The following is a 41,509-nucleotide window of genomic DNA, read 5'->3' as shown; positions in this document are numbered from 1 at the left end:
GATCTTGGCCGCGGGCGCCCCGCGCGGCCAGGTCGCCGGCGGCCAGGGCCCGCGCGCGGCCCTGCCGCCCCGCAACGGCGGCCCGCAGCAGGGTCAGCCCCCGCAGCAGCAGGGCCAGCAGTCGGCGTTCGGCAGCGGCCCGGCCGCTCCCCGCCGCGGCGACCGTCCGATCACCCCGCCGCCCGGCGCCCCGCGCGCCGAGCTGCCCGGCGGCAACCCGCAGGCGCAGCAGCCCGCCCGGCCGCAGGCCGCGAGCTGGGGCGCCGACCCGTCCGCGGCCTCGGCCCTGGACGCGCCGCGCGGCCACGAGGAGCCGGAGCAGCACACCGGCCAGTACCCGCGTCCCGCGCTGGACGACCGCCAGGGCCCCGGCGCGACCGCCGAGTTCGCCCGGCCGGACTTCGACGGGCCGCCGCCCGGCAGCCAGCAGGACCAGGCCTCGGGCACCGGCACGTTCGTACGGCCCGACGTGTTCGGCGCCCCGGCCGCCCAGGACCCCGCGGGGACCGGCCAGTTCGAGCGGCCGGGCGGGTACAACGGGTACGGCGACCAGTCCGCCAACACCGGGCAGTACGCGCGTCCCGAGCAGGACCTGTCCACCACGGGCTCGTTCGCGCGCCCGGACCAGGACCCGTCCGCCACCGGCCAGTTCGCCCGGCCCGGCCAGGACACCGGCTCCTACCCGCGCCCCGCCGACGACCGCCAGAACCCGGCGGCGACCTCCGAGTTCGCCCGCCCGGACTTCAACGCGCCGCGGCCGCCCGCGCCGCAGCCGGTCCAGCCGCAGCAGTACCAGCAGCAGGCGCCCCAGCAGGGCCAGGACTTCGGTCAGGGCGCCCCGCGCCCGCGCCGGGACGGCAACGACTTCGCCGGCCAGCGCCGCCCGGCCGCGAGCCTGCCCGCGCAGCCGCAGCACGAGGCGCTGCCGCCGGCCGGTGCCGGTGACGGGCGCACCCCGCTGTTCGACACGCTGGAGACCAACTGGTTCCAGCAGCAGGGCCAGCAGGGCGGCCAGCCCCAGCAGCCCGCGACTCAGACGCCCCAGGCTCCGCAGCCGCAGGGTCTGGGCGGCGCGCCGCAGCAGCCGGCGCCCGAGCGCCGCCCGGTCCGCGGGACCGGCGGTGCGAACGGCTCCGGCGCCGCGGACGCGGGCACCAACGGCAGCGGCGCCTGGCGCAGCTCGCCCAACGACGATCTGGTCCGCCAGGCCGAGCGAGCCCGCAAGCCCGCCGCCGGTGGCGTGACCACGTCCGGTCTTCCCAAGCGGGTCCCGCGCGCCAACCTGGTGCCGGGCACCGCACAGCAGCAGAACCACCAGGCAGGACCCCAGGTCTCCCGGGCGCCCGACGACGTGCGCGGCCGGCTGACCAATCTCCGCCGGGGCATCCAGCAGGGCCGGCAGGCCGGCAACGGCTCCACCGGCAGCTTCCACGTGGACCCCACTCACCAGCAGGAGCGTTAGTTGAGTCCGATGAGCCAGGCGGCACAGAACCTGAACTGGTTGATCACCAACTTTGTGGACAACACCCCCGGGGTGTCCCACACGGTGGTGGTCTCCGCCGACGGCCTGCTCCTCGCCATGTCCGAAGGCTTCCCGCGCGACCGCGCCGACCAGCTGGCCGCCGTGGCGTCGGGGCTGACCTCGCTGACCGCGGGGGCCTCCCGGATCTTCGAGGGCGGCAGCGTCGCCCAGACCGTGGTGGAGATGGAGCGCGGCTTCCTCTTCCTGATGTCCGTCTCCGACGGTTCCTCCCTGGCCGTGCTCGCGCACCCGGAGTGCGACATCGGCCTGGTGGGCTACGAGATGGCCCTCCTGGTCGACCGCGCCGGCAGCGTCCTGACGCCGGACCTGCGCGCCGAGCTCCAGGGCAGCCTGCTCCACTGACCGCAAACCCCCCGGCCGAGCCGCTCGCGAGGCCGGGGGTCGGGAGCCACCAGCGCCGCCCCCTCCGGCGCGGACCGGCCCCCGCACGTTGCAGATATCCGTCCCGGCCGCACGACTCCCCCCACCGGCCCTGCCCGACGGCTCGCAGATGGCTTGCTGTCCCCGCCCGGAGGAACCAATGACCCCGCCACCCGCCTCACACGATTCGTACGGCGCGCTGCACGATGCGGCGTACGACGGTGAAGGCGACCAGCCGCTGGTCCGTCCGTACGCCATGACCGGCGGCCGGACCAGGCCGCGCTACCAGCTCGCCATCGAGGCGCTGGTCAGCACCACCGCAGACCCGGCGCACCTTGCCACGCTTCTTCCCGAGCACCAGCGGATCTGCCACCTCTGCCGTGAGGTCAAGTCGGTGGCGGAGGTCTCCGCGCTGCTCCAGATGCCGCTCGGTGTCGCCCGGATCCTCGTCGCCGACCTGGCGGAGGCCGGCATGGTGGCGATCCACCAGCCGGGCAATGGAGAGACCGGCGGCACGCCGGACGTAACGCTGCTCGAGAGGGTGCTCAGTGGACTTCGGAAGCTCTAGCGGCGGCGCCGCCCGCTCCACTACTTCCGCGAAGATCGTGGTGGCGGGCGGTTTCGGCGTGGGCAAGACCACGTTCGTCGGCGCGGTCTCGGAGATCAACCCGCTGCGCACCGAAGCCGTGATGACGTCCGCGAGCGCGGGCATCGACGACCTGACCCACACCGGGGACAAGACGACCACCACGGTCGCCATGGACTTCGGCCGCATCACCCTCGACCAGGACCTGATCCTGTACCTGTTCGGCACCCCCGGCCAGGACCGCTTCTGGTTCATGTGGGACGACCTCGTACGCGGCGCCATCGGCGCCGTCGTCCTCGTCGACACCCGCCGCCTCGCCGACTGCTTCCCCGCCGTCGACTACTTCGAGAACAGCGGCCTCCCCTTCGTCATCGCCCTCAACGGCTTCGACGGACACCAGCCCTACACCCCCGACGAAGTACGCGAAGCCCTCCAGATCGGACCCGACACCCCGATCATCGTCACCGACGCCCGCCACCGCGCCGACGCCAAGAGCGCCCTCATCACCCTCGTCGAACACGCCCTCATGGCCCGACTCAAGTAGGCGGTGCCATACGGCAGTTGTCGTAGGCGAAACGGGGGCGGACTGTGTCCTTTGACACGATCCGCCCCTGTGTTCATAACGTTTCGACAGAGAATTCTCGTGTCACCGCAACCCGCCGCGTTCATCCGGTGTCGCTGCGCTCACATCAGCCCCGCCATTTGGCGGGGCTCGCTCTTTATGCCCGTTTTATCTGAGGCTTTGGCCACTCGGAACCGCAGATTCCAGACGTTTGGATGGCGGCCGTCCCACGTGCTGGAATTCGACGAACTCCCGAGTAGTACGGCCCCGAGAAGTACGGCTCTGAAACACACAGCGGCACGCCCCACGGGTGCCGGCTCCGAGAGGTTGTTGGTCGAGTGAAGCGAAGCAGGACGAGCTCCGCGACGCAGCAGGCGCGGGGCAACTTCACCCCGCCGCAGCGCACGGCGGTGGCACAGCCCGCGCCCCAGACCTCTGCCCCGGATCCCGGCAAGGACACCCCGGGCAGCAGCAGCCGTTTCTCCCCGCGCAACTGGCGCGTGGCCACCCGGCTGAACGCGATCCTCCTCATCCCCGTGCTCGTCGGCCTCGTCATGGGCGGCTTCGAGGTGAAGGGGTCCATAGCCACCTGGCGCGACGCCCGCAACGCGGAGAAGGTCGCGAACATCGTGCGCGCCGCCTCCGACTACGGCCAGGCGCTTCTCAACGAGCGTGACCTCACCGCTCAGCCGCTGCTCCAGAACAAGCGCGACAGCGACGACGTCAGCAAGGCGTACGCGACCTCGGACGCGGCCCGCGCCAAGTTCGACGACGCCGTCAAGGGCATGCCGGACACCCCGAGCCTCAAGCGCCGCCTGGCCAAGGTCCGCGACGCCGAGAAGACCCTCGACGACCTGCGCAAGACCGCGTACGCCAAGGGCGTCGAGGCCAAGAACCCGGTGCTGACCGAAGAGGGCTACACCGCGATCCCGCACTACCTGAGCACGTTCTCCAACGAGCTCGGCCTGGGCACCGGCAACATCACCAGCTACGGCCGCATGGTGTACGCGGTCGACCTCGCCAAGTCCGCGGAGTCGCTCCAGCGCTCCATCGGCCTGCACCTCCTGCTGCGGCCGAGCGACGACCCCAAGACCTTCCAGATGCAGGTCAAGGCGTTCAACTCGTACAACTACCTGGAGTTCATCGCCCTCGGCGAGTTCGACGCCGGTGGTACGGACGCCGACAGCCAGCACCTCAAGGAGGTCATGGCCACCAAGGCGGCGAAGGTCGCCCAGGACTTCCCGGGAGCCAAGCAGCAGGCCGACAACGGCCCGCACATCGGTGCCGCCCCGGCCGCCGACGGCTCGATCTACAACGGCATGGCCGCCGCGATCGGCGAGGGCCAGACCGCCAAGCAGCTCAAGGCCCAGGGCATCACGCCCGAGTCCTGGATGGCCGCGTCCACCTCGAAGTTCGAGGGCTACAGCGAGGTCGAGGACGAGCTCGTGGGCCGGGCCGTGACCGAGGCCGGCCAGATCGCCGACGACGCCAAGACCACCGCGTACATCAACGGTGCGATCGTCGTGGTCGCCCTGCTCGCCGCCTTCATCCTGGCCGGCATGGTGGCCCGCCAGATGAGCCGCTCGATGCGCCGACTGCGCAACGCCGCCTTCGACGTGGCCGAGCAGCGCCTGCCGATGCTCGTCGACCAGCTCTCGCGCACCGAGCCGGGCCGGGTCGACACCCGCGTCGAGCCGATCCCGATCGACTCCACGGACGAGATCGGCGAGGTCGCCCGCGCCTTCGACCAGGTGCACCGCGAGGCCGTCCGCCTCGCCGCCGAGCAGGCCCTCCTGCGAGGAAACGTCAACGCGATCTTCACCAACCTCTCGCGCCGCAACCAGTCCCTGATCGAGGGCCAGCTGACCCTCATCACCGACCTGGAGAACAACGAGGCCGACCCGGACCAGCTGGAGAGCCTCTTCAAGCTGGACCACCTCGCGACCCGTATGCGCCGCAACGGCGAGAACCTGCTGGTCCTCGCGGGCGAGGAGCCGGGCCGCCGCTGGGACCAGCCGGTCCCGCTGGTCGACGTGCTGCGCGCCGCCTCCTCCGAGGTGGAGTCGTACGAGCGCATCGAGCTGTCCGGCGTCCCGGAGGCCGAGATCCACGGCCGTGCCGTGACCGACCTCGTGCACCTGCTCGCCGAGCTCCTGGAGAACGCCACCACGTTCTCCTCCCCGCAGACCAAGGTCCGCGTCACCGCGACCCGTCTCCCCGACGGCCGCGTCATGATCGAGATCCACGACAAGGGCATCGGCCTGACCGCCGAGGACTTCGCGGACATCAACCACCGCCTGGCCAACCCGCCGACCGTGGACGCCGCCGTCTCCCAGCGCATGGGCCTGTTCGTGGTCGGCCGGCTGTCCGACCGGCACGGCATCCGGGTCCAGCTGCGCCCCTCGGGCGAGCAGGCCGGCACCACGTCCCTGGTCATGCTCCCGGACCCGATCACCCATGGTGGCGGTGGCGAGAGCGCCCCGCTGGGCGACGACTTCACGGTGTCCTCGATCATCCCCGAGCAGCACCAGCAGCAGGCGTACGAGTCCGCTCCCGCCCCGATGCGGACGGCGGCCGAGCTCGGCTTCGACGACTCGCGGTACGAGAGCGCCGATCAGTCCGACCCGCGCGAACTCGACCCGGTGAACCGGTCGTTGATGCGCGAGGAGCGCCGCGCGGCCCTGGAGGCCCAGGCGCAGGGCGGCGAACGCCCGCTGTTCCGGGACGAGTTGGAGCCCCAGCAGTCCCCGGCGTACGACGGCTCGTACGAGGGCCCGCAGCAGTACGCGACGCAGGACCAGTCCTACGAGGGCTCCTACGAGCCTCAGCAAGCGGGCGGCGGCTACGACGGCTCGTACCAGAACCAGCAGTACGCCCCCGAGCACACCGGTGCCTACGCGCAGGACTCCTACGCGCCCCAGAACGGCTACCAGGAGTCCGGCTATGCGGAAGGCTCCTACGGGGGCCCCGCGGCCGACCAGGGCCCTTACGAGGCCCCGTACGCCGCCCAGGCGCCGCAAGGCGATTGGCAGCAGGAGAACGCCTACCAGGAGCCGTACGCGGCCCCCTTCCAGCCGGAAGCGGAATCCGTCGAGGAGTCCCGGGGCGTTCCCGAGGGCACCGCGGACCGCGTAGGCTTCGACCGTCCGGGCCCCACCCCGACCAACGGTCACGGGCTGACCGGCGCGGGTCTGCCGCGGCGCGGCAGCCAGCAGAGCCGGCCGGCCGAGCCCGAGCAGGAGCAGGGGCAGCAGGCCGCGACTCCGGACGGACCGGCAGGCGACTGGCGCTCGACCAACGACGAGCGCTGGACGCGGGCCGAGAAGCTCCGTGAGCCCAAGGCCGGCGGGGTCACTCCCTCCGGTCTCCCCCGGCGGGTGCCCAAGGCCAATCTGGTCGAGGGCGCGGCCGAGCAGACTCCGCAGGGCGGCCCCCAGGTCTCCCGCGCTCCGGAGGACGTGCGCGGCAGGTTGAGCAACCTGCGCCGCGGTGTCCAGCAGGGCCGTAACGCGGGGTCGGACACAAGTAACACCTACAACCAGGAGCGTTAGTGTGAGCCCGATGAGCCAGGCGGCGCAGAATCTGAACTGGTTGATCACCAACTTCGTGGACAACACCCCCGGGGTGTCCCACACGGTGGTGGTCTCCGCCGACGGACTCCTGCTGGCGATGTCCGAAGGCTTCCCCCGGGACCGGGCCGATCAGCTGGCGGCCGTGGCCTCCGGTCTGACGTCCCTCACCGCGGGTGCCTCCCGGATCTTCGAAGGCGGTGCCGTCAACCAGACGGTGGTGGAGATGGAGCGCGGCTTCCTCTTCATCATGTCGGTCTCCGACGGTTCCTCCCTCGCCGTCCTCGCGCACCCGGAGGCCGACATCGGTCTGGTGGGTTACGAGATGGCCCTGCTCGTGGACCGTGCCGGGAGCGTGCTGACTCCCGACCTGCGCGCGGAACTTCAGGGAAGCCTTCTTAACTAGTTACCGATCAGTTCTCAATCAGCAGACAGGCCGTGCGTTTCTCGCCACCGCCCCATAAGGTGCGGTGGCGCGGCCCCAATGGGACGGGCACCGGTAGTCGGAGGAGGAAACGTGACAACACCCCCAGGCGGTCACCCTTACAGCGGTGGACAGCAGTCTCCGGGTGAGCACGGGCAGAACCGCTTCAACTTCCCCTCCACGCCGACCAGACACGGTCAGGGACAGGGCGGCCAGTACCAGGGGCCCTACCAGCAGCCGAACCGTCAGCCGAGCCCGTACGACCAGCCGCCGCAGCCCCGGATCGAACCGGTGCAGCCGAGGCAGACCCCCCAGCCTTCCCCGGCGGGCGGCGCGCACAATCCCCTTGTGCGGCCGTACGCCATGACCGGCGGCCGCACCCGGCCGCGCTACCAGCTCGCCATCGAGGCGCTGGTGCACACCACGGCGGAACCGGCAAGGCTGCAAGGGCAGTTGCCCGAGCACCAGCGGATCTGCCACCTGTGCCGCGAGATCAAGTCGGTCGCAGAGATCTCGGCACTCCTCTCCATCCCCCTCGGCGTTGCCCGGATCCTCGTCGCCGACCTGGCGGAGGCCGGACTTGTCGCCATCCACCAGCCCGGCGGCGACGAGTCCGCCGGCGGACAGCCAGACGTGACACTGCTCGAAAGGGTGCTCAGTGGACTTCGCAAGCTCTAGCGGCGGTGCTGCCCGCTCCACTACTTCCGCGAAGATCGTGGTGGCGGGCGGTTTCGGCGTGGGCAAGACCACGTTCGTCGGCGCGGTCTCGGAGATCAACCCGCTGCGTACGGAAGCCGTGATGACCTCGGCGTCGGCAGGCATCGACGACCTCACGCACACGGGTGACAAGACCACGACGACCGTGGCGATGGACTTCGGCCGCATCACCCTCGACCAGGACCTGATCCTGTACCTGTTCGGCACCCCCGGCCAGGACCGCTTCTGGTTCATGTGGGACGACCTCGTACGCGGCGCCATCGGCGCCGTCGTCCTCGTCGACACCCGCCGCCTCGCCGACTGCTTCCCCGCCGTCGACTACTTCGAGAACAGCGGCCTCCCCTTCGTCATCGCCCTCAACGGCTTCGACGGACACCAGCCCTACACCCCCGACGAAGTACGCGAAGCCCTCCAGATCGGACCCGACACCCCGATCATCGTCACCGACGCCCGCCACCGCGCCGACGCCAAGAGCGCCCTCATCACCCTCGTCGAACACGCCCTCATGGCCCGACTCCGGTAGTACGGCGACAGACGAGAAGGCCCCGCCTTCCCGCCAGGGAACCCGGGGCCTTCGTCGCTTGCCCGGGAGCGCGGGGCGGACGGCCCCCTGCGGCCCCGACCGAACACCGGCGCATTCGAGCCAGGTCCGCTCAGCCCAGCAACTCGCCCAGCTTCAGGGCGAATGGGGCTGGATGCGTCACCACTCCCACGTGCCCGCCGGGGAACTCCGCGAGCTCGGTCCCGTACCGCTCGGCGAGCTTCGCGGCCGGACGGTACAGCCGCAATCCGTGCGACGCCCACCCCGCCGCGGGCACCAACTTGCCCGCCTGCGCGTCGAGTCGGGCCAGGTCGGGCACATGGCCGCTGAACGGGCCGAGGATCCGCCCCAGGAAGAACGCCGCGTTGCCGGCCACCCGCCCGAACGTCTCGGCCATGCGCGGCGAGAGCCCGGAGAAGTCCGGCTTGTCGCCCCGCTCCTCGCCGCACCCCGCGCCCATTTCGGCCATCGCCGCCGCGACGCCCGCGCGGTGGAAGGTCGCGACGACCGAGGCGAAGAAGGCGTGCTGCTCGGCCGCGTCGGGCAGCAGGTCGACCAGCACCGGCTCGTGCGCGACCACCCGCGCGAGGCGTTCCGGGTGCCGGGTGAGCAGTTCCACCGCGACGATGGCACCCGAGCTGGTGCCGAAGACGTGGGCGGGCGCGCCGTCGGGCGCGACGTGGGCGAGCAGCCGGTACGCGTCGTCGGCCTGCTCCTCGACGCGCTGGTCCACCTCCGGCCCGTCCAGCGGGCTGCGGGAGTGGCCGCGCGGGTCGTACGTCACCACGGTGAAGCGGTCGGCGAGCGCGTCGGCGACCGGTTCGAAGATCCCGGCGTCGCCGCCGCCACCGGGGATGAGCAGCAGTACGGGCCCGGATCCGCGCACCTCGTGGCGCAGGGTCGCGCCGGGCACCTTCAGGGTGCCGACCGCCGGTTCAGTCATCGTTCTTCTCCTCGCTCCGGGGCCAGTGCTCCAGCGCGATGTGCAGCGCCTCGACGCCGCGCTCCCACGACCTCCGCACCTCGCGGGGATGGCCGAATCCGCCCTCCGCCTCCAGGCTGACGTAGCCGTGGAAGGTGCTGCGCAGCAGGCGCACGGCATCGGTGAGGTCGGGTTCGGTGAGGCCGTAGGCGCGGAGCATGCCGTACGTCGTGTCCGCGGTGCGCGCCATGACGGTCGAGCCGACCAGGAGCTCGGGGTCGACCCGGAACTGGGTGGCGGCGTACCGGCCGGGGTGGGCCAGCGCGTAGGCGCGGTAGGCGTCGGCGAAGGCGACCAGGGCGTCCTTGCCGGCCCGGCCCGCGACGGCCGCGGCGATGGAGTCGATGAACTCCCCCGCCGTGTACAGCGCCACCCGCTGGCGCAGCTCGCGGAGGTTCTTGACGTGCGAGTACAGGCTCGCGTCCTTGACCCCGAAGCGCCGGGCGAGCGCGGACAGCGTGATGCCCTCGAACCCGGCTTCGTCCGCCAGCTCGGCGGCCGCCACGGTGAGCCGCTCGACCGTCAGCCCCGCTCGGGCCATCCCCATTACCTCCGCGCCAGAACCTAGCCCCTCTAGGTTTACGCCTAATATACATAGGCCCAGCGGCCCTGAACAGCGAAGAGCCCCCGCCGGGAGGGGCGGGGGCTCTTCGCGAGGCGGTCCTGGGCGGGGTCAGCCCTGCCAGGAGTGGGGGGCGCGGAAGCCGGGGGTGCGCTCCAGGCGGCGCCAGCCCGCGGTGGAGCGGCCGCGCTTGGGGGCGGGGGCGGGCTGGGCGGCGGCCCGGGCGAGCAGGACCGCGGTGATCGCGGCCAGCTCCTCGGGGGCGGCGTCGCCCTTCTCCACGCGGAGCAGGGACTCGGACGAGGTGGAATTCGGAGTGCTCAAGTTCGTCTCCTCTTACTGAGGCGGGTTGCCGTGCTTGCGGGACGGCAGATCGGCGTGCTTGGTCCTGAGCATCGCCAGGGAGGCGATCAGGACGGACCGGGTCTCGGCGGGGTCGATGACGTCGTCGACCAGGCCCCGCTCGGCGGCGTAGTACGGGTGCATCAGCTCGGCCTTGTACTCCTTGACCATCCGGGCCCGCATCGCCTCCGGGTCCTCGGCGTCCGCGATCTGACGACGGAAGATGACGTTCGCGGCGCCCTCGGCACCCATCACCGCGATCTCGTTGGTGGGCCAGGCGTAGGTGAGGTCGGCGCCGATGGACTGGGAGTCCATGACGATGTAGGCGCCGCCGTAGGCCTTGCGCAGGATCAGCGAGATCCGCGGCACCGTCGCGTTGCAGTACGCGTACAAGAGCTTCGCGCCGTGCCGGATGATCCCACCGTGCTCCTGGGCCACGCCCGGCAGGAACCCGGGCACGTCCAACAGGGTGATGATCGGGATGTTGAACGCGTCGCACATCTGGACGAACCGGGCCGCCTTCTCCGACGCCTCGATGTCCAGCACCCCCGCCAGCGACTGCGGCTGGTTCGCCACTATGCCGACGACTTGGCCGTCCAGGCGGGCCAGCGCGCAGATGATGTTCCGCGCCCACCGCTCGTGGACCTCCAGGAAGTCCCCGTCGTCGACGAGCTCCTCGATCACCTTGTGCATGTCGTAGGGGCGGTTGCCGTCCGCCGGAACGAGATCGAGCAGGGTCTCGGAGCGGCGGTCGGCCGGGTCGTCGCTCGGGTGGACCGGCGGGTTCTCCCGGTTGTTCGACGGCAGCAGGGAGATCAGGTAGCGGACCTCCGCGAGGCAGGTCTCCTCGTCGTCGTACGCGAAGTGCGCGACACCCGAGGTCTCGGCGTGCACGTCCGCGCCGCCGAGCCCGTTCTGCGTGATCTCCTCGCCGGTCACCGCGCGGACCACGTCCGGACCCGTGATGAACATTTGCGACGTCTCGCGGACCATGAAGACGAAGTCCGTCAGGGCCGGGCTGTAGGCGGCGCCGCCCGCGCACGGGCCCAGCATCACCGAGATCTGCGGGATCACCCCGGACGCCCTGGTGTTGCGCTGGAAGATGCCCCCGTATCCGGCGAGCGCCGAGACGCCCTCCTGGATGCGGGCGCCCGCGCCGTCGTTCAGCGAGACCAGCGGGGCACCCGCCGCGATGGCCATGTCCATGATCTTGTGGATCTTCGTGGCGTGCGCCTCACCCAGCGCACCCCCGAAGATCCGGAAGTCGTGCGCGTACACGAAGACCGTGCGGCCCTCCACCGTGCCCCACCCGGTGATCACGCCGTCTGTGTACGGCTTCTTCGCCTCCAGACCGAAACCCACCGCCCGGTGCCGCCGCAACTGCTCCACCTCGTGGAACGAGTCCGCGTCGAGCAGCAGGTCGATCCGCTCGCGCGCGGTCAGCTTGCCCTTCGCGTGCTGCGCCTCGGTCGCACGCTCACTCGGTCCACGACGCGCTTCCGCACGCAGGGCAAGAAGTTCTGCCACGCGTCCACGCGTATCGCTCGGCTCACCCGGGGTCTCGTCCACAACGGTCATGTATCGACCCTACGAAAGCGACCAAGGATTTCCTCCGTCGACTCTGCACAGTCTCGGGACCGCTTTCCTAGTGAGGGCTGACAGTAGAACTGCACCAACAGCCCGACTCGACAGCTCAGAGGGCCCGAGATCTGTGGGGTCTCGACAACGACCGCGGGAGAGGGCCGTCGGCCGGGTGCCAGCGTTCTGTCAGCCCCGCGTCAGCCGAGGACCAGTTCCGTACGCACCGTGCGGCAGGCGGTGCCCGGCGAGAAGCGCAGTCGCAGCGAGCGGCCGGTGGCGAGGACCTCCACTCCCGGGTCCCGCGAGGCCACCGAGCGTACCGGCCGGTCCCAGGTCACCTCGACCGGAGCGCCAGTGCGCTCGGGGGCGGCCAGCGCCAGGGTCGCCGTGTGCCGTGCGGTGCGGACCAGGACGCTCGCCGGGCCGTCGGCGCTCAGGCCGTCCACCGCGCCCGCCGTCCAGAAGTTGGCGGCGAGGAGTCCGGCACGGGGAACCGAAATGGCGTGCAGAGAGGCCGAGTTGGCTCGGATGCGCACCTTGTCGCGGTCGGCGGCGCGGACCGCGGTCTCCAGCTGCCTGGCCCCGGGGAGCAGGACGTAGGCGTACGAGGCGTCGGCGGGGTCGGTGCCGTGGTCGAACCAGAGGGTGAGGTAGCGGCGGGTGACCGGGTCGGCGGTGCCGCCGGTGTTGATGGCCTTCCAGGTGCCGGTGCGCTCCTCGCGCAGCGCCCGCACGCGGGCGCCGCCGGGGAAGACGTAGCCGCCGTGGCCGGCGAGGTGCGCCCAGCGGGCCCGCGGGAAGGTGTCGTGCCGGCCGAGGGTGGCGGGCAGGCGGCGGCCGTCGACGGTGAGGGCGTTGGTGCCGGTGGCGCCGAGGTTGCGCTGGTCGACGACCGTCTCGACGGATACGTGGTCCGCGGCGGTGATCCCGGCGCCCAGGCACACGATCTCGTCGCCCACGAAGAACCACGACTTGCGGGCGGAGAGGGTGGAGGAAAGCCCCTTGAGGTGCTGGCCGACGGCGGCGTACGTACCGTCGCTCGCGCCGCCCACCCAGGTCACGGCGGGTCTGGCCGCGCCCCATGCCCCGCCTTCGCCGTCGGCGAGCGGCTTGCGCGCGACCGTGGTGCCGGGCATGCGGTACGGGTCGGCGGTGGGCCAGAAACCGTCGCTGTACTGGTCGCCCGCGAAGCCGTCGCCCCACCAGGCGAGCATTCCGGAGCCGGTGTGCCAGCCGTGCAGGTTCTCGCCGTTGCCGTTCTCGTAGTACGCGATCCGGCTGGAGGACATGCTCAGGGAGGCGGCGAAGCGGGTGCCGCGGTGCACCGCGCGGTCCATGGCGGGGAACAGGTGCGGCCCGGTGGGGGCGGGAGCGGCGGCGGGCGCGGCGTCCACGGCGGCCCGCAGCAGGGCGAGGTTGGCGACGGAGAGCCGCTGGTCGGTGAGGACCGGGGTGGTCTGGGCGCGGTCCACCCAGCCCTTGATCAGCGCGCGCCAGCGGTCGCGTTCGGCGGCGGACGCCCCGAGGGCGAGCATGGCGATGTGGGCCATGATCGTGCGGCCCATGAGCTGGTCGTCGGTGGTCTGGCGGGAGACGGCACGGCCGTTGACGCAGTCCATCATCAGGCCGTCGTGGATGAAGGGCGCGTAGGCGCGTTCCACGGAGTCGAGGATGATCTGCCGGTTCGGGTCGGTGACCGCCCAGCTGGAGCCGGCGAGCAGCGCGAAGAGCCGGGACAGGCCGTCGATCTGGACCTCGCCGTAGGAGCCGGTGTACGCGATCCAGGTGTGCTGGACGAACGATCCGTCGGCGTACAGGCCGTCGCCGGAGGTGACGTACGGGAAGACGGGCGACAGCGCGTCGCGGGCCAGCGCGATCTTCGCGGCGTTCCTGCCGAGCACCCCGCGCGTGGCGAGCACCCGGCAGAGGTCGGTGCGGTTGGCGCCGGTGGAGGTGCCGCTGTAGACGGCGACCGCGCTGTCCGGTACGAAGTGGTCGATCGCGGCGGCGCAGTGGCCGAGCTGTTCCGCGGTGAGGGTGTCGTGGGCGATGACGGCGGTGTCGAGGAGGAGGCGGGGGCTGCCGATCTGCCAGTCCCACCAGTTGCCGAAGGGCTTGGTGGTCTCGTTGTAGATCTGGCTGTGGAGGTGGTCGAGCCCCCGGCCCACCGCGGCGATCAGGGTGCTGTCGCCGGTGGAGCCGGTGCCGGGCTGCGCCCAGGCCTGCGCCATGGTGTTGAGCCGGCCGTAACTGGCGCTCATGTTCGCCGAGCCGGTGGCGGGGCTGGTCAGTGGCTGGTCCGGCCAGAGCGAGCCGGCCGTGGGGGCCATGGTGGCGAGGGCGGCGCGGGCCGACGTGCCGAGCGCGGCCAGCTTGGTGGCATAGGGCTCGGCGCTCGCGTCGAACCCTGAGCCGAGCGTGAGCTCGCGCCACCTGAGCCGCAGGGTGTCGAACTCGTCGGCGGCCGAGGCGAGTTGGGACGCTCCGGCCGGTGCGGTGTCCAGCGTGAGGCCGAGCGCGACGGCGGCGGCGCCGGTGCCGGACGCGGCGAGGAAGGTGCGGCGTGAACTGCCCTGGGCGGATGGCATGGTGGCGGGACCTCCGGAGCGCATGCGAAGAAGGAGGGGCACGGGTGGGCGCGGGGCCCGGGACGAGCGAGGCGCGATTGAGCGGTTTCTCTCATGACATCGAAAGAACGCGCAATACTCCGCACATTCCTCACGGAAATTGATCGTTCGCGCAGAATCGTGCACGAACGATCCAACGGGGGTTACGCTCCAGGTCAGCGGTTGACGACGCCCGGCGGGAGCCGGTGGGGAGGGGCGGGCCCACGTGCACGCGCAGGACAGGCACCAGGCGATACTGCGGAGGCTGCGCGAGCGCGGCTCGCTCCGAGTGACCGACTTCGCCGAGGAGTTGAAGGTCTCCGCGGTGACCGTGCGCCGCGACGTGGAGGCGCTCGCCGAACGCGGTCTGGTGGCCCGGGTGCATGGCGGCGCGCTGCTTCCCGAGACGGCACCGGCCGCCGCCCCCGCGCCCCGGCCGACCGGTGCGCCGCCCGCCCCCGGTCTGGTCTTCGGCCTCGTCGTGCCCGCGGCGGACTACTACTACCCCGAGGTCATCAAGGGTGCCAGGGAGGCGGCCGCCGCCCGCGGCATCCGGCTCGTGCTCGGCATCTCGCAGTACCGCCCCGAGGAAGAGCGGGCCCAGGTGGGCCAGCTGCTCGGCCACGGGATCGACGGACTGCTCATCGCGCCCTGCGGCCCGGCCGGCGACCAGGACTGGCTGGCGGCGCTCGGCGTGCCGTTCGCCCTGGTGGAGCGGCGTTTCGGGGACGACGTGCCGGGCGCGGAGCGGGTGGTGACCGACCACGCCCACGGCGCCCGGCTCGCCGTCCGCCACCTCGCCCGCTCCGGCCGCGAGCGGATCGGGCTGCTGCTGCGCGCGGACAGCCCGCACGGCGCGCTGGTCGAGGAGGGCTACCTCGGCGGGCTCGCCTCGCTCGGCCTGCCCGCGCCGGAGTCACTGCGCTTCACCATCACGGCGCCGGAGGCGGACGCGGAGCGCCGGGACGCCCAACTCGACGCCTTCACCGGGGCGGTGGGGGCGGGGCTCCTGGATGCGGTCCTGGTCCACAACGACCACGACGCGATCGTGCTGCTCCCCCGGCTGCGGGCCCGCGGCCTGTCCGTGCCGGGCGACCTCGCGATCGTGGCGTACGACGACGAGGTCGCGGCGCTGGCCGACATCCCGCTCACCGCGGTGGCGCCGCCGAAGCGGGCGGTGGGGGTGGCGGCGGTGGACCTCCTGGCCCTGCGCGTCGCCGATCCCGGGCGACCCCGGCACCACCTCTCCATCCTGCCGGAACTGAAGCTCCGCGCCTCGACGCCCTGACGAACGGGGCTGGTCACAGCTGCTCGGGCTAAGCCCAGCTCAGTTCCTGCCCTTGCGGGTCTACGCGTAGCCGCATGCGTTCGACAGCGGGCTGCCCGCTCTTCCGCCATCGCTCGACTTCTGTAGTGATCTTGTCCCAGAGACGCTCGGGACCACCCTGCCGTACGTGCCAGCGTCCGCCGTCGTCGTACGTAGCAGCCCATGACCCACTGTCCACGTCGATGACCACATGCTCGTCTCTTCCGTTGCGGGGCATGGTGAAGCGCTGTGCTCGGGGAGCGGCGAACTGGGCCACGAAGCGGGCTGCCCAGTTGTCCAGCGCGTCACCCGCAAGGGTTGTGGGCTCGGGTTCGCCCTCGTCGAGATCGGGCAGCAACCCGAGCGGCGGGGGCGTATGTGGGCGCGCCAGCATGAACGAGACGTGCCCGCCGAGTACGGGACCGCTTGCTGTTCCGTCGTCGGCCACGGTGAGGCGCACAAGTTCACTGGCGTTCATCCAACCAGCGACGGTCACCAGGATTTCCCCGCCGGGCCGTGTCTGCGAGATCCATGCCTGTGGCACGGTGCGCACAGCGCATGTGGCAATCACCCGGTCGTACGGAGCCCCGCGTGGGACTCCGGCGAGTCCGTCCCCCACGACCAGTGTCGGCCCATAGCCGAGTCCTGCCAGAGCCACCCCCGCGCGGGACGATACGTCGCGGTCCACCTCAATGGAGGTCACGTACTCGTCGCCGAGTAGGTGGGTCAGCAGGGCTGTTGAGTAGCCCGTCCCGGTGCCGATCTCCAGTGTGCGCAGCCCAGGCGCGACGTTGAGGTCCTCCAGCATGCGCACGACCAGGCTCGGGAGCGTGGACGACGACGTTGGGAGGTGCCGAATGCGGCCCTCGACTTCGCGCGGGACGATGGAGCCGGCGACTTGGGTAACCAGCGTGTCGTCTTCGTAGAGGCGGGGCAGCCGCTCGGGTGCCTCTGTGAGGAACGCGGGCCGGTACCACCCGCCGTCTTCGTACTCGAACCAGCCTCCCGAGAGGAACGCCTCACGCGGGACCGCCATGACCGCGGCTTCTGTCTGCGGGGTTCGGATCGTTCCGGATTCGGTGAGCTGTCGGGCGAGATCCGCCCGCAGTGCTTCGGATGACACAGTGTCGCTCACGTGCGTACTCCGTTCTCCAACAGGTCAGCGACGGCCGACGCGATCGGCAATCCGGCCGCCGCTTCCAGCCAGCCCCATTGCCCGTTCGGGTTGCACTCCAAGAACCACCACACGTCATCAGCGGTCACGGCGAAGTCAAAGGCGCCGTAGGACAGGCCGAAGCGTACGAGGAACCGGTGCAGTGCTGCATCGATAGCGTTTGGACAGGTAATGGGTTCATACGTCAGATTGCGGTACGCGGAACGCCAGTCCACGACCCCCGGGGGCGCAAGGATCTTGGCGCAGAACATCTGATCCCCGACGACCACGACCCGCACGTCTGCAACCTTCGCCACCTGGGCTTGAAAAAGGTGCGCGCAGTGGCCCACGGAGCCGTCAAGCTCGCCCGGTTCGACCGGCGCCGCCCAGATGCCCGCCGGCTCGTCGCCGACGAAGTATGCCGACGCGTGCAGCGGCTTGTAGATCGTCGGTTGTTCGGCCGCGAAGCTCTTCGCTTCCGCCGGGTCGCTGGTGATCAGTGTCCGGGGCACGGTGAGCCCGAGGGTTGCGGCGGTGGCGAGCTGTGCGGGCTTGTACTCCGCGCGGGCAATGGCTTGTGGATGACTCAGGTACAGACAGCCGGGCAGCGCTCCGAGTACCCCGCCGAGTCCTCGCCGGTTCTCCCGCGCCCCGAAGCACGCTGCTTGCTCGTCGGCGGTCGGCTCGTACGGGCTTGGGCGCCGGTGGTACAAGGCGCGGACATTGCCCAAGTCGATCGTGCGGCCTGCGTACGTCAGTGTTCCGCCCCATCCCTGGGGACCAAGGTGGGCGGCGAGAACAACGGACTCGGGGAAGTCCTTGCCGGGGTCGAGTCGGAGGACGGGCACCCGCCGCCGGTTCAGCTCTGTGATGACCGCATCGGCGGTCGGGTCTTCGTACTCGGTTGATACCAGTACCGGGCGCCCGTCCATGGTCCTCCCTCAGTCCTGCTGTGCGTCGTGACCGGAGTCGGAGTCGACCTTTCCGTCCTTACCTACCTGTGTCGGCGGGTAGGTGTTGACCGATGTCCCGTGCTTGCCGAGTTCGGCGGGCACCATCTGTCCGTCTTCCCCGACCCAACGACCCGTTTGGGTCTCCGGGCGAATCCCCGCGTACGTCCACGGGCTGGGGGCTCCGTTGGCGAGCGGAGCCATGCGGCGCATGCCCCACGGCGTCACTGCGGTCTGCTCGGTGTTCTGGTGCAAGGTGCCTCCTTAGTTGGGCGGACGATGCACTTGCGGTCCGCTCCCTGACCGGGAGTGAAGTGGTCCCGCCCCTGCCGAGTCCGAGCCACCGCGGGGGGCGATGGATGGGTTCCCTGGCAGGGGCGGAGTCAGGAGAACAACGGTTCCCCAGCCGGTCCTGGAGGCCGGGGCCCCGCTGCTGTTACCGCCTCCCCGCCCGATCGCAGGCCCGGCAAGTGGTGTTGCGGACGTCCACGGGTCGACTCCGTTCCCCGCTGATCTCTCCTGCCTCTACGCAACCGCACGACCACGCACGGCGGTACCGTTGGCGCAGCGCGACGGTTTTAAAGCGTTTAAAGCGCCTACGAGCGCGGGGAGTTGGCGACGATGGTGAACAAGCCAAACGATCACCTGCAACGCCTGCTCGTCGAGAGCGGCTGGACGCTTAGCCAGTGCGCTCGCGCCGTGAACCTGGTCGGGAGCGAGAACGGCACACCCCTGCGCTACAACGCGTCCGCGGTGCACCACTGGCTAGGCGGCACCGCCCCGAGGAAGCCAGTGCGAAGGTTCATCGTTGAAGCGTTCTCGCGACGCCTGGAACGCCCGGTAACCCATGCCGAGGCAGGGTTCCGCAGCCATCCCGATCACTCGAAACAGCATCCGAATACGGTGGAAGGGCTGATCGAGCTAGGGAAGGAAGACATGGACCCGTCACGGCGAAGCGTGCTCGGTGCTGGTCTCTTCTCGGTGGCGCTGACCATCCCCGGATGGCCAGACGTGGTAAGTCGCGCCGAAGCCGTTCAGACGGGGCGAACGACCCGTATCGGCATGAACGATGTGGACATGGTTATTGCCATGACAGAGCGCGTGTCCGACCTGGACGACGAGTTCGGGGGGCGTTACGCCCGTCCAATGGCCGCAGCGTTCTTGGTCAACGTGGTGACCCCTGCCCTACGCGCTGAGGGCCCCGAGGCCGTACAGAACGCCATGCGGTCCGCAGCGTCGGACTTGTGTTACCTCACGGGCTACATGGCCGTGGACGAAGGGTTCCACGGCTTGGCCCAGGGCTACTACCTCAAAGCCCTTGAGCTGGCCGGCGCCGCGAATGATCACCTCACGTACTGCACGACGCTACGCGGAATGAGCGTTCAAGCTGTCGACCTGGGCCACGGGCAGACGGCTATGCGACTCGCAGACTCCGCTGCGGCTGCGTCCCCCGAGGCAGGACCGCGAATGCGCGCGTTCCTTGCGGGGCAGCAAGCGCACGCCGCAGCGCAGATCGGGGACCGCCACCGAGCCCTGTCGTACGTGCGTGAAGCAGAAGCAGCCATGGATAAGGCAGAGTCGCGCGCCACTACGTTCGCCTCGTACAACCCTTCGTCGCTGACCTACCACGTAGGACAGGTGCGGTATGAGTTGGGCGACGTGAAGGGCTCCATTGCGGCTCTTGCGGAGTCCGACAAGCTTCGACACCACACGTTCCGGCGCAATCGCGTCCGCTACCTCTCCATGATGGCCGAAAGGCAGTTGGAACTCGGGCACCTAGAAGCAGCGTGCGACACGTGGGAACAGGTGGTGGACATCTATCCGCATGTCGAGTCAGGACAGTGCGACCAGCGCATTGCAACCCTCCTCGAACGTGTCCGCCCCTTCACGAAGAACCAAGCAGCGCGCGGCTTGTACGAGCGCGCAACACTCGTGGCCCCAGCCCGGTTCACCGCCTAGCAAACAGGGCCCCGCCAACTCTCCCGCTTCGGAGGGGCGGGGCTCTGCTGTCAGGCAGCGAGTCCGCAGGACAGGAAGACCGCGCGGGCCCAGCTCTGGCGTGCGGTCGGCAACGTAGACGCCTCACCCGTTGCGTCCGGGCACGGCGTGCACGCCCAGCGCACCCCGGGATGGGGCCCCGCGGGGCGGGGTCAGCGGTGGGCTTGCCAGTGGGTTTCGGCGCGCAGCGCCGCCGCGATCCGGGGATCGCGAACGGACGGCGTCGGATCGGTGACCCGGACCGTCAGGTCGTGGGTACCCCGCCCAAGCCCCAACCCCCGAACCGGCACAGCCGTCCACCCCGCGTACCGCCGCAACTCCCGCCCGTCCAGATACCACCGCACCGTCAGCTGCCGAGCACCGACCAGCCGCGGCACGGACACCCGCGCGGTGTCGTACGGCCGCAGCGTACGAGCCGTGGAAACGGCGGGCGTCGCGATCGACGCGTGCCGGTAGAAGCCCGCGATCATCGCCTCCACCCCCGGCAGGTTGAACGGCTTGCCCAGGATGCGCATGATCGAGCCGTCGGTGGGCCGGTTGAGCCCGGTGACGTAGTAGCCGCCGCCCTCGTACGCCCCGACCGTGCCCCCGTCCGGCGAGGTCTCGCCGAGCCAGCGGTACCACTTGGTGCGGTCGGCGGCCATCTCGTCGGCCGTCAGGATCGAGATGTTGGCCTGGTCGGCCTCGGGCCCCGCGTAGTGCTCGTAGCCCGGGGTGCCCGGATAGGAGTACTCGTCGGCCAGCTTGCCGAGCGAGTGCCCGGTCTCGTGGATGGCGACCTGGCCGGACTTGGCGTTCTGGGCGGACGCGGTGGATATGCCCTCGTAACCCAGCGTCTTGGACGGCTCGTTGTAACCGGCCCCGCCGTACTTGGCGCTGTTGGCGAGGACGATGACGAGGTCGGCCTGGGGCGCCTTCGCCACGTACGCGTCGACCTTGTTCTGGTCGACGCAGAGCAGCCGCTCGATGCCCTCGCACCAGAAGGAGGAGCCGAGCGCGGTGTTCTTCACGTCGCCCCGCCCGGGGTCGCCGGAGACGCCGCTCTGCGCGGAGACCGCGTCCACGGTCCAGACGTTGAAGAGGTTCTGGTAGGTCGTGTACGGCTCGACGCCGGTGATCTCGCCCCACTTCTCCTTGGCGTCGGCGTGGAACTGGTCCAGCTGGTCGGCGGTGTAGCCGTCGCCCACCACGACGATGTCCAGGCGGTCCGCGGTGGAGCCGTTGTCGATCACCTTGGTGACCTGGCCGTCGGCGGCGGACGCGGACGCCGAGAGGTGCGGCGCGGGCCCGCCCCGCCCGGTCACGGGTACGAGGGTGTGGCCGGAGCCCGCGGGTGTCTGCCCCGCGCCGGACTCCGGGCCGGGTATCTCGACCTGGACCCGCGGGGGCGGCGGCGCCGGGTCGGCAGCGGCACCGGGCGCCGCGGTGAGCGCGGCCGCGACGGCGGTGGCGAGCGCGGCGGTCACGATGCCTCTGCGCAGGGGTGAGCGCATGAAGTCCTCTCCCTGTAACGGAAGTTAAGCAGTCGGGTAAATGTGTTGAACGGCCTGCTTAAATTAGGGGGCGCACGGGGCGTGCGCAATGCCCTGGGCCCAAGGGGACGCCATGGACGAACCTGCCGTGATCGGTCGCCGAGTTCAGCGACTCCGCGCTCAACTCGGCCTGACCCAGCGCCAGTTGGCGGAACCGGCGTACACCCCCGCCTATGTCTCGACGCTGGAGTCCGGCAAGGTCCGCCCGTCCGACGCGGCGCTTCGCCATCTCGCGGAGCGCCTCGGCACGACGTACGAGGAGCTGGCCACCGGGCGCCCGGCACGGCTCGTCACCGAGCTGCGGCTCGGCCTGACAGACGCCCAGCGGGCGCTCGCGACCGGCGAGGCCGACGAGGCGGCGGTCCACTACCGACGGCTCCTCACCGAGGCCGAGCTGCACCATCTCGACGAGGAGCGCGCCGAGGCACTGCTCGGCCTCGGCGAGTGCGCCCTGGAGACCGGTGAACTGGAGGACGCGGTACGGCACTTCGAGGCGAGCGAGCGGATCCTGGCCGCCGAGCCGCTGCCCCGCCGGGCGCGGGCGGTCCGGGGCCGCGCGGTCGCCCACATCCTGGCGGGCGAGCTGCGCTACGCCTGCTACCTGCTCGAATCGACCATCGACGAGCTGGGCTCCAGCGGGCTCGGCGACCCCGAGGCGCTCGTGCTCCTGTACGCCGCGGTCATCGGCCCGTATCTCGACATGGGCGCCCAGGCCCGCGCGGCGCGCGCCGCCGAGCTCGCGCTCGCGCTGGCCCCGCAGGTCTCGGACCCGGCCCTGGTCGCCGGGATGCACCGCCAGGTCGCCAGGACCTTCCTGGCCGAGGGGCGGCTCGCCGACGCGGACGCCTCGCTCGCCAAGGCCCAGTCGATCTACCGCCAGCTGCGGCTGCGCACCGACCTCGCGCACTGCCACTGGATGCGCGGCTACGTCTACGCCCAGGACGGCGAACTCGCGCTGGCCGAGAGGGAGTTGCGTACCGCGCGGGACATGCTGGCGGCCAAGCGGGCCGCGCTGTTCACCGCGCAGGTGGAGGTGGAGCTGGCGGACGTGCTGCGGCGCCGAGGGCGACACGAGGAGGCGATGGCCCTCCTGACGCCGCTCACCGAGCTCGGCGACCAGCACGGCGCGGTGCACGCGGGCGGCGCGCACCGGCTGCTCGGCCTGATCCGCGAGGAGCGGGGCGAGACCGGGGCCGCGGAGGAGCACTACGTCACCGCGCTGCGGCTCCTGGAGCACAGCGGGGCGAGCGGCGACCTGGCCGACCTGTGCCTGCTGCTCGGCGACCTCCTGCGGCGCGGCGGGCGGACCGAAGCGGCCCTGGACGCCTATCGCACCGGCCTCGGCCACCGTGCCGCCCCGGGCACGACGACCCTGGGCCCGGCCCCGCTGCCACCCCGCGCCTGAGGCCGGCCGCGGGTCCGGCGGGGCTCTCGCCGGGGCCGGGGAAGCGACCGGCGTCGAAGTAGTTGAAAACCGAACGGAATAGGTCTACCGTGAATCTCGTTGAACATTAAACCGCTTCGGCGCACGGCCGGAGCGCGTCCCCCAAGGAGCAGGTCATGGGTCTCTTCGGCCGCAAGAACACCGTCACCGCCACCGCGCCCGCCGCCGTCGAGGTCGACCCGGCGCTGGCCGCCCTCAGCGGCACGTACACGATCGACCCGGCGCACAGCAGCATCGGCTTCACCGTCCGGCACGCCATGGTCACCAACGTGCGCGGCTCGTTCGCCGAGCACGAGGGCACCCTGACCCTCGACGGCGCGAACCCGGCCGCCTCCGCCGCGACCATCGACGTCAAGATCGCCAGCGTCGACACCGGCATCGCCGACCGCGACGCCCACCTGCGCGGCCCCGACTTCTTCGACGCCGAGCGGTTCCCGGCCATGACCTTCCGCTCGACCGAGGCCCTGGCGCTGGGCGGCGACAAGTACCGGATGATCGGCGATCTGACGATCAAGGACGTCACCCGGCCGCTCGCCATCGACCTGGAGTTCAACGGCACGGCCACCGACCCCTACGGCAACCAGCGCGTCGGCTTCGAGGGCGGCGCCGAGATCCTGCGCTCGGACTGGGGCCTGACCTGGAACGCCGCGCTGGAGACCGGCGGCGTCATGGTCAGCGACAAGGTGAAGCTCACCTTCGACATCTCCGCGATCAAGGCGGCCTGACCTTGGCGGGTACCGGCGCCGCAAAATGCGTTGCCGGACCGGCCCCGGTGCACGAGGCTGCCCGTATGTCCGAGAACGCGGCCACCGGCCGATCCTCCGTCGGCGCCCTCTTCACCCAGGGACGTCTGAACGCGATCCCCCGCAGGACCGCCCGGCGTGAGCAGCTGCTCGCCCATCTCTCCGAGACGCTCTTCGACCGGGAGCGGGACTACAGCGAGCGCGAGGTGAACGACGCGCTGCTCACCGTGCACGACGACTTCCCGGCGCTGCGCCGCTTCCTGGTGACCGGCGGCCACCTCGCCCGCACCCGGGACGGCGGCAGCTACCGCCGCGCGAGGTAGCCGGCGAAGGACACGAGCGCGAGGGCGACCAGGCCGAGCACCACGGCCGCGGTCGCCTTCTCGCGCAGGGTGTACGGAGGGACCCGCGGCAGCGTGGGAAACGCGGCGTAGGGCGACGGCACCGGCGGCGCGACCGGGGTGCGGCCGAGCGCCCGGCGGCGGGCCGCGCGCAGCGCTCCGTACAGCAGCGGGAACAGGGACGGTCCCAGCAGCGCGGGCAGCGCCGCAGCCACCGGCAGGTGCAGGGCGGCCACGGCGAGCAGCCAGCCCGCGAACCACAGCCAGCAGGCCGACCCGGCCGTCAGCGGCGCCCGTACCAGGAGCCGCAGCGGGGCCCGCGCGGGACGGGCGAGCGCGGTGAGGGTCTCGGCGAGGACGGCGGTCCGGTCGTCGGCGGGGTGCGCCTGGGCCTGGGCGCAGGCCTGCTGGGCCGCGCCGGCCGGATGTCCCACGACGGCCAGCACGAGACGCGCGTCGTGGCGCTGCACCCTCGCCGAAGGCGCCGACTGCCCTGATTCCGCGGCGGGTTCGGGTCCGAAGGCGGCCGCGTGGGCCGCCAGCAGCACCGGGTCGTCGGGGAAGGTGGCGAGGCCCTCGCGGAAGACGGCCTCGGCGCGCTCGGTGTGCTCCTCGCCGCCGTCGGCGGCGTGCGCGCGGCCGAGCAGCGCGTAGAGGCGGGGGTCCGGCCCGTCCGCGTACAGCGCGGCCCGCGCGGCCTTGCGGGCCTCGCTGGTGCGGCCCGCCCGCAGCAATGCCTCCGCGTCGGCGCAGACCGCCATGACGTCTTCGTGCCCGGCTTGCAATGTGTCCCCAAAACCCTGGATGTGCGGCTCGCAACTATCACCCGCTGGAACGGGGCGGGTCAACAGCCGATCGGCAGGTCAGCCGGGGTCACCAGTCGCCGCCGCCGAAACCGCCGCCGTCACCGCCGCCCCCGTCGCCCCAGCCGCCGCCGAAGTCGGAGGAGTTGAAGTCGGCGCCCGACACGTCGCCACCGTCGAAGCCGGAGCCCGCGTCGTAGGAACCGGCACCGTAGTCGGCCGCGTACGCCGGGGTCGACAGCATCGAGCCGAGCATCGTGCCCACCAGCAGGCCGGGCAGCATGCCGCCGCCGAAGTAGCCGCCCGCCCAGGGGCCGTAGGCCGGGCCCGCGTCGTAGTACGGGCGGCGGCCCTGGTCGGTGTCGACCTCGCGGACCATCGGGTCCTGGCCGTCCCGCAGCCGGGTGGCGTCCGCCTGGCACACCGGGACCTGGCGCGGCGCGCCGCCGGCCGGGGTCCAGGTGGCGTCCTCGACGGAGGGTCCGTGGCGCGGGTCGAAGAAGCAGGGGGCGCGGCGCTCGGGCAGCGGTCTGTGCTCGCGGCGGGCGGCGAGCGTGGCGAGCGAGAACCGGCCGTCCTCCAGGGCCTGGGTCACCGCCGTCACATCGGCGGGCCGCTCGGCCTTCGCCATCAGCGACTTGGAGGTCTCGTACGCGTCGAGCGCGCGCTCGTAGTCGGCGCGCATCGCGTCGTCGGCGCCGGCCTCGGCCGGGTGGAAGTCGAGCCGGTCGAGCTCCTCGCCGAAGGCGGTGATGTCCTCGTCGACGACGACCTGGAGGCGCTGGAGCGCGGCCCGCTCCTCCTCGGCCTTCTTCCTGCGGTTGCGCCGGACCAGGGCGTAGGCACCCGCGCCGCCCGCCACGACCACCGCGCCCACGCCGACGAGCGCGCCGGTGTTCACGCCGCCGCCGGAGCCGGAGCCGCCACCCCACGAGGCCGGGGCGTGGCCCTTCATCTGCGGGAGCGCCCCGTCGACGAACGCGTTGAGCTGGGTCGCCGCGTCGCCGCCGGTGCCGGGGGCGCGCACGGCGCTGTTCAGGTTCTGCACGGCCTGCCTGGACATGACCTTGCTGTCGGCGCCGGAGGTGAAGGCGTCACCGAGCCGGATCGCGTACAGGCCGGTGACTCCGGTGTCCGTGCGCAGGTTCCGCAGGATCGAGTCCTTGGGGAACGCGGTGCTGTTGGGGAGCACGGCCACGAACAGCGGCTTGTCGGCGTCCTTGATCTTCTTGGCCAGGGCGTCCGCCTGGGCCGGGCTGAGCTGGTTCGCGGCCCCGGGATCCACGTAGACCGGGCTCTTCTTGAGCTGGTCGGCCACGTCGGACGCGCCGGTGGCCGCCATGGCGGGGCCCGCCGTGACCAGCGCGGCGAGCGCTACGGCGGAGAGTGCGGTCAAAACCCTGAGCCTCATGGTCCCGACGCTACCCGAGGCCGCTCGGAAACGGACATACGGGGTGGAGCGCTCGGGGTGCCGCGTCTTTGCCGCGGACGGGGCCCGGGGGAGCGCGGAGCCCGCTCCCCCGGCGCGCGGTCAGCGCTGCGGCTGGGTTCCGGCCCGGAGCAGACCGTAGGTGTAGGCGTCCTGGAGGGCCTCCCAGGAGGCGGCGATGACGTTGGGGCCGGCGCCGACCGTCGTCCACTCGCCCGTGCCGTCCGTGGTGGTGATCAGGACGCGGGTGGTGGAGGCGGTGCCGTGCTTGCCCTCCAGGGTGCGGACCTTGTAGTCCACCAGCTCGAACTTGGCGACCTGCGGGTAGAACCGCTCCAGGCCCTGGAGCAGCGCGGAGTCCATCGCGTTGACCGGGCCGTTGCCCTCGGCGGTGACGATGATGCGCTCGCCGCCGACCCAGAACTTCACGGTGGCGCCGTTGGCGTGGGTGCCGTCCTTGAGCGTCTCGATGATCGCCTGGTACGACTCGATGCGGAAGTAGTCGCGCGGGCCGCCCTCGACCTCGTCGCGCAGCAGCAGTTCGAAGGAGGCGTCGGCGGCCTCGTAGGTGTAGCCCTGGAGTTCGCGGGCCTTGACCCGCTCCACGACCCGGGCGACGACCTCGCGGTCGGTGCCGAGGTCGACGCCGAGTTCCTTGCCCTTGAGCTCGATGGAGGCGCGCCCGGCCATGTCGGAGACCAGCATCCGGATGTGGTTGCCGACCAGGCCCGGGTCGATGTGCTGGTAGAGATCGGGGTCGACCTTGATCGCGGAGGCGTGCAGGCCCGCCTTGTGGGCGAAGGCGGAGACGCCGACGTAGGGCTGGTGCGTGGAGGGCGCGAGGTTGACCACCTCGGCGATGGCGTGCGAGATCCGGGTCATCTCGGCGAGCGCGCCCTTGGGCAGCACGGACTTGCCGTACTTGAGCTCCAGGGCGGCGACCACGGGGAACAGGTTGGCGTTGCCGACGCGCTCGCCGTAGCCGTTGGCGGTGCACTGGACGTGGGTGGCGCCCGCGTCGACCGCGGCCAGCGTGTTGGCGACCGCGCACCCCGTGTCGTCCTGGGCGTGGATGCCCAGCCGGGCGCCGGTGTCGGCGAGCACGGTGGCGACGACGGCCTGGATCTGGGCGGGGAGCATGCCGCCGTTGGTGTCGCACAGGATGACGACGTCGGCGCCGGACTCACTGGCGGCGCGCACGACGGCCTTGGCGTACTCCGGGTTCGCCTTGTACCCGTCGAAGAAGTGCTCACAGTCCACGAAGACCCGGCGGCCCTGCTCACGCAGGTGGGTGACGGTGTCGCGGACCATCTCCAGGTTCTCGTCCAAGGTGGTGCGCAGCGCCAGCTCGACATGCCGGTCGTGTGCCTTGGCGACCAGCGTGATCACCGGGGCGCCCGATGCCAGCAGGGCCCGCACCTGCGGGTCCTCGGCAGCCCGGCCACCCGCACGGCGAGTCGCACCAAAGGCCACGAGCTGGGCATTGCGGAAGCTGATCTCCTGACGGGCCCGCGCGAAGAACTCCGTGTCACGCGGATTGGCACCGGGCCAGCCACCCTCGATGAAGCCCACCCCGAACTCGTCCAGATGCCGGGCGATCGTCAGCTTGTCCGCGACGGTGAGGTTGATGCCCTCACGCTGCGCACCGTCGCGCAGCGTCGTGTCGAAGACATGGAAGCTGTCGTCGACCGGGAGGCCGGCGAGCAGACTCTCCTCGGCGGCTTCGTTCGCCTCGTTGCTCGTCATGCTGATCTGACTCCTGTCGGGTGAGTGGCTCCGAACTCATGGCTCCACTTGCCCCCGTCGCCGCGCTCCTCGCCCCGGCCCGGGTGGGGCCGGTAAACGAAAAGACCCCTCGCGGGTGCGAGAGGTCTGCGCGCGGGTCTGGGGCACGATGAGGGCTGCCGCGGGTGGTGCCACGGTTCAGCGATCACTGCGGACCGGCGCGCTGCTGTCCATAATCATGTCGGAAGCGAGCACGCTGGCAGTCTGCCACATGGGTCCAGGACCCGGAGGTGGGGTCTCACCATCCGGGCGCCTCCCGCGACCTGCACTATTTCGAGGCGACCGGCTGGGCCCGCTCCGCCGGGGGCGCGTCCTTGACCCGGTTGAGATCGATGTCGCGCGTCTCGCGCATGGTCACGTACACGACCAGCGACACCGCGGCGCAGCCCGCCACGTACCAGTAGAAGCCGGACTCGATGCCCGCCTGCTTGAACCAGAGCGCCACGTACTCGGCCGTCCCGCCGAACAGGGCGTTGGCGATGGCGTACGGCAGCGCGACGCCGAGGGCGCGGATGCCGGTGGGGAAGAGCTCGGCCTTCACACAGGCGTTGATCGAGGTGTAGCCGGTGACCACGACCAGGGCGAGCAGGGCCAGGCCGAAGGCCGGCCAGAAGGTGCCCGCGTGCTTGAGCATCGTCATGATCGGCACGGTCAGGAAGGTGGAGCCGACCGCGAAGGTGATCAGGAGCGGGCGGCGCCCGATCCGGTCGGACAGCGCGCCCGCCGCCGGTTGCAGGCACATGAACACGAACAGCGCGCAGAAGCTGACGAGCGAGGCGGTCGACTTGTCCATGCCCGCGCTCTTGGACAGGAACTTCGTCAGGTATGTCGTGTACGTGTAGTACGCCACCGTGCCGCCCATGGTGAGCGCCATGACCAGGAGCGCCTCGCGCTTGTGCGCCCACAGCGCCTTCAGGGTGCCCCGGTCCTCGTCCCGGGCCGCGCCGGATTCCTCGTACACCTCGGTCTCCAGCATGGAGCGGCGCAGGTAGAAGACGACGGCCGCGCCGAGCGCGCCCACGATGAAGGGGACGCGCCAGCCCCAGCTGTGCAGGGCCGCGTCCGAGAGGTTGCGCTGCATGACGATCTGGAGGCCGAGGCCGAGGAGCTGGCCCGCGGTCATCGACACGTACTGGAAGCTGGAGGCGAAGCCGCGCTTCTTCGGGTCGGACGCCTCGGTGAGGTAGGTGGCACTGGCCGCGTACTCACCGCCGACGGAGAGCCCTTGCAGGAGCCGGGCCACCAGGAGAACGGCCACTCCCCCGTATCCGGCGACCGCGTACGTGGGGGCGACGGCGATCAGGATCGCGGAGGCGGACATCAGGGTGACGGTCAGGGTGAGGGCCGCCTTGCGGCCCCTGCGGTCACCGATCCGGCCGAGCAGCCAGCCGCCGACCGGCCGCATGAAGAAGCCGACCGCGAAGATCCCCATGGTGTTCATGAGGTTGGCGGTCTCGTTGCCCTTCGGGAAGAACGCGTCCGCGAAGTACACGGCGAACGTGGCGTACACGAACCAGTCGAACCACTCGACCATGTTGCCGGCCGAACCGACCCAGATCTTCTTCCAGTGCTCTCGTCCCATGGACGCTCACGTTGGCGCAGGCCCGCGCGGCCGACAAGGCGTGCGGGCGCAACGATCGGGCCTACTTACGTGCGTTGCGTTCCCCGCATGAGCGACTCGTCCACGAACTCCCTCACGTGATCGAGGACTTGGGCCCGTCCGGTACCGGGCAGACCGACCGCCACATGCACGCTGAAGCCGTCGAGCAGGGCGCGCAGCCGGGTCGCGAAGCGGTCGGCGTCCACCGGGCGGAACTCGCCGCGCGAGACGCCCTCGGCGACTATCGCGACCAGGTCGCGGTGCCAGGCGCCCTCGATGGCGGCCTGCCGGGCGCGGGCGGTGACATCGGCGTTCTGCGAGCGGTTCCAGACCTCGAGCCACAGGATCCAGTGCGGGTCGCGGGGCCCGTCGGGGACGTAGAGGTCGGTGTAGGCGTCCAGGCGCTCGCGGACGGTGCCGGGCCGGGCGAGCAGCGCGCGCCGCTCGTCCCCGAGCCGCCCCTCGCTCCACTCCAGGGTCTGGAGCAGCAGCTCGTCCTTGGAGCGGAAGTAGTAGAGCAGATGCCCGCTGGACATCCCGACCTCCCGCCCGAGCCCGGCCATGGTGAGCCCGTCGAGCCCGCGCTCGGCGATGGTGCCCATGGCGGCGACGAGCACCTCCTCGCGGGGCGGGGCGGTGTTACGGCGGCGGGATGCGTTCACCCGTATGTTCTACCTGATCCCCCGCCCCGGCCGGGCCACGCGGCCCGTGGTCACCAGGAGATGGCGAGCCCGCGCGGCCGACCGCGTCATACCCTCGGCTGCTGCTGTGTGATGCAGTGGATTCCGCCGCCGCCCGCGAAGATCGTGCGGGCGTCGACCAGGGTCACCGTGCGGTCGGGGAACAGGCGGCGGAAGATGCCCGCGGCGTTCTCGTCGCGCGGGTCGTCGAAGGCGCACAGGACCACGCCGCCGTTGCACAGGTAGTGGTTGATGTAGGAGTAGTCCACCCAGCCCTCCTCGTCCGCGACCACCGTCGGCGCGGGGATCTCCACGACGTCGAGGGAGCGGCCGCGGGCGTCGGTCTGGGAGCGGAGCAGGGCCACGTTCTCCTTGCAGAGCTCGTGGTCGGGGTGGGCCGGGTCGGGCTGGGTGTGGGCGACCACGACGCCGGGCCGGGCGAAGGCGGCCACGATGTCGACGTGGCCGAGCGTGCCGTAGCCGTGCGGCGGGTAGTCGGCGGTCAGGCCGCGCCGCAACCAGATGGCCTTGCGGGTGCCGAGCATGGCGTGGATCTCGGTCTCGACCTCCTCCCGCGTCCAGTCGGGGTTGCGCTCGGGTCCGAGCTGGACGGTCTCGGTGAGCAGCACCGTGCCCTCGCCGTCCACGTGGATCGCGCCGCCCTCGTTGACCAGGCGCGAGGTGTACGTGCGCGCCCCGGCCAGGTCCGAGACGTGCGCGCCGATCTTCGCGTCGTGCTCCCAGGTCGCCCAGTCCTGCGCGCCCCAGCCGTTGAACGTCCAGTCCACGGCGGCCAGTTGGCCCGTGCCGTCGGTGAGGAAGGTGGGGCCGATGTCCCGCATCCAGGCGTCGTCGAGTTCGCGCTCGACGAGCTCGATGTCGGGGCCGAGCAGCGCGCGGGCCCCTTCGGCCTGGCCGGGTCCGACCACCATGGTGACCGGTTCGAAGCGGCGTACCGCGCGGGCGACCGCGGCCCAGGCGGCGCGGGACCGGGCGAGCTCGGTCTCGTTCGGGAAGGTGACGTTGGGGCCCGGCCAGGCCATCCAGGTCCGCTCGTGCGGGGCCCACTCGGCGGGCATGCGGAAGCCGTCGGCGGCAGCAGACATCAGGGTGGTCCTTACAGGAAGTAGAGGCGGTTGAGGGAGACGGAGTCGGCCGGTTCGGAGCGCAGCGGGTCCCCGTCGAGGGTGACGAGCCCGGTGCGGCCGTCCACGCCGACGGATCCGGTACGGGAGTTGAGCAGGAGGTCGGCCGGGCCGATGCCCCGGGTGCCGCGCACGGCGACCCGGCGGCGGCGGGTGGGCAACTGGTCGCCGCCCTGGTCGAGGGCGGCCTTCGCCACGAAGGCGACGGACAGCTCGGCCGGGGTGGCGCCGTGGGCGCCGAACAGCGGGCCGAGCACGAGGGGTTCACAGGTGTCGGTGGCCGCGTTGGGGTCGCCCGTGACGCCCCAGGCGGGGAAGCCGGACTTGAGGACCATCTGCGGCTTGGCGCCGAAGTAGGCGGGCCGCCACAGCACGATGTCGGCCATCTTGCCGACCTCGATGGAGCCGATCTCGTGCGAGAGCCCGTGCGCGATGGCCGGGTTGATGGTCAGCTTCGCCATGTAGCGCAGGACGCGCGCGTTGTCGTCGCCGGGTCCGTCGCCCTCCAGCGGGCCGAGTTCGGCCTTCATCTTCCCGGCCATCGCGAAGGTGCGGCGTACGGTCTCGCCCGCGCGGCCCATGCCCTGCGCGTCGGAGGAGGTGATGCCGATGGCGCCCAGGTCGTGCAGCACGTCCTCGGCGCCCATGGTCCCGGCCCGGATGCGGTCGCGGGCCATCGCCGCGTCGCCCGGCAGATCGGTCTTGAGGTCGTGGACCGAGACGATCATGCCGTAGTGCTCGGCGACCGCGTCCCGGCCGAAGGGCAGCGTGGGGTTGGTGGAGGAGCCGATGACGTTCGGGACGCCCGCCATCTTCAGGACGTTGGGTACGTGGCCGCCGCCGCAGCCCTCGATGTGGAAGGCGTGGATGGTGCGGCCTTCGAGCACCTTGAGGGTGTCCTCGACGGTGAGGCACTCGTTCAGTCCGTCGCTGTGCAGGGCGACCTGGACGTCGTGCTCCTCGGCGACGCGCAGCGCCGTGTCCAGCGCCCGGGTGTGCGCGCCCATGTCCTCGTGGACCTTGAACCCGCACGCCCCGCCCTCGGCGAGCGCCTCCACCAGGGGCGCCCCGTCGGAGGACGAACCCCGGCCCAGGAAACCGATGTTGACCGGCCAGGCGTCGAACGCGGCGAACGCGTTGCGCAGCGCCCAGGGCGAGTTGACGCCGACACCCCACACCGGGCCGAACTCCTGGCCGATGATCGTGGTGACGCCGGAGGCGAGCGAGGCCTCCATGATGCGCGGCGACAGCAGGTGGACGTGGGTGTCGACGGCTCCGGCGGTGGCGATCAGCCCCTCACCGGAGACGATCGAGGTGCCGGTGCCCACGACCACGTCCACGCCGTCGAGGGTGTCGGGGTTCCCGGCCCGCCCGATGGAGCAGATCCGCCCTTCGCGGATGCCGATGGACACCTTGCGGATGCCCTGCACCGCGTCGATCACGACGACGTTGCTGATGACGACGTCGCAGGTCTCGCGGACCGCGGCCGCCTTCAGGTGCAGCCCGTCGCGGGCCGTCTTGCCGAAGCCCGCCAGGAACTCGTCACCGGGCCGCTGGGCGTCGGACTCCACCCGCACGGTGAGGCCGGAGTCCCCGAGCCGGACGCGGTCACCGGCGCGCGGGCCGTGCACCGAGGCGTACTCGTACGGGTCCATCACTTCTCTCCCTCGCTCGGGCCGGCTCCCAGGTATCCGCAGGCGGCGGCCCTGCGCAGGGCCTCCTCGCGCGCGCCGGGCGCATCCAGCGGGCCGTCGACGAGGCCCGCGAAGCCGATCGCGATCCGGTCGCCGCCGAGGGGGACGAGGCCGACCTCCGCGCTCTCGCCCGGCCCGAACCGCACCGAGGACCCGGCGGGCACGCACAGCCGCATGCCGTAGGCGGCGGCACGGTCGAAGGCGAGCCGCGGGTTGGCCTCGAAGAAGTGGAAGTGCGAGGTGACCGAGACCGGCACGGTGGCGGTGTTGGTCACGGTGAGCCGCACCGCGGGGGCGGCCTCCTCGTAGCCCTCGCCGGGCAGCAGCGCGCCGGGCGCCTCGGGGCCCGCCGTGCCGCCGATCGGGTCGGAGACCACCGCGAGCCGGGAGCCGTCGTCGAAGACGGCCTCCACATGCACCTCGGTGACCACGTCGGCCACGCCGGGCAGCACGTCGTCGGGGCCGAGCACGGCGCGGGCCGCCGCGACGGCCTCGGCGAGCCGCCTGCCGTCGCGGGCCGCCTCGCAGACGGTGTCCGCGATCAGCGCGGTCGCCTCGGGCACGTTCAGCCGGAGCCCGCGGGCCCTGCGGGCCCGGGCCAGTTCCGCGGCGCCGAACAGCAGCAGCCGGTCACGCTCCGTCGGGGTCAGTCGCACGCCACCACACCTCCTGTTTGAACGTCACTCTAACCAGAGATTTCAAAGACGGGAAGCATTGACGGCATGGCTTGGCATGGGTCACATTGAGCGCCACTCAAACCCCCCGAGAGTGAGAGGCACCCGCATGCCCATAGAACAGCGCGGAGTCGACACGATCCCGGAAGCGGAACGCACCAGCGGGCCGCGCGATCTCGTCTCCATCCTGCTCGGCTCCAACCTCTGCCTCGGCGTGATCGTCTTCGGCTGGCTGCCGGTCTCCTTCGGCCTCGGCTGGTGGGCCTCGGTCGGCGCGATCGTGGCGGGCACGGCGGTCGGCACTGTCCTGACGGCGCCGCTCGCCCTCGTCTCGCTGCGCACGGCGACCAACCTGTCCACGTCGTCGGGCGCCCAATTCGGCGTGCGCGGACGGCTGGTGGGCTCGGTCGTGGGCCTGCTGCTCTCCCTCGGCTACACCGCGCTGACCGTGTGGATCGGCGGGGACGCGATGACGGGCGTCCTGCACCGCCTGTTCGGCCTGCCGACCGGCGGTGTCTCGTACTCGATCGTGTACGCCGTACTCGCCGGGGCCACCGTCGTGGGCGCGGTCTACGGCTACCGGGTGCTGCTGCGTCTCTCGCGCGTCCTGGCCGTGGTCATGACGGCGCTGCTCGCCCTCGGAGTCGCCGCGTACGCCCCGCACTTCACCACCGCGGCGCTGCCCGGCGCGGGCGGCTATCTGCTCGGCTCGTTCTGGCCGACCTGGCTGCTCGCGCTCGTCGCGGCCGGACTGAGCGGCCCGATCGCCTTCATCACGCTGCTCGGCGACTACACGCGCTACATCTCACCGGCCCGGCACCGCCCGCGCCGCGTCCTGCACGCCACCTGGCTCGGCCTGACCGCGGGCCTGCTGGTCCCCCAGCTCTTCGGCACGTTCACGGCGTACGCGGCCCGGGCGGCCACCGACTACGCGGGCCCGCTGGTCGCCGCGGCCCCCGGCTGGTACCTGGTGCCGCTGCTGCTCGCGGCCTCCACGGGCTCTGTGGGCAACGCGGGCCTGATGCTGTACTCGATGGGGCTCGACCTGGACGCCATCCTGCCCCGGGCCTCGCGCACCCAGGCCACGTTCGCGGTGGCCGCCGTCGCGACGGTGTGCGTCTTCGCGGGCCACTTCGCCTGGGACGCGCAGGCCGCGATGACCTCGTTCGTCCTGCTGCTCACGGCGATCGGCACCCCCTGGGCGGTGATCACCCTGATCGGCTTCGTGCGCTGTCGCGGCGTGTACGACGCCGACGCCCTCCAGGTCTTCAACCGCCGCTCGCGGGGCGGCGTCTACTGGTACCGAGCGGGCTGGAACCCGCGCGCCGTAAGCTCCTGGGCGCTCGGCGCGGGCGTGGGCCTGCTCGCCGTCTCCCTGCCCAACTACCAGGGGCCGCTGCTCCGTTGGACCGGCGGGGTCGATTGCAGCTTCCTGCTGTCGGGCGTGGTGGGAGGCCTGGCGTACGCCGCCCTGACGGCGCGGCCCCGGGCAACCGAAAGGGCCGCCCAGGACACGGAGTCCGAGGCGGCCCTGGTGGAGAGCTGAGCATCGCGCGGGGCCAACGCCCTTGGGGCGCGGGAAACCGCGGGGGTGCCGGGGGCGGGCCCGAGAAACCTAGCCCAGCGGGTGCATCCAGCCGTGCGGGTCCGGGGCGACCCCGGTCTGCAGGTCGAGCAGCGCCTTGCGGAGCTTCATCGTGACCTCGCCCGGCTCACCGTCACCCTGCGTCCAGTTGGCGCGGGCCGACTTCACCGAGCCGACCGGGGTGATCACCGCGGCGGTGCCGCAGGCGAAGACCTCGGTGAGCGTGCCGTTCTCGTTGTCGCGCTTCCAGTCGTCCGTGGAGATACGGCCCTCGACGGCCTCGTACCCGAGGTCACGGGCGATCTTCAGGAGGGAGTCGCGGGTGATGCCGGGCAGGAGCGAGCCGGTCAGCTCGGGGGTGACGATCTTGTCGCCGTACACGAAGTACAGGTTCATGCCCCCCATTTCCTCGATCCAGCGGTGCTCCACGGCGTCCAGCCAGACGACCTGGTCGCAGCCGTGCTGGGCGGCCTCGGCCTGGGCGACCAGGGAGGCCGCGTAGTTGCCGCCGGTCTTGGCCGCGCCGGTGCCGCCCTTGACGGCGCGGACGTACTCCTCGGACAGCCACACCGAGACGGGCTTCACGCCGCCCGGGAAGTAGGCACCGGCCGGGGAGGCGATCACGATGAACAGGTACTCGTTCGCCGGGCGCACCCCGAGGCCGACCTCGGTCGCGATCATGAAGGGGCGCAGGTAGAGGGAGGCCTCGCCGGTGGCCGGGACCCACGCCTTGTCCTGCTGGACCAGGGCGTCGCAGGCCGCGATGAACAGGTCGGCCGGCAGCTCGGGCATCGCGATGCGGCGGGCCGAGTTCTGGAAGCGCTCGGCGTTGGCCTCGGGCCGGAAGGTGGCGACCGTGCCGTCGGGCTGGCGGTAGGCCTTGAGGCCCTCGAAGATCGTCTGCGCGTAGTGCAGCGTCATGTTGGCCGGGTCCATGGACAGCGGGGCGTACGGCACGAGCTGGGCGTCGTGCCAGCCGCGGCCCTCGGTCCAGCGGACCGTCACCATGTTGTCGGTGAAGTGGCGGCCGAAACCGGGGCTGGCCAGGATCGCCTCGCGCTCCGCGTCGGACAGCGGGTGCGAGGTGGGCTTGAGCTCGATCGTGGGCGTCGTCATGAGTGCTGTGTCCTTCACCGGTGGATAGTGACGGACCGCGCTCACGCCGCTGCCTGTGCCTGGACGTCCGAGCTGCTCCGCATGCCGCGGCCCACGTTCGATTATCGCTCTTGGTGGGGCCTTGGACATAACGGCGTGATGTGCGGTCCGGGGTTGATGGTGTCACCCGGTGGCCGCATGCGAAAAGCCGCCGGGGTCAAAAGCGAACCCGGCGGCTGTTACGTGAGGGAGCCGCGGGGTCAGCCGGCTACCCGTACGGCGAGCGCGTCGCCGATCTCGTCCGTGCTGCGGACCGTGTCGCCGCGGGCAGCGAGGTCCTCGGAGACGGCGGCCTCGATGCGGGCGGCCTCGGCCTCGTACCCGAGGTGGCGCAGGAGCAGCGCGACGGAGAGGACGGTGGCCGTGGGGTCGGCCTTGCCCTGCCCCGCGATGTCCGGCGCGGAGCCGTGCACCGGCTCGAACATCGACGGGAACTCGCCGCTCGGGTTGATGTTGCCGGAGGCCGCGACGCCGATGCCGCCGGAGACGGCCGCGGCGAGGTCGGTGATGATGTCGCCGAAGAGGTTGTCGGTGACGATCACGTCGAACCGCGCGGGGTCGGTGACGAGGAAGATCGTCGCCGCGTCCACGTGCAGGTAGTCGGTGGTGACCTCGGGGAACTCCTCGGCCACCTGGCTGAAGATGTTGGTCCACAGGTGTCCCGCGTAGGTGAGGACGTTGTTCTTGTGGACCAGCGTCAGCTTCTTGCGCGGGCGGGCCTGGGCGCGGGCGAAGGCGTCCCTGACCACGCGCTCGACACCGAAGGCGGTGTTGACCGAGACCTCGGTGGCGACCTCGTGCGGCGTGCCGGTGCGGATCGAGCCGCCGTTGCCGGTGTACGGGCCCTCGGTGCCCTCCCGCACGACGACGAAGTCGATCTCGGGCTGACCGGCGAGCGGGGTGGCGACGCCGGGGAGCAGCCTGCTGGGCCGGAGGTTGACGTGGTGGTCGAAGAGGAAGCGGAGCTTCAGCAGGAAGCCGCGCTCCAGGACGCCGGACGGGACCGAGGGGTCGCCGATCGCGCCGAGCAGGATCGCGTCGTGCTGCTTGAGGGCCTCGACGTCGGCGTCGGTGAGCGTCTCACCGGTGGCGTGGTAGCGCCGCGCGCCGAAGTCGAACTCCTTGGTCTCCAGCTTCACATCCTGCGGGAGGACGGCGCTGAGGACCTTGAGGCCCTGGGCCACGACCTCCTGGCCGATGCCGTCACCGGGGATCACTGCGAGATTGATGCTGCGAGAACTTGCCGACATGGGGGAACCCTACTCGCCGTCCCAGCCATTGACACCCGATGTCCATGATGTGGACGGACGTCTTCTCTTCGGGGCGTCGTGTGGCCAGTTGTACGCCTCGCGTTCACCGTTCCGTGAGAATCGCGTCGACTCGAAGGAGGACGTTTTCGCCATGGACATCCCGAGATTCGGCATCCCCGACCGGCTCGCCGAGCGCATGAGCATGGCCGAGCAGCACGAGTACCTGCGCGCCAAACTGACCCGGCGCGGAGTGCTGCGCACCACCGCGGCCACCGCCGCGGTCGCCGGCGCCGGTGTCGCCACGGCCGGGGCGGCCTCGCCCGCGTTCGCGGCGCCGACCGCCCTCACCGCCAACTCCCGCACCAGGGTGGACGGTTCGCTGGCCGCGCCGTTCGGCCGCCACCTCGCGTACGGGGCCGACCCCAAGACGCAGATGCGCGTCTCGTGGCAGGTCCCCTTCGCGGTGCGCAAGCCGTACATCCGCGTCGGCACGAGCCCGTGGTCGCTGAGCCGGCGGATCGACGCGGAGGTGCGCCACCTGACGACGCCCGCGCTGAACGGCGGGAAGATCGCGGCGGCCGAGCAGTTCTACGTGCACGCGGGCCTGGACCGGCTGCGGCCGGGTCAGACGTACTACTACGGGGTCGGCCACGACGGCTTCGACCCGGCGGACCGCCGCAACCTGGGCACGCTCGGCACCTTCACCACGGCTCCCGCGCACCCCGAGAACTTCACCTTCACGGCCTTCGGCGACCAGGGCGTCAGCTACCACGCGCTGGGCAACGACCAGGTGATCCTGGGCCAGAACCCGGCCTTCCACCTGCACGCGGGCGACATCTGCTACGCCGACCCGTCGGGCTCGGGCCAGTCCTCCGACCAGTACGACGCGCGCACCTGGGACCAGTTCCTGGCGCAGACCGAGTCGGTGGCCAAGACCGTGCCGTGGATGGTGACGACCGGCAACCACGACATGGAGGCCTGGTACTCGCCGCAGGGCTACGGCGGCCAGAACGCCCGCTGGTCGCTGCCGTCCAACGGACCCGACCCGGTGAACCAGCCCGGCGTCTACTCCTTCGTGCACGGCAACGTCGGCGTGGTGGCCCTCGACGCGAACGACGTCTCGTACGAGATCCCGGCCAACTTCGGCATCAGCGGCGGCGGTCAGACCCGGTGGCTGGACCGGCGCCTGGGTGAACTGCGCGCCCATCACGCCGTCGACTTCATCGTGGTCTTCTTCCACCACTGCGCGTTCTCGACGACCAGCTCGCACGCCTCGGAGGGCGGTGTGCGCGACGCGTGGGTGCCGCTGTTCGAGAAGCACCAGGTGGACCTGGTGATCAACGGACACAACCATGTGTACGAGCGCACCGACGCCATCAAGGGCAACAAGGTCGGCCGCAAGGTCGCGATCGGTGAGCGCACCGACCCGACCCGGGACGGCATCGTGTACGTCACGGCCGGTGCGGCGGGCCGTTCGCTGTACAGCTTCCCGGTGCCCGACTCGTACGAGGGCCATGTCGCGGACCGCGACAGCGTGGACACCTATCACTGGGCCAAGGGCGGCGCGAAGGTCACCGAGACCGTGGAGTGGTCCCGGGTCCGTTACACCAACTACTCGTTCCTCGCGGTGGAGGTCGAGACCGGCCACCGCCCGAGGATGAAGGTCAGCGCGCTCGCCGAGACGGGTGAGCGCGTCGACCACTTCGAGATCCAGCGCGGACGCTGATCACCGGCTCAGTGCCCGGTGGCGCCGCCGTTGTCCCTGCGGTCCAGCGCACGCTGGAGGGCGGCGGCGGCGTTCTTGCGGTCGGACTCGCTGCTGCGCGAAGAGTGACGGACTCGGCGGACGGGCTGCTTGACCATGGGGATTCGACTCCTCTGCTGAGAGGTCCGGGGCAGGCCCCGGCGGATGCAGTGAGGTGCCGGAAGGGGCGGGGAGCGCTGCCGCAGGGGTTGCCTGCCTGAGGGCATCGCGCTCACGACCGCCGTTCGCTGGATCTGCGAGTCGTTCGGCTCCTACAAAGCTAAGCCTTGCGCTGGAGTCTGTCTCCACAATTACTCGGACTCCCTACTATCTGAGACGGACACCCTCTCGACGCGATGCGCGGGGGCGGCTACGCGAGCCGGGTACGCACGGCGTCGCCGGCGTCGCGGTGCAGCCGCAGCGCGCCCAGCGCGGGGATCAGGCACACGGCGCCGAGCAGGCAGAACGCCACCGCGTAGGCGGCCGAAGGGGTGTCGGTGAGGCCGCTGCCCAGGCGCAGCGCGAGGGTCGCGACGGCCACCCCGAGCCCGGCCGCGAGTTGGTTGGCGGTCGCCGACAGCGCGTTGGCGTCGCGCAGCCGCTCGGGGGCCATCTCGCTGAAGGCGATGGTCGAGTAGCAGGTCAGGCCGAGCGAGCGGGCGGCCCCGCCGAGCAGGACGAGGGCGGCGGTCACGGCGACGGGGGTGGCGTCGGTGAGCAGGGCGCAGCCGGCGACGGCGACGGCGAGGCCGGTGGTGGAGACGAGGAGCAGCGGGCGGAACCCGAAGCGGTTGAGGAGGCCGGTGGTCGCGGGCTTGATCCCGATGTTGCCGACGAAGACGAAGAGCACCACCGCACCGGACTTCACCGCGCTCCACCCGAACACCTCCTGGAAGAGCAGCGGCAGCAGGAAGGGCATGGCGCCGACCACCATCCAGAAGAGCGAGCCGCCGGTCACGGCGGCCCGGAACGACGCCACGTCGAGGGTGCGCAGGTTGACCAGCGGGTGCGCGGTGCGCAGCAGATGGCGCCCGGCCGCGCCGAGCGCGAGGACGGCGAGCGCGGCGACGGCGGCGACCGGCGGCCAGGCGCTGTCGGTGTCGGCGACCAGATGGGTGGCCCAGGCGAGGGCGGCGAGCCCGGTGCAGCCGAGCAGCACGCCGGGGACGTCCAGGGGCGGCGGGGTGGCGGTCGGCCCGGCCACCACCAGGCGCCGGGCGACCAGGTACGCGGCCGCGCCGATCGGAAGGTTGACCAGGAACATCCAGTGCCAACTGGCGTACGTGGTCAGCACTCCCCCGAGCAGCGGGGCGACGACGGGGGCGAGCAGCCCGGGCCAGACGATGTAGGCCATGACCTTCGGCAGGTCCGTCTTGGCTGCGCCGGCCAGCACCAGGAGCCGGCCGACCGGGACCATCATCGCGCCGCCCGCACCTTGCAGTACGCGCATGGCTATGAGGAGGCCGAGGCTGCCGCTGGCCGCGCAGCCCGCCGAGGCGAGGGTGAACACCGCGATGGCGGTGAGGAAGATCCGCCGCGCGCCGTAGCGGGCGGTGAGCCAGCCGCTGAGCGGTATGAGCACGGCGAGGGTCAGCAGATAGGCGGTGATCACCAGGCCCACGGAGGCGGGCGTGGTGTGGAGGGAGGCGGCCATCTGCGGGGTGGCGGTGGCCACGATGGTGCCGTCGAGCATCTCCATGAAGAAGCAGCCGGCGACGAGGAGGGCGGTGGCGCGCTGTCGGGTTTCGAGCATGGGGTCCAGCGTGGCCGCACTCATTGCTGCACACAAGGTCCGTTTTATCAACCGAGGCGTGCATCCCATGCATGAGTCGGCGATAATCGGGCCATGCCACAGCTGCCGGACATGAATCTGCTGCCCTCGCTCGACGCCCTGCTGCGAGCCGGGAGCGTGGCGGGGGCCGCCGCCGAGATGCGGATCTCGCCGTCCGCGATGAGCCGGACCCTGGGGCGGCTGCGCCGGGTGGTGGGCGACGACCTGCTCGTGCCGTCGGGGCGCGGCCTGACGCTGACGCCGCGCGCCCGGGAGCTCCAGCCGCGCGTCGAGGCGGCGCTCGCGGCGGCGCTGGCCGCCCTGCGCCCGCCGCCCGAGCTCGAACTCGCCA

At 71.5% G+C, this 41,509-nt stretch carries 36 protein-coding genes and 1 pseudogene (1 of these 37 only partly in view); 16 read left to right on the top strand and 21 right to left on the bottom strand.

Features of this window, described 5'->3' with window-relative positions:
- The 8 genes and pseudogenes from DT019_RS39650 to DT019_RS20680 form a co-directional block, all read left to right on the top strand.
- Positions 1-1,462, top strand: a pseudogene (locus DT019_RS39650) (hypothetical protein); the annotation flags it as partial.
- 9 nt (positions 1,463-1,471) lie between these two features.
- On the top strand, positions 1,472-1,885 hold the full coding sequence (locus tag DT019_RS20710) for a roadblock/LC7 domain-containing protein (protein WP_100577622.1): 414 nt from the start codon (positions 1,472-1,474) through the stop codon (positions 1,883-1,885).
- Between the two features lie 178 nt (positions 1,886-2,063).
- Entirely contained in the window at positions 2,064-2,471 is a 408-nt protein-coding gene (locus tag DT019_RS20705) for a DUF742 domain-containing protein (protein ID WP_053727885.1), read from the top strand.
- Entirely contained in the window at positions 2,452-3,033 is a 582-nt protein-coding gene (locus DT019_RS20700; protein ID WP_114038358.1) for a GTP-binding protein, read from the top strand. The genes DT019_RS20705 and DT019_RS20700 overlap by 20 nt, the downstream gene beginning before the upstream one ends.
- A gap of 356 nt (positions 3,034-3,389) precedes the next feature.
- Positions 3,390-6,602, top strand: a complete 3,213-nt coding sequence (locus tag DT019_RS20695; RefSeq protein ID WP_114038357.1) for a nitrate- and nitrite sensing domain-containing protein — start codon at positions 3,390-3,392, stop codon at positions 6,600-6,602.
- A gap of 10 nt (positions 6,603-6,612) precedes the next feature.
- Complete coding sequence (locus DT019_RS20690; RefSeq protein ID WP_053725133.1) at positions 6,613-7,026, top strand: roadblock/LC7 domain-containing protein; 414 nt, start codon at positions 6,613-6,615, stop codon at positions 7,024-7,026.
- Positions 7,027-7,137: 111 nt separating this feature from the next.
- Positions 7,138-7,722 carry a DUF742 domain-containing protein gene (locus DT019_RS20685; RefSeq protein ID WP_114038356.1) on the top strand — a complete coding sequence of 195 codons (585 nt, stop codon included), beginning with the start codon at positions 7,138-7,140 and terminating at the stop codon, positions 7,720-7,722.
- Positions 7,703-8,284, top strand: a complete 582-nt coding sequence (locus tag DT019_RS20680) for a GTP-binding protein (RefSeq protein WP_100577617.1) — start codon at positions 7,703-7,705, stop codon at positions 8,282-8,284. Before DT019_RS20685 ends, DT019_RS20680 begins: the two co-directional genes overlap by 20 nt.
- A 130-nt stretch (positions 8,285-8,414) precedes the next feature.
- On the opposite strand, the gene DT019_RS20675 is transcribed toward DT019_RS20680, so the two are convergent.
- The 5 genes from DT019_RS20675 to DT019_RS20655 form a co-directional block, all read right to left on the bottom strand.
- The gene (locus DT019_RS20675) at positions 8,415-9,245 is read right to left on the bottom strand and encodes an alpha/beta fold hydrolase (RefSeq protein ID WP_114038355.1); all 831 of its coding nucleotides are present in this window, start codon (positions 9,243-9,245) and stop codon (positions 8,415-8,417) included.
- A complete protein-coding gene (locus DT019_RS20670; RefSeq protein ID WP_114038354.1) occupies positions 9,238-9,825 on the bottom strand; it encodes a TetR/AcrR family transcriptional regulator in 588 nt (195 codons plus the stop codon). The genes DT019_RS20675 and DT019_RS20670 overlap by 8 nt, the downstream gene beginning before the upstream one ends.
- Positions 9,826-9,957: 132 nt before the next feature.
- A complete protein-coding gene (locus tag DT019_RS20665; RefSeq protein ID WP_114038353.1) occupies positions 9,958-10,170 on the bottom strand; it encodes an acyl-CoA carboxylase subunit epsilon in 213 nt (70 codons plus the stop codon).
- A 12-nt stretch (positions 10,171-10,182) separates the two neighbouring features.
- Complete coding sequence (locus tag DT019_RS20660; protein ID WP_114038352.1) at positions 10,183-11,766, bottom strand: acyl-CoA carboxylase subunit beta; 1,584 nt, start codon at positions 11,764-11,766, stop codon at positions 10,183-10,185.
- A 200-nt stretch (positions 11,767-11,966) separates the two neighbouring features.
- Positions 11,967-14,357, bottom strand: coding sequence for a polysaccharide lyase 8 family protein (locus DT019_RS20655; RefSeq protein ID WP_114038351.1), 2,391 nt, complete (start codon positions 14,355-14,357; stop codon positions 11,967-11,969).
- Positions 14,358-14,601: 244 nt separating this feature from the next.
- Here DT019_RS20655 and DT019_RS20650 point away from each other — a divergent pair, with 244 nt between their 5' ends.
- Positions 14,602-15,663 (top strand): substrate-binding domain-containing protein, encoded by a 1,062-nt coding sequence (locus tag DT019_RS20650; protein ID WP_114038350.1) that lies wholly within the window; start codon positions 14,602-14,604, stop codon positions 15,661-15,663.
- A gap of 28 nt (positions 15,664-15,691) precedes the next feature.
- On the opposite strand, the gene tgmC is transcribed toward DT019_RS20650, so the two are convergent.
- From tgmC to tgmA, 3 genes are read right to left on the bottom strand one after another with little or no spacing between them, the layout of a single operon-like run.
- Positions 15,692-16,816: an ATP-grasp peptide maturase system methyltransferase gene (gene tgmC, locus DT019_RS20645; RefSeq protein WP_114038349.1), complete on the bottom strand. Its 1,125-nt coding sequence runs from the start codon at positions 16,814-16,816 to the stop codon at positions 15,692-15,694.
- Positions 16,813-17,766, bottom strand: a complete 954-nt coding sequence (gene tgmB / locus DT019_RS20640) for an ATP-grasp ribosomal peptide maturase (RefSeq protein ID WP_114038348.1) — start codon at positions 17,764-17,766, stop codon at positions 16,813-16,815. Before tgmB ends, tgmC begins: the two co-directional genes overlap by 4 nt.
- 9 nt (positions 17,767-17,775) lie before the next feature.
- Positions 17,776-18,039, bottom strand: coding sequence for a putative ATP-grasp-modified RiPP (gene tgmA, locus DT019_RS20635; RefSeq protein WP_223279672.1), 264 nt, complete (start codon positions 18,037-18,039; stop codon positions 17,776-17,778).
- Between the two features lie 366 nt (positions 18,040-18,405).
- Between tgmA and DT019_RS20630 the strand changes: the two genes are divergently transcribed.
- A complete protein-coding gene (locus DT019_RS20630; protein ID WP_114038347.1) occupies positions 18,406-19,743 on the top strand; it encodes a tetratricopeptide repeat protein in 1,338 nt (445 codons plus the stop codon).
- A 191-nt stretch (positions 19,744-19,934) separates the two neighbouring features.
- Here DT019_RS20630 and DT019_RS20625 read toward each other — a convergent pair whose 3' ends face one another.
- Positions 19,935-21,275, bottom strand: a complete 1,341-nt coding sequence (locus DT019_RS20625; protein WP_114038346.1) for a M64 family metallopeptidase — start codon at positions 21,273-21,275, stop codon at positions 19,935-19,937.
- Between the two features lie 112 nt (positions 21,276-21,387).
- Between DT019_RS20625 and DT019_RS20620 the strand changes: the two genes are divergently transcribed.
- From DT019_RS20620 to DT019_RS20610, 3 genes are all read left to right on the top strand, one after another.
- Positions 21,388-22,719 carry a helix-turn-helix domain-containing protein gene (locus tag DT019_RS20620; RefSeq protein ID WP_114038345.1) on the top strand — a complete coding sequence of 444 codons (1,332 nt, stop codon included), beginning with the start codon at positions 21,388-21,390 and terminating at the stop codon, positions 22,717-22,719.
- A gap of 155 nt (positions 22,720-22,874) precedes the next feature.
- Positions 22,875-23,483, top strand: a complete 609-nt coding sequence (locus DT019_RS20615; RefSeq protein ID WP_114038344.1) for a YceI family protein — start codon at positions 22,875-22,877, stop codon at positions 23,481-23,483.
- Between the two features lie 65 nt (positions 23,484-23,548).
- Entirely contained in the window at positions 23,549-23,824 is a 276-nt protein-coding gene (locus DT019_RS20610) for a DUF2087 domain-containing protein (protein ID WP_114038343.1), read from the top strand.
- Here DT019_RS20610 and DT019_RS20605 read toward each other — a convergent pair.
- The 8 genes from DT019_RS20605 to ureA all read right to left on the bottom strand — a co-directional run bounded on the left by DT019_RS20605 (position 23,806) and on the right by ureA (position 33,634).
- Positions 23,806-24,603: a tetratricopeptide repeat protein gene (locus DT019_RS20605; protein WP_114038342.1), complete on the bottom strand. Its 798-nt coding sequence runs from the start codon at positions 24,601-24,603 to the stop codon at positions 23,806-23,808. The two genes, DT019_RS20610 and DT019_RS20605, sit on opposite strands and share 19 nt — an antisense overlap.
- A gap of 112 nt (positions 24,604-24,715) precedes the next feature.
- Positions 24,716-26,056 (bottom strand): hypothetical protein, encoded by a 1,341-nt coding sequence (locus tag DT019_RS20600; RefSeq protein ID WP_114038341.1) that lies wholly within the window; start codon positions 26,054-26,056, stop codon positions 24,716-24,718.
- A gap of 120 nt (positions 26,057-26,176) precedes the next feature.
- The gene (gene cimA / locus DT019_RS20595) at positions 26,177-27,820 is read right to left on the bottom strand and encodes a citramalate synthase (RefSeq protein WP_114038340.1); all 1,644 of its coding nucleotides are present in this window, start codon (positions 27,818-27,820) and stop codon (positions 26,177-26,179) included.
- Positions 27,821-28,127: 307 nt separating this feature from the next.
- Positions 28,128-29,441: an MFS transporter gene (locus tag DT019_RS20590; protein ID WP_114038339.1), complete on the bottom strand. Its 1,314-nt coding sequence runs from the start codon at positions 29,439-29,441 to the stop codon at positions 28,128-28,130.
- Positions 29,442-29,506: 65 nt separating this feature from the next.
- Positions 29,507-30,061: a TetR/AcrR family transcriptional regulator gene (locus DT019_RS20585; protein ID WP_114038372.1), complete on the bottom strand. Its 555-nt coding sequence runs from the start codon at positions 30,059-30,061 to the stop codon at positions 29,507-29,509.
- 146 nt (positions 30,062-30,207) lie between these two features.
- Positions 30,208-31,245 (bottom strand): agmatine/peptidylarginine deiminase, encoded by a 1,038-nt coding sequence (locus tag DT019_RS20580; RefSeq protein WP_189389757.1) that lies wholly within the window; start codon positions 31,243-31,245, stop codon positions 30,208-30,210.
- An 11-nt stretch (positions 31,246-31,256) separates the two neighbouring features.
- A complete protein-coding gene (locus tag DT019_RS20575; protein ID WP_114038337.1) occupies positions 31,257-32,939 on the bottom strand; it encodes an urease subunit alpha in 1,683 nt (560 codons plus the stop codon).
- Positions 32,939-33,634 carry an urease subunit gamma gene (gene ureA / locus DT019_RS20570; RefSeq protein ID WP_114038336.1) on the bottom strand — a complete coding sequence of 232 codons (696 nt, stop codon included), beginning with the start codon at positions 33,632-33,634 and terminating at the stop codon, positions 32,939-32,941. The genes DT019_RS20575 and ureA overlap by 1 nt, the downstream gene beginning before the upstream one ends.
- A gap of 127 nt (positions 33,635-33,761) precedes the next feature.
- On the opposite strand from ureA, the gene DT019_RS20565 reads away from it, so the two are divergent.
- A complete protein-coding gene (locus tag DT019_RS20565; RefSeq protein ID WP_114038335.1) occupies positions 33,762-35,198 on the top strand; it encodes a cytosine permease in 1,437 nt (478 codons plus the stop codon).
- Between the two features lie 69 nt (positions 35,199-35,267).
- On the opposite strand, the gene DT019_RS20560 is transcribed toward DT019_RS20565, so the two are convergent.
- Together DT019_RS20560 and DT019_RS20555 are read right to left on the bottom strand one after the other, a co-directional pair.
- A complete protein-coding gene (locus tag DT019_RS20560; RefSeq protein ID WP_114038334.1) occupies positions 35,268-36,353 on the bottom strand; it encodes a branched-chain amino acid aminotransferase in 1,086 nt (361 codons plus the stop codon).
- A 239-nt stretch (positions 36,354-36,592) separates the two neighbouring features.
- Complete coding sequence (locus DT019_RS20555; RefSeq protein WP_114038333.1) at positions 36,593-37,642, bottom strand: 3-isopropylmalate dehydrogenase; 1,050 nt, start codon at positions 37,640-37,642, stop codon at positions 36,593-36,595.
- Positions 37,643-37,793: 151 nt separating this feature from the next.
- On the opposite strand from DT019_RS20555, the gene DT019_RS20550 reads away from it, so the two are divergent.
- The gene (locus tag DT019_RS20550) at positions 37,794-39,368 is read left to right on the top strand and encodes a purple acid phosphatase family protein (RefSeq protein ID WP_114038332.1); all 1,575 of its coding nucleotides are present in this window, start codon (positions 37,794-37,796) and stop codon (positions 39,366-39,368) included.
- Positions 39,369-39,376: 8 nt separating this feature from the next.
- Here DT019_RS20550 and DT019_RS40750 read toward each other — a convergent pair whose 3' ends face one another.
- Complete coding sequence (locus tag DT019_RS40750; protein WP_114038331.1) at positions 39,377-39,505, bottom strand: hypothetical protein; 129 nt, start codon at positions 39,503-39,505, stop codon at positions 39,377-39,379.
- Between the two features lie 251 nt (positions 39,506-39,756).
- Positions 39,757-41,139, bottom strand: coding sequence for an MFS transporter (locus tag DT019_RS20540; RefSeq protein WP_114038371.1), 1,383 nt, complete (start codon positions 41,137-41,139; stop codon positions 39,757-39,759).
- Positions 41,140-41,232: 93 nt separating this feature from the next.
- On the opposite strand from DT019_RS20540, the gene DT019_RS20535 reads away from it, so the two are divergent.
- Positions 41,233-41,509 carry the beginning of a LysR family transcriptional regulator gene (locus DT019_RS20535; RefSeq protein ID WP_114038330.1) on the top strand. It continues 725 nt past the right edge of the window, so 277 of the gene's 1,002 nt are visible here — the first part of the coding sequence; its start codon is at positions 41,233-41,235; its stop codon lies beyond the right edge, outside the window.

It is taken from the genome of Streptomyces sp. SDr-06 (assembly GCF_003324565.1).
In the GTDB taxonomy this organism is placed as follows: Bacteria; Actinomycetota; Actinomycetes; order Streptomycetales; family Streptomycetaceae; genus Streptomyces.
The sequence above is the reverse complement of the archived record's forward strand: the minus strand, read 5'-3'. Positions and strand labels throughout refer to the sequence as shown.

Excerpts from the sequence above, each read along its gene's own strand:
- DT019_RS20550 (WP_114038332.1), top strand. The coding sequence starts at position 37,794 with ATGGACATCCCGAGATTCGGCATCCCCGACCGGCTCGCCGAGCGCATG.
- DT019_RS20585 (WP_114038372.1), bottom strand. The coding sequence starts at position 30,061 with ATGGGCACCATCGCCGAGCGCGGGCTCGACGGGCTCACCATGGCCGGG.
- DT019_RS20655 (WP_114038351.1), bottom strand. The coding sequence starts at position 14,357 with ATGCCATCCGCCCAGGGCAGTTCACGCCGCACCTTCCTCGCCGCGTCC.
- DT019_RS20710 (WP_100577622.1), top strand. The coding sequence starts at position 1,472 with ATGAGCCAGGCGGCACAGAACCTGAACTGGTTGATCACCAACTTTGTG.
- DT019_RS20670 (WP_114038354.1), bottom strand. The coding sequence starts at position 9,825 with ATGGCCCGAGCGGGGCTGACGGTCGAGCGGCTCACCGTGGCGGCCGCC.
- DT019_RS20620 (WP_114038345.1), top strand. The coding sequence starts at position 21,388 with ATGGACGAACCTGCCGTGATCGGTCGCCGAGTTCAGCGACTCCGCGCT.
- DT019_RS20605 (WP_114038342.1), bottom strand. The coding sequence starts at position 24,603 with ATGGCGGTCTGCGCCGACGCGGAGGCATTGCTGCGGGCGGGCCGCACC.
- cimA (WP_114038340.1), bottom strand. The coding sequence starts at position 27,820 with ATGACGAGCAACGAGGCGAACGAAGCCGCCGAGGAGAGTCTGCTCGCC.
- DT019_RS20560 (WP_114038334.1), bottom strand. The coding sequence starts at position 36,353 with ATGACGACGCCCACGATCGAGCTCAAGCCCACCTCGCACCCGCTGTCC.
- DT019_RS20610 (WP_114038343.1), top strand. The coding sequence starts at position 23,549 with ATGTCCGAGAACGCGGCCACCGGCCGATCCTCCGTCGGCGCCCTCTTC.
- DT019_RS20630 (WP_114038347.1), top strand. The coding sequence starts at position 18,406 with ATGGTGAACAAGCCAAACGATCACCTGCAACGCCTGCTCGTCGAGAGC.
- DT019_RS20675 (WP_114038355.1), bottom strand. The coding sequence starts at position 9,245 with ATGACTGAACCGGCGGTCGGCACCCTGAAGGTGCCCGGCGCGACCCTG.
- DT019_RS20690 (WP_053725133.1), top strand. The coding sequence starts at position 6,613 with ATGAGCCAGGCGGCGCAGAATCTGAACTGGTTGATCACCAACTTCGTG.
- DT019_RS20705 (WP_053727885.1), top strand. The coding sequence starts at position 2,064 with ATGACCCCGCCACCCGCCTCACACGATTCGTACGGCGCGCTGCACGAT.
- DT019_RS20600 (WP_114038341.1), bottom strand. The coding sequence starts at position 26,056 with ATGAGGCTCAGGGTTTTGACCGCACTCTCCGCCGTAGCGCTCGCCGCG.
- DT019_RS20555 (WP_114038333.1), bottom strand. The coding sequence starts at position 37,642 with ATGTCGGCAAGTTCTCGCAGCATCAATCTCGCAGTGATCCCCGGTGAC.
- DT019_RS20565 (WP_114038335.1), top strand. The coding sequence starts at position 33,762 with ATGCCCATAGAACAGCGCGGAGTCGACACGATCCCGGAAGCGGAACGC.
- DT019_RS20660 (WP_114038352.1), bottom strand. The coding sequence starts at position 11,766 with ATGACCGTTGTGGACGAGACCCCGGGTGAGCCGAGCGATACGCGTGGA.
- DT019_RS20540 (WP_114038371.1), bottom strand. The coding sequence starts at position 41,139 with ATGCTCGAAACCCGACAGCGCGCCACCGCCCTCCTCGTCGCCGGCTGC.
- DT019_RS20590 (WP_114038339.1), bottom strand. The coding sequence starts at position 29,441 with ATGGGACGAGAGCACTGGAAGAAGATCTGGGTCGGTTCGGCCGGCAAC.
- tgmB (WP_114038348.1), bottom strand. The coding sequence starts at position 17,766 with ATGGACGGGCGCCCGGTACTGGTATCAACCGAGTACGAAGACCCGACC.
- DT019_RS20625 (WP_114038346.1), bottom strand. The coding sequence starts at position 21,275 with ATGCGCTCACCCCTGCGCAGAGGCATCGTGACCGCCGCGCTCGCCACC.
- DT019_RS20580 (WP_189389757.1), bottom strand. The coding sequence starts at position 31,245 with ATGTCTGCTGCCGCCGACGGCTTCCGCATGCCCGCCGAGTGGGCCCCG.
- DT019_RS20615 (WP_114038344.1), top strand. The coding sequence starts at position 22,875 with ATGGGTCTCTTCGGCCGCAAGAACACCGTCACCGCCACCGCGCCCGCC.
- DT019_RS20575 (WP_114038337.1), bottom strand. The coding sequence starts at position 32,939 with ATGGACCCGTACGAGTACGCCTCGGTGCACGGCCCGCGCGCCGGTGAC.
- DT019_RS40750 (WP_114038331.1), bottom strand. The coding sequence starts at position 39,505 with ATGGTCAAGCAGCCCGTCCGCCGAGTCCGTCACTCTTCGCGCAGCAGC.